Consider the following 57,671-nt stretch of genomic DNA (forward strand, 5'->3'; position numbering starts at 1 on the left):
TGGATAACTCCACCGGCAGCACTTCGTGACGGGTTTCGCTGACGGGATCGGCGCACTCCGCCGCAGCCAGGATCATCCGTGGCAGTGGGCGGGCAAGATCCTCCTGACCCGCGCCTGCACGGCCAATACATTCCTGGCCCTTGATCTGCCAGACCCGCGTGGCCGGGCGCTCCTTGAGGCTGGCGGCAAAGCGCCGCCCCAATTCACCACCGCCGCTGCGGCTGTCCGGCAGCAACCAGTGGCGCGGGTTGAACTGGTTATCCACAGCCCGCAGGCCCTGGACGCGTTGCTCCGGTGAATAACCGTCGAATTCATGCCCGTCCAACACCAGCAGCCGATCCACACCGGCGGTGGCGAAGGCGTTTTCCTTGTGTTCGCCGAACACCACGGCCAATACCGCACCGTCGTCGCCGGCCAGTTGCCGGGCCAGGCCCAGCAAGTCGCGGTCGTGGCTGCTCAGGCGGCCGCCGACCATGTCCGGCACCACGTTGATGTAGAAAGCGGGCGCCGGTACCTGATGCAGCGGCAACTGCACTTCCACCGCTGCCGTACGCTTGGCCGCGCCGCCCTGCTGGGCGCCGCTGCGGTCAATACGCTTGATGCCGTTGGGGCCGATAAAACCGACACCGTGCACGTTCTTGCGGATCACCCCATTGGGCCCCATCCAGCTGTGTTGCACCGGCTGCATCGCCGCGTGCAGCGGGTGCAGGCGGTTACGGGCGATCCATTCGGCCCGTGGGTCGCGGCGGATAATGTCGCTCATCAATGCACCTCCGCAGGTTCGCGTTTCGGCGCCTTGGCCGGTGCCGCGTCTTCAAGCAACGCGTCAGCTACCAGTTCGGCAATGTCCTTGATCAAGGGACGCGGTTCGACCACGCCTTCCAGCATCGCCGTGCACTGTGGACAACCCACGGCCACCAGTTCGGCGCCGGTCTCGCGGATGTCTTCCATGCGCATGTCGGGAATCCGCTGCTTGCCGGGAATATCGGTGATCGGCGCCCCGCCACCGCCACCGCAGCAGCGCGAGCGGAAACCGGAGCGCTGCATTTCCTTGACCTCGATCCCCAGCGCCCGCAGCACTTGGCGCGGTGCCTCGTACTCACCGTTGTAGCGGCCCAGGTAGCACGGGTCGTGATAGGTCACGCTGTTGCCTTTGTGCTGGCCCAGGTTCAGGGCGCCGGCGTCGATCAGCTCGGCCATGTAGGTGCTGTGGTGCTGCACGAGGTAGTTGCCGCCGAAGGCGCCGTATTCGTTTTTCAGCACGTGGAAACTGTGGGGGTCGCAGGTGACGATGCGCTTGAAGCTGTACTTGGCCAGGGTCTGGATATTGCGTGCGGCCAGCAGTTGGAAAGTCGCTTCATCGCCCAGGCGCCGGGCCACGTCGCCGCTGTCGCGCTCTTCAAGGCCCAGTACGGCGAAGTCGACCTTGGCGGCTTTCAGCACTTTGACGAACGAGCGCAGGGTGCGCTGGTTGCGCATGTCGAAGGCACCGTCGCCGACCCAGAACAGCACGTCGACGGTTTTCCTGTCGCTGAGCAAGGGCAGGTTCAAATCCGCCGCCCAGTTCATCCGCCCGCCCGGTGCGAAGCCGCCCGGGTTGTCGGTGGCGATCAGGTTTTCCAGGACTTCGGCGCCCTTGTTCGGGGTCGCGCCTTTTTCCAGGGTGAGGTGGCGGCGCATGTCGACGATGGCGTCCACGTGCTCGATCATCATCGGGCACTCTTCCACGCAGGCGCGGCAGGTGGTGCACGACCACAGGGTCTCGGCGTCCACCAGGCCATTGACGATTGGCTGGTGCGGGTTGCCGCTGTGTTCGCCGATGGCTTTGCCCGGATACGGGCTGCCGGCGAACTTGGCGTCGGTGCCACCGGCCAGGCCGACGACCATGTCCTGGATAAGTTTTTTCGGGTTCAGTGGCTGGCCGGCGGCGAACGCCGGGCACGCGGCTTCGCACTTGCCGCACTGCACGCAGGCGTCGAAGCCGAGCAGTTGGTTCCAGGTGAAATCCACCGGTTTTTCCACGCCCAGGGGCGCGCTTTTATCCGCGAGGTCCAGGGGTTTCAAACCGGTGGAACGGCCGCCGCCGAAGCGTTCGGCGCGGCGGTGCCAGGCCAGGTGCAGGGCACCGGCGAAGGCGTGTTTCATCGGGCCGCCCCAGGTCATGCCGAAGAACATTTCCGACACGCCCCACAACACGCCCAGGCTCAGCAGCGCGGCGAGCAGCCAGCCGCCGAAGTCCGCCGGCAGAATCCCGGCCACCGGCAAGGTCACCAGGAAGAAGCTCACCGAGAACGCCATCAGGCTTTTCGGCAGGCGCATCCACGGGCCTTTCGACAGGCGTGCAGGCGGGTTGCGACGGCGCAGGTAGACGAAGGTGGCGCCGACAAACATCAGCACCGAAGCCAACAGCAAGGCGTAGCCGAGGATGCGGTTATGCAGGCCGAAACCGTGCACCAGGATCGCCAGCAGCGCCGAGAGCACAAAGCCCAGGGCGGTGGCGACGTGGGTGTTGGCGATGTATTTGTCGCGGGCGACCACATGGTGCAGGTCGACCATGTAGCGCTTGGGCATGGCCAACAGGCCGCCGAGCAAGTCGACCTTGGAGGACCGGCCGCGGCGCCACATGTTCACCCGGCGCAGCGCGCCGAGGACGGCAAGGCCCAGGGCGGCGAAGAGCAGGATGGGAAGAAGGGTGTTCAACATGGTGAAGCTCCCGAAGACCACACAGGTCTACTGTGAAACTGGCCCGAAATGTGGGAGCGGGCTTGCTCGCGAAGGCAGCGTGTCAGTCGATGCATCCAGTGGCTGACACACCGCTTTCGCGAGCAAGCCCGCTCCCACATTTGACCGAGTACACCTCGTCAGAAATCCTTGCACAGGCGCAGGGCGTCATAGATGGCCGCGTGGGTATTACGCTGGGCCACGCAGTCACCAATGCGGAACAGCAAGTACCCCTCGCCCGGCTCGCTCAGGCACGGCTGCGGCTTGATCGCGAACAGGGCCTCGATGTCCATCTGGCCCTTGTTGCGCGAGCCTGCCTTGAGCCCGTAGTAGAGCTCTTCGTCCGGACGCACGCCGTTCTCGACCACCACCTGGTCCACCACCCGCTCTTCCCTGGCCCCGGTGTATTCGTTCTCCAGCACCGCCACTAGCTTGTCGCCTTCGCGGTAGACCTTTTCCAGCATCATGTCGCCGGTCATGATCACTTCCTTGGGGTACATGCTGCGGTAGTACGTCGGGAACGACGTACCGCCCACGGCCACGCCCGGCTTGATGTCGTCGGTGACGATCTCGACCTGGCTGCCCTTGTCCGCGAGGAAGTCGGCCACCGACATGCCGGTGAACTCGCAGATGGTGTCGTACACCAGCACGTTCTTGCCAGGTAGAACCTTGCCGTCGAGCACGTCCCAGCTGCTGACCACCAGGCCTTCAGCCGCGCCCCAGTGTTCGTTTTGCTCCAGGAACGGATGACCGCCCACCGCCAGCACCACCACGTCCGGGCGCAGGTCGAGGATGGTTGCCGCGTCCGCCGCCACGCCCAGGCGCAGGTCGACGTTCAGGCGCGCCAGTTCCAGCTGGAACCAGCGGGTGATCCCGGCAATCTGGTCACGCTGCGGGGCTTTCGATGCAGTGGTGATTTGCCCGCCGATAAATTCTTTCTTCTCGAACAGCGTCACGTCGTGGCCACGTTCGGCAGCCACCCGCGCCGCTTCCATCCCGGCCGGGCCGGCACCCACCACCACGACTTTGCGTTTTGGCCCGGTGGATTTCTCGATGATGTGCGGCACGCCCATGTATTCACGGGAAGTGGCGGCGTTCTGGATGCACAGCACGTCCAGGCCCTGGTACTGGCGGTCGATGCAGTAGTTGGCGCCGACGCACTGTTTGATCTGGTCGATCTGGCCCATCTTGATCTTGGCGATCAGGTGCGGGTCGGCGATGTGGGCGCGGGTCATGCCGACCATGTCCACGTAGCCGCCTTCCAGGATGCGCGTAGCCTGGTTCGGGTCCTTGATGTTCTGCGCGTGCAGCACCGGGGCCTTGACCACTTCCTTGATGCCGGCCGCCAGGTGCAGGAACGGCTCCGGTGGATAACTCATGTTCGGGATAACGTTGGCCAGGGTGTTGTGGGTGTCGCACCCCGAGCCGACCACGCCGATGAAGTCGAGCATGCCGGTGTCGTCGTAGTACTTGGCGATCTGTTTCATGTCCTCGTGGGACAGGCCGTCCGGGTGGAATTCGTCGCCGCACAAACGGATGCCGACGCAGAAATCCGGGCCGACTTCCTTGCGCACCGCCTTCAACACCTCAAGGCCGAAACGCATGCGGTTTTCGAAGCTGCCGCCCCATTCGTCAGTACGTTTGTTGACCCGAGGGCTCCAGAACTGGTCGATCATGTGCTGGTGCACCGCCGACAGTTCCACACCGTCCAGGCCACCGGCCTTGGCGCGCGCCGCAGCGGTGGCGTAGTTGCCGATCACCCGCCAGATTTCTTCAGGCTCGATGGTCTTGCAGGTGGCGCGGTGCACCGGCTCGCGGATGCCCGAGGGCGACAGCAGCGTGGGCCAATGCTCGCCGTCCCAGCGCGAGCGACGGCCCATGTGGGTAATCTGGATCATGATCTTGGCGCCATGCTTGTGCATGGCGTCGGCCAGGTTCTGGAAGTGCGGGATGATCCGGTCATCCGCCAGGTTCACCGACTTCCACCAGCCTTGCGGGCTGTCGATGGCGACACTGGAAGAACCGCCGCAGATCGCCAGGCCGATCCCGCCCTTGGCTTTCTCTTCGTAGTACTTCACATAGCGGTCGGTGGTCATGCCGCCGTCGGTGGCATACACCTCAGCGTGGGCGGTACTGAGCACGCGGTTGCGGATGGTCAGTTTGCCGATCTGGATCGGCGCAAACATTGCTTCGAAAGCCATGGCAGGGTCCTCGACTTACAACGGCTTGACGGTGAACAGGCCGTCGTCGTGGCCCTCTTCGGAGCCGCCGTATACCTGTTCCGCAACGGTGCGGATCTTGCTGCCGCGGGCTTCGAGAATCTGGTCCATCGCGCCGGCAAACCAGCCGGTGAACATGTAGTCGACCTTGCGCCCGACCTTGCCGTACACGTAGACAAACGCCGAGTGCTCGAGCTTGACGCTGGCGGTGCCTTTATCGAGGTCGATGTCCTGGATCTTGAACAGGCCCCAGCCGCGCTGCGACAGGCGCTTCATGTAGTGCTCGAACACTGCGACGCCTTCCAGGCCGTGGCATTCAGCTTCTTTTTCGCACCAGTGCCAGGCGGATTTGTAGCCGGCCTTGTAGAGGATCTCGGCGTAGGCCTCGCTGCCCAGAACGTCTTCGATCCCCATGTGGTTGTTGACGAAGAAATGGCGCGGCACGTACAGCATCGGCAGGGCGTCGGAGGTCCAGACACCGGTTTCGCTGTCGACTTCGATAGGCAATTGAGGGGCGATCTTGGCCATGGAAACTTAACTCCGGAAAATGCTTTGGTAAGCCCCCAACGCATAAGGTTGGGGGAAAAGAGGCGTGAGTGGTGGCTTATTCGCCCCAGACGTCCTTCAGGACGTTGACCCAGTTTTCGCCCATGATCTTGCGCACCACGCGCTCGGGATGGCCGCGCTTGAGCAGGGTCTCGGTGAGGTTCGGGAACTCGCCCACGGTGCGGATGCCCAGCGGGTTGATGATCTTGCCGAAGCTGGTCAGGCGGCGGGCGTAGCCCTTGTCGTGGGTCAGCATTTCGAAGAAATCCTGGCCATGGCCCTGGGTGAAGTCGGTGCCGATGCCGATGGCGTCTTCGCCCACGATGTTCATGGTGTACTCGATGGCTTCGGCGTAGTCGTCGATGGTCGAGTCGATGCCCTTGGCCAGGAACGGCGCGAACATGGTCACGCCGACAAACCCACCGTGGTCGGCGATGAACTTCAGCTCTTCATCGGACTTGTTGCGCGGGTGCTCTTTGAGGCCTGAAGGCAGGCAGTGGGAGTAGCACACCGGCTTTTTCGATTCGAGGATGACTTCTTCGGAAGTCTTGGAGCCCACGTGTGACAGGTCGCACATGATGCCGACGCGGTTCATCTCGGCGACGACCTCGCGACCGAAGCCCGACAGGCCGCCATCGCGCTCATAGCAGCCGGTGCCCACCAGGTTCTGGGTGTTGTAGCACATCTGCACCACGCCAACCCCGAGCTGCTTGAAGATCTCGACGTAGCCGAGCTGGTCTTCAAACGCGTGGGCGTTCTGGAAGCCGAAGATGATGCCGGTCTTGCCCTGTTCCTTGGCGCGACGGATATCGGCGGTGGTTTTCACCGGGATCACCAGGTCGCTGTTTTCGCGAATCAGGGTCTGGCTGGCCACGATGTTGTTAATGGTGGCCTGGAACCCTTCCCATACCGACACGGTGCAGTTGGCAGCGGTGAGGCCACCCTTGCGCATGTCTTCGAACAGGTCGCGGTTCCACTTGGCAATGATCAGCCCGTCGATAACGATGCTGTCGGCGTGCAATTCGGCTGGGCTCATCAGGCGTCCCCTTATTGGCGATTCATGCGCCGAATCGTCTGCCGGCGCTTTGGGGCCAGCATATGCCCCGGGGCAGAAGGAGCCGGGTGCAAAAACGACAAGGGAATTGCCGAAAGCGTCAATCCGCGACAAAGGCCAACATGACATCTCTGACGGGTGTCTGTTCTTTGTCTTACGCTTGAGCCAGAATTTGCTCATCAACTGATATGAGACGGCGCAATGAAATCGATTTTCCTGGCTTTGGCACTCATCGCAACCGGCGTACACGCTGCTGAAGACACCGACAGCACGCCCTGCGATGGCATCGAGAACGACAAGCAAACCCTGGAATGCGCCACCTACAACAAAACCACCGCCGAACAACTGCTCAAGGATAACTACCAGGGCTTGCTGGAACGCATGGGTTCGACCTATGGCAGCAACAAGACGCAGCTGGCGGACATTACCGCTCGTCTGAAGGATGCCCAGCAGAAGTGGGAAAAGTTACGTGATGCGGATTGCGCTGTAGATACCTTCCCGGCAGTGGCGGGAAGCAAGGAATATGCAATCCAGCAGAATGATTGTCTGGCGCGGATGAGTGATGAACGGTCGGAGTTTTTGGAGTCGATTGGGCAGGAATAAGCGACAATCCCCTCCACTCTCTACTCAGAATCAAGGCTATTCATGACAATCTGCGGCATCGAAATCAAAGGCAGCGAAGCCATTATTGCTGTCGCCTCGCTCGACGGTCAGGCATTGGGCCACGTCGCTCTGGCCACCAAGAAAATCGCCCTTGAAGACGATGATGAGGCGGCCAACGTCAAGGCCTTCGCCGCTCAGGTCAGCGCGTTTGTGCGGGAAAACGGCATCAGCCGCATCGCCATCAAGAAGCGCAGCAAGAAAGGCGAATTCGCCGGTGGCCCGACTACGTTCAAGATTGAAGGTGTGTTTCAGTTGCTGGAGGGCGTTGAAGTGACGCTGCTGTCGCCGCAGACCATCAATGCGCAGAACAAGAAACACGACTTTGCCCTGCCGGCGACGCTGAACAAGTATCAGCATGAGGCTTACAAGGCCGCGTGTTCAGCCCTGCTGAAGAAATAAGCCACACCACAAATCTCCTGTGGGAGCGGGCTTGCTCGCGAATGCGGTGTGTCAGTCAATACATGTACCGACTGATCCACCGCTTTCGCGAGCAAGCCCGCTCCCACATTTGATCTGCATTGTTCTCAAGAGCGGTGTTCATACCGCTTCCCGGCGCCGATCTTCCCTTGGGCACTTGGCAAACCTTGCCCGGTAGCTGCGGGTGAAATACGACGGCGATTCAAACCCGCAGGCGATGCTCACCTCCAGCACGCTCAGGTCGCTCTGGCGCAACAACTGCCGAGCCTTTTCCAGGCGCAAACCCAGGTAGAAGTTGCTCGGTGTGTCGTTCAGGTGCAGCCGAAACAAGCGCTCCAACTGCCGCCGCGTGACCTTGATCGCCTCCGCCAGCGCCAGTGTGCTCAACGGCGGTTCCGTGTGCTGTTCCATCTCCCCAATCACCTGCACCAACTTCTTGTTGTTGATGCCGTAGCGCGTGGCGATCTGCATGCGTTGGTGGTCTTTGCGCGGGCGGATGCGGCCGAGCACGAATTGCTCGGACACCTGGATCGCCAACTCGGGCCCGTGGGCCTGGCTGATCAGGTCGAGCATCAGGTCGATGGAGGCGGTGCCGCCCGCCGAGGTGATGCGCCGGCGGTCGATCTCGAACAGCTCCTGGGTTACCGTCAGCTGTGGATAAGATTCCTTGAAGGCGTCGATGGCTTCCCAGTGCAGGGTCAGGCGGTGGCCGTCGAGCAGGCCGGCTTCGGCGAGTACGCAGGCGCCGGTGTCGATGGCGCCCAGGGTCACGCCGTCGTGGTCAAGGCGACGCAGCCAGTGTTCCAGTGCGGGCGTGGCGAACTTCAGCGGTTCGAAGCCGGCCACCACCAGTAAGGTCGAGCCTTTCTTCAGCGGTTCCAGTGCGGCGTCGGCGTTGACCGACATGCCATTGCTCGCCAGCACCGCGCCGCCGTCGGCGCTCAAGACGTGCCAGCGGTACAGCTCGCCGCGAAAACGATTGGCGACACGTAAAGGTTCGATCGCGGAGATAAAGCCGATGGCGGAGAAGCCCGGCATCAGCAGAAAGTAGAAATCCTGGGACATGGAGCGCTCTCGTAGGACGGACAGCGTGGTCACTGTGATACGCCAGTTCAATCGGTCATTCAAGGGGGCAGGTCGCTGCAGTGCAAGAGCTGGTCGCCGCCGTGCGTTTTGTCGGGGACCAAGCTGCGTAACTTGGCTGCACGGTGCACAAAGACGCCGGAACCCACAATAACAACCTGCCGAGGGAACCACCATGAACCGACTGATCAGCCGCTGTGTGCTCGCACTCAGCGCCAGCGCCATTTTGAGCACCAACGTCATGGCAGCCGATGCGGCTTCTTGCCAGAACGTGCGCATGGGCGTGGTGAACTGGACCGACGTAATCGCCACCAGTGCCATGACTCAAGTGTTGCTCGACGGCCTCGGCTACAAGACCAAACAGACCAGCGCGTCCCAGCAAATCATCTTTGCCGGTATTCGCGACCAGCGCCTGGACATGTTCCTGGGCTACTGGAACCCGCTGATGACCCAGACCATCACCCCGTTTGTCGAGGCCAAGCAGGTCAAGGTGCTCGACAAGCCGTCCCTGGAAGACGCCCGCGCGACCCTGGCGGTGCCGACTTACCTGGCCGACAAGGGCCTGAAGACCTTCGCCGACATCGCCAGGTTTGAAAAAGAACTGGGCGGCAAGATCTACGGCATTGAACCAGGCTCGGGCGCCAACACCCAGATCAAGGCGATGATCGCCAAGAATCAGTTTGGCCTGGGCAAGTTCCAACTGGTGGAATCCAGCGAGGCCGGCATGCTCGCCGCCGTCGACCGCGCCGTGCGCCGCAAGGAGGCCGTGGTGTTCTTCGGCTGGGCGCCGCACCCGATGAACGTCAACGTGGCGATGACTTACCTCACCGGCAGTGATGACGCGCTGGGCCCGAACGAAGGCATGGCCACCGTGTGGTCCGTCACCTCGCCGACCTACGCCGAGCAATGCCCCAACGTGCACAAGTTGCTCAGCAACCTGACCTTCACCGCCGCCGACGAGAGCCGAATGATGCAGCCGCTGCTGGATCACAAGGACGCTTTCGAGTCGGCCAGGCAATGGCTCAAGGATCACCCGCAAGACCAGCAGCGCTGGCTGGAAGGCGTGACCACCTTCGACGGCAAACCCGCCGCAGCCAACCTGCAATTGACCAGCAAATAACCTGTCTTGAATCACCGTTTCGCAGCCGCTCCCGGCTGCGAACGGTATGACTACGCCTGAAAATCACGCCTGTAAGGAACCTGCCTCATGAACCACGACGTCATCATCACCTGCGCACTCACCGGTGCTGGCGACACGACCGCCAGAAGCCCTCACGTGCCGGTCACTCCCAAACAAATCGCTGCCGCGGCGGTGGAAGCAGCCAAGGCCGGTGCCACCGTGGTGCATTGCCACGTACGTGACCCCGAGACCGGCAAGTTCAGCCGCGACGTGGCGCTGTACCGCGAAGTGATGGAGCGCATCCGCGAGGCGGACGTCGACATCATCGTCAACCTCACCGCCGGCATGGGTGGCGACCTGGAAATCGGTGGCGGCGAGAACCCCATGGAGTTCGGGCCCAACACCGACCTGGTGGGCCCGCTGACCCGCCTGGCCCACGTGGAAGAGCTGCTGCCGGAAATCTGCACCCTGGACTGCGGCACCCTGAACTTTGGCGATGGCGACACCATTTACGTCTCCACCCCGGCCCAGCTGCGGGCTGGCGCCAAACGTATTCAAGAGCTGGGCGTTAAAGCCGAGCTGGAGATTTTCGACACCGGTCACCTGTGGTTCGCCAAGCAGATGATCAAGGAAGGCTTGCTCGACAACCCGTTGTTCCAGCTGTGCCTGGGCATCCCGTGGGGCGCGCCGGCCGACACCACCACCATGAAAGCCATGGTCGACAACCTGCCGGCTGACGCAGTGTGGGCCGGCTTCGGCATTGGTCGCATGCAGATGCCGATGGCGGCGCAAGCGGTGCTGCTGGGCGGCAACGTGCGGGTCGGCCTGGAAGACAACCTGTGGCTGGACAAGGGCGTGCTGGCGACCAACGGCCAGTTGGTGGAACGCGCCAGCGAGATCCTCAGCCGCCTGGGTGCGCGGGTCATGACCCCGGCCGAAGGCCGCGTGAAGATGGGCCTGACCAAGCGCGGCTAAAACACACTGCACGACGCCCTGCAGGAACCGAATCAAATGTGGGAGCGGGCTTGCTCGCGAAAGCGGTGGATCAGCCACCGAATGCATCAACTGACAGACCGCTTTCGCGAGCAAGCCCGCTCCCACATTTTGATCTTGGCTCTCACACAGAATCACCGAACTCTTTAGGAATTTGCCATGAGCTTTATCACTGAAATCAAAACCTTCGCCGCGCTGGGCAGCGGTGTTATCGGCAGCGGCTGGGTATCCCGCGCACTGGCTCACGGCCTGGATGTGGTGGCCTGGGACCCGGCGCCCGGCGCCGAAGCGGCCCTGCGCAAACGTGTCGCGAATGCCTGGGGCGCACTCGAGAAACAAGGCCTTGCACCCGGCGCCTCGCAAGATCGCCTGCGCTTTGTGGCCACCATTGAAGAGTGCGTGAAAGACGCCGACTTCATCCAGGAAAGCGCCCCGGAACGCCTGGAATTGAAGCTGGAGTTACACAGCAAAATCAGCGCGGCGGCCAAGCCGAACGCGTTGATTGGTTCGAGTACTTCGGGGTTGTTGCCGAGCGAGTTTTATGAAGGCTCCACGCACCCGGAACGTTGCGTGGTGGGGCATCCGTTCAACCCGGTTTACCTGTTGCCGCTGGTGGAAGTGGTAGGCGGCAAAAACACTGCGCCGGAAGCGATTCAGGCAGCAATCAAGGTGTACGAATCCCTCGGCATGCGCCCTTTGCATGTGCGTAAGGAAGTGCCCGGTTTTATCGCTGACCGGCTGCTGGAAGCCCTGTGGCGTGAGGCCTTGCACCTGGTGAACGATGGTGTGGCAACCACCGGCGAGATCGATGATGCGATTCGCTTTGGCGCCGGTTTGCGCTGGTCGTTCATGGGCACGTTCCTGACCTATACGCTGGCGGGCGGTGATGCCGGGATGCGGCATTTCATGGCGCAGTTCGGCCCGGCCTTGCAGCTGCCGTGGACCTATCTGCCGGCGCCGGAATTGACCGACAAATTGATTGACGACGTGGTGGACGGCACCAGCGATCAGTTGGGCAAACACAGCATTTCGGCGCTGGAGCGCTATCGTGATGATTGCCTGCTGGCGGTGCTGGAGGCGGTGAAGACCACCAAGGAAAAACACGGTATGACCTTCGCCGAATAAGCCCTGTAAAGATCGTTCCCACGCTCTGCGTGGGAATGCAGCCCAGGACGCTCTGCGTCCCAACGCGTGACGCAGAGCGTCACAGGAGGCGTTCCCACGCAGAGCGTGGGAACGATCACGTACCTACCGGGAACCGAACCATGCCCGCACTCACCACCTACACCACCAAAATCCTCCCCGAGTGGGTCGACTACAACGGCCACCTGCGCGATGCGTTCTACCTGCTGATCTTCAGCTACGCCACTGATGCGCTGATGGACACCCTGGGCCTGGACAGCGAAAACCGCGAAGCCAGCGGCCACTCGCTGTTCACCCTGGAGTTGCACCTCAACTACCTGCACGAAGTGAAACTGGGCGCCGCCGTCGAGGTGCACACCCAACTCATCGCCCACGACCGCAAGCGCCTGCACCTCTATCACAGCCTGCACCTGGTGGGCGACGAAAAGGAGCTGGCGGGCAACGAACAGATGCTGCTCCACGTCGACCTCGCCGGGCCGCATTCCGCGCCGTTCAGCGAAGCGGTGCTGGGCAGGCTTGCCAGCATCAGCGCCGAACAAACCGACCTGCCGAAGCCCGCCCTGCTCGGCCGCGTGATTGGACTGCCACCCCAAAAATAAGGAATCGCCATGCAAACCGCCGCCGCTGTTGCCGACTTCCGTACTTACCCACTGATCAGTGACCTGGCCGATGTGCAGATGCACGGCGATCACCTCAGTGTGCGATGGGCCGATGGTCGGGTCAGCCCGTTTCATCATCAGTGGCTGCGGGACAACTGCCCGTGCCCTGTTTGCGTCTACAGCGTGACCCGTGAACAGGTGCTGGAAATCGTCGATGTGGACGAACACCTCACGGCCCTCAGTGCACGTATCGACCAGGGTCTGCTGACAGTGGAATGGAGTGGCGGGCATCGCAGCCAATACGATCCCGGATGGTTGCGGGCGCACGCCTACGACGATGAGTCCCGCGCCGAACGCCGGGCGGCCAAGCCGAAATCCCGGCTGTGGGACCACAGGTTCGAGCTGCCCGTATTCGACTACGCAGCGCTGATGGAAGACCCGAAAGCCCTGCTGCAATGGCTGCTGGCTTTGCGTGACAGCGGCCTTACGCAAGTGCGTGGCGTGCCCACCGAACCTGGCTCGCTGGCGCTGATCGCCAAGCGCATTTCGTTCATCCGCGAGAGCAACTTCGGCGTGCTGTTCAACGTGCAGTCCAAGGCCGATGCCGACAGCAACGCCTACACGGCATTCAACCTGCCGCTGCACAGTGATTTGCCGACGCGGGAGCTGCAACCCGGGCTGCAGTTCTTGCATTGCCTGGTGAACGACGCCGACGGGGGCGAGAGTATTTTTGTCGACGGTTTTGCGATTGCCCGGGCGCTGCGGGACGAAGATCCGGAAGCCTTTCGCGCGTTGTGCGAGATTCCGGTGGAGTTTCGCAACAAGGACCGTCACAGCGACTATCGCCGGCTGGCGCCGATCATCGCTCTGGATGCCTTGGGTGAAGTCGTCGAGATTCGCATGGCCAACTTTCTGCGCGGGCCGTTTGAGGCGCCTGCAGAGCAGATGCCGTTGCTCTATCGCGCCTATCGCCGGTTTATTGCGATGACCCGGGAGGAGCGTTTTCGACTGGTCAAACGTCTGAATCCGGGCGAGCTGTGGTGCTTTGATAATCGCCGGACCCTGCATGCGCGCAATGCGTTTGATCCGGCGTCCGGCGCGCGGCATTTCCAGGGCTGCTATATCGACCGCGATGAGTTGTTGTCGCGGATATTGGTGTTGCAGCGGTAGACCGAGGCGCGCCCTTCGCGAGCAAGCCCGCTCCCACATTTGACCGAGTTCCTCCTGAAAAAACGCGGTCAACTGTGGGAGCGGGCTTGCTCGCGAAGGGGCCAGCAGCTTCACCTCAAATTTCAGCTCAAAAAAAGCCCCGATCCAGCCGTGACAGGATCGGGGCAGAGTGCTTTGTGTGAGCGGCGCATCCCGAGGGTGACCAAACCTTCAAGCTGCTTGCTTGGTGTCAGTGTGCACACTCCCCTGCCTTGCGAGTTAGCCGAAAACGACCTGTTCATAGGTGTGCCGGACATTCATGCATTCAGGCCTTGCCGACTCGGTGATGGCCTACCAGAATCGACTTCAATCCCCCGCTCCCCTAACAAGGATTAACGTCATGATGCACGCGGATTTGATTGACCAGGATGACCTGCTGGGCCAGCTGCGGTCGTTGGGTTTCGAGGTGTCCAGCGGCGCTACCGCCGAGCAGGCTTGCGAGTGTGCGGTGCGCGGCTTGAGCGCGGCGCGGGCCAAGGCGCTCAAGGGTATGGTTGAGCAGATGTACACCGGCAGCGCGACGATCTTGCCGGCGGTGAGGCAGGCGATCGACAAGCAGTTGTTGCCGGCGCTGGTGCAATTTCGGCAGAACTCTGGCGCCTGATATACCGCATTCGCGAGCAAGCCCGCTCCCACATTCGACCGCGTTCCTACTGAAAAAACGCGGTCAAGTGTGGGAGCGGGCTTGCTCGCGAATGCAGGCGACTCGGTCTAAAGCCTTACACTCGCGAAAGTCGACTCATTCCTGGCCTGGCTCAACGCCGACAACGGCCCGGACAACGGTGACAACACCAGCGCCTGCGGAATCGGCATCATCGCCACCTGCTGCGTGGTGTTGGAACCCACACGCTCATCCCGCGGCGGAATGCCGAAGTATTCGCGGTAGCACTTGGAGAAGTGCGGCGTGGAGACAAACCCGCACACCGACGCCACTTCGATGATCGACATCGGCGTTTGCTTGAGCAACTGCCGCGCACGGATCAGGCGCAACTTGAGGTAGTAGCGCGACGGCGAACAGTGCAGGTATTTCTGGAACAACCGCTCCAGTTGACGCCGGGAAACCGCTACGTACACCGCCAGTTCATCGAGGTCGATCGGCTCTTCCAGGTTGGCCTCCATCAGCGCGACGATTTCCTGCAACTTCGGCTGGTTGGTGCCAAGCATGTGCTTGAGCGGCACACGCTGGTGATCCTGTTCGTTGCGGATGCGCTCGTACACAAACATCTCGGAGATCGCCGCCGACAACTCACGGCCGTGGTCACGGCTGATCAGGTGCAGCATCATGTCCAGCGGCGCGGTGCCGCCGGAGCTGGTGAAGCGGTTGCGGTCGAGGGTGAACAGGCGGGTGCTCATGGCCACGCGGGGAAAGGCTTCCTGCATCGACGCCAGGCATTCCCAGTGCACGCTGCAATCAAAACCGTCCAGCAGGCCGGCGCAGGCCAGGGCCCAGCTGCCGGTGCACACCGCGCCAAGGCGACGGGATTGGCGCGCCTGGCTTTGCAGCCACGACACATGTTCACGGGTCACGGTGCGCTGGATACCCACGCCGCCACAGACGATCACGGTGTCCAGGGCCGGAGCTTTGTGCATGGAAGCATCGGGGGTGATTTGCAGACCGTCGCTGGCCCACACCTGGTTTCCGTCCACACTCAACGTCGTCCAGCGATACAGCTCGCGGCCGGAGAGTTGGTTGGCCATGCGCAGGGGTTCGACTGCGGAGGCCAGGGAAATCAGCGTGAAATTGTCCAGCAGCAAAAAGCCGATGGATTGAGGCGCACGGTTCTGGGGTTGAGCCCCGGAGTTGAACGACGTCATCGCGGTATCTCCTCACACAAAGCGGGTGATGGCCTCAGGCGAGGCTCTTGTTATTGCGCTCATCGCCTTAAGGAAACTCCTATGGCGAGAGGCTTTGTATTGATAGAGCAAATGCCATGCCTAAAGTTGAATGCGTATTCAATAACTCCTGAAAACGACCTCATGACGTGTCTATATAAGCCCGCGCATGGAGTGGGGGATATGACCCAGAAAAGACGTGAGAGAACGCAGGCTCAAGGTGTGTGAGCAGATCGGTAGCACTTGTGGGAAGGGAGAGAAACGACGTGGGAAAAGTCTGTCACCACAAGCACGGGTGACCGATGGTCATGAGGGGAAATCGTTCGGGAGCTACTTATCTAATTGCGACGCGCTAAAAGGTGGCGCTTTTGGTTCTGGTGTTCACTTTATGAGCAGTGTTGCCCGGTCTACCGCATTCGCGAGCAAGCCCGCTCCCACACTTGACCGCGTTTTTTCAGTAGGAACTCGGTCGAATGTGGGAGCGGGCTTGCTCGCGAATGCAGGCGACGCGGTCTTTCCGGATCAACACTCCACCGCACTCACCGCCAACCCACCCCGCGATGTTTCCTTGTACTTGTCATGCATATCCGCCCCGGTATCGCGCATGGTGCGGATCACCCGGTCCAGCGAGATGAAGTGCTGGCCATCCCCCCGCAGCGCCATCTGCGCCGCGTTGATCGCCTTCACCGCGGCAATCGCATTACGCTCGATGCACGGCACCTGCACCAGCCCGCCTACCGGGTCGCAGGTCAGGCCGAGGTTGTGTTCCAGGCCAATCTCCGCCGCGTTGCACAATTGCTCCGGCGTAGCCCCGAGGATCTCCGCCAACCCCGCCGCCGCCATGGCGCACGCCGAGCCGACTTCACCCTGGCAGCCGACTTCGGCACCCGAGATCGACGCGTTCTTCTTACACAGGATGCCCACCGCCGCTGCGCCGAGGAAATAGTCGACCACGTTGGCTTCGGTCACTTCTTCGCTGAACTTCATGAAGTAGTGCAGCACCGCCGGGATGATCCCCGCCGCGCCGTTGGTCGGTGCCGTGACCATGCGCCCGCCGGCGGCGTTTTCTTCATTCACCGCCAGGGCGAACAGGTTGACCCATTCCATCGCGCTCAAGGTCGAGCCGATCACGTTCGGCTTGCCCAGCTCCTGCAAGCTGCGGTGCAACTTGGCTGCACGCCGCCGAACATTAAGGCCGCCGGGAAGGATGCCTTCGTGCTTTAGGCCTTGCTCCACGCAATCCTGCATGGCGCGCCAAAGCTTCATCAGGCCGCTGCGGATTTCTTCTTCCGAGCGCCAGGTTTTTTCGTTCGCCAACATCAGCTCAGCGACGCGCAGGTTGTGGGTCTTGCACAGCTGCAGCAGTTCCACCGCACTGGAAAAATCATAGGGCAGCTCGGTGCGGTCCATGTCCGCCACGCCGCTGTTGGCCTGGGCTTCATCCACCACGAATCCGCCGCCCACCGAGTAGTAGGTGTCGCGGTGCAGCTCGCCGTTATCACCGAACACCACCAGGGTCATGGCATTGGGGTGGAACGGCAGGTTTTCGTCGATCAGGCGCATGTCCCGCGCCCATAAGAAAGGCACCGGCAAACGTGCGTCCAGCAGCAGGGTGTTGGTCTCGCGCAGGGTTTCGATGCGGATGCCGATCTGTGACGGATCGATCGCGTCCGGCCACTCGCCCATCAGGCCCATGATCACCGCGTTGTCGCTGCCGTGACCGATGCCCGTGGCCGATAAGGAGCCATACAGCTGAACTTCGACGCGCCTGACTTGTTCCAACACATCACGTTCACGTAATCCTTGAACGAACAACGCCGCGGCGCGCATGGGGCCGACGGTGTGAGAACTCGAAGGCCCAATGCCGATCTTGAACAGGTCGAAAACGCTGATAGCCATTGCCGTGAAACTCCTCGATGAGCACAGGCCAGGCGCACATAACGCCTGGTGACGGAGCTGCTACGCTCATGTCGCAATCCGCCCAGATGCGGCCATCATCAAGCTTTTGCTGGCGCTCACGGCGTCTCACACCGACGTACCCATGCTCATCAGCGCCGCTGTTGTGGAAGGCGACGTTTTGGCCGTTTTTTGCGGTGCAGATCGGTAAAAAGTGCAGTTTTGCCGTGGAAAAAATCTGTAAGCGACGTCACCGACACTGGATACGACCATCCCTGTACTGGATACGACGCCCCCTGTAGGCGTCAGATTTTCACTGGTACATGATCAGTCTCGACTCGTTTGCACAGTTGCGTGGCAGAGCTGTGCCGCACGCCCAACCGCAACACCTATAAGCGCGGTGTTATTGCCGCCAGAAAAACACCAGGAGTCCACCCCCATGAAAGGTTCCCCGTCGTTGTTGTTGGCCGCCATGCTGAGTCTGCCAGTCGTGGCTCACGCTGCAGAACCGGCGCAATGCCAGACCGTCAACTTCTCCGATGTCGGCTGGACCGACATCACCGTCACCACGGCCACCACCAGCGAAGTCCTCAAGGGCCTCGGCTACAAACCCCGCACCACGATGATTTCAGTACCAGTGACCTACAAGTCCCTGGCCGACGGCAAGAACATGGACATCTTCCTCGGCAACTGGATGCCGACCATGGAAAACGACATCAAGCAGTACCGTGATGCCGGCACCGTGGAAACCGTGCGCGCCAACCTGGAAAACGCCAAGTACACCCTGGCCGTACCGGAAGCGCTGTACAACAAGGGCCTGAAAGACTTCGCCGACATCGTCAAATTCAAGGATGAGCTGGGCGGCAAGATCTACGGGATCGAGCCGGGCAACGACGGCAACCGGACCATCCAGACCCTCATCGACAAGGACGCTTTCGGCCTGAAAACTGCCGGTTTCAAAGTGGTCGAATCCAGCGAAGCCGGGATGCTTTCGCAGGTGGAACGCGCCACCAAGCGCGACCAGGCCATCGTGTTCCTCGGCTGGGAACCGCATCCGATGAACACCCGCTTCAAGATGAAGTACCTGACCGGGGGTGATGATTCATTCGGCCCCAACTACGGCCAGGCCACCATCTACACCAACGTCCGCAAGGGCTACACCCAGGAATGCAGCAACGTGGGCCAGTTGCTGAAAAACCTGTCGTTCACCCTGAACATGGAAAGCACCCTGATGGGTAACGTCCTGGACGACAAAATGAAGCCCGACGCCGCCGCCAAGGCGTGGCTGAAGAAGAACCCGCAAGTGCTCGACACCTGGCTCGCCGGTGTCACCACTGTCGATGGCAAACCAGGATTGGAGGCCGTCAAAGCTTACCTCGCCAAGTAACCGCTGACCCCGGGCCGGTACGCTGGCCCGGGATGTTTTTCCTCTTCGCATGTGGACATTCACTACCATGCTGACTGAACATAAAATCCCGCTAGGCCAGTACATCGCTGCCTTCGTTGAGTGGTTGACCCAACACGGGGCCGCCTACTTCGACGCAATCGCATCGACCCTGGAAACGATGATCCACGGCGTGACGTTCGCGCTGACCTGGTTCAATCCACTGGCATTGATCGGTCTGATTGCGCTGCTCGCTCACTTCATTCAACGCAAATGGGGCCTGACCGTTTTTGTCATCGCCTCCTTCCTGCTGATCCTCAACCTGGGGTACTGGCAGGAAACCATGGAGACCCTGGCGCAAGTGCTGTTCGCCACCCTGGTCTGCGTGGTGATCGGCGTGCCGCTGGGCATTGTTGCCGCGCACAAACCGATGTTCTACACCCTGATGCGGCCGGTGCTCGATCTGATGCAGACCGTACCGACCTTCGTCTACCTCATCCCTACCCTGACCCTCTTCGGGCTGGGTGTGGTGCCCGGGCTGATTTCCACGGTGGTGTTTGCGATTGCCGCGCCTATCCGTCTGACTTACCTGGGTATCCGTGATGTGCCGCAAGAGTTGATGGACGCCGGCAAGGCCTTTGGCTGCTCGCGCCGTCAGTTGCTCTCGCGGATCGAACTGCCCCACGCCATGCCGAGCATCGCCGCCGGCATTACCCAATGCATCATGCTGTCGTTGTCGATGGTGGTGATCGCGGCCCTGGTGGGCGCCGACGGCCTCGGCAAACCGGTGGTCAACGCGCTGAACACCGCCGACATCGCCCTGGGCTTTGAAGCCGGCCTGGCGATCGTACTGCTGGCCATCATGCTCGACCGCATCTGCAAACAACCCGACGCCAAAGTAGGGGGTGATGCATGAGCATTATCCGATTCGAAAATGTCGACGTGATCTTCTCCAAAGACCCACGCGAGGCGCTCAAGCTGCTGGACCAGGGCATGACGCGCAACGAGATCCTGAAAAAGACCGGGCAGATTGTCGGCGTTGAAAACGCCAGCCTGGATGTCGAGAAAGGCGAGATCTGCGTGCTGATGGGCCTGTCCGGTTCAGGCAAGTCGAGCTTGCTGCGCTGCATCAACGGCTTGAACACCGTCAGCCGCGGCAAGCTGTTTGTGGAGCATGAAGGTCGCCAGATCGACATCGCATCCTGCACCCCCGCCGAGCTGAAAATGATGCGCACCCAGCGCATCGCCATGGTGTTCCAGAAGTTCGCCCTGATGCCCTGGCTGACGGTGCGCGAGAACATCAGCTTCGGCCTGGAAATGCAGGGCCGCCCGGAGAAAGAGCGGCGCAAGCTGGTGGATGACAAGCTGGAACTGGTGGGCCTGTCGCAGTGGCGCAACAAGAAGCCCGACGAGCTTTCCGGTGGCATGCAGCAGCGTGTCGGCCTGGCCCGCGCATTGGCGATGGACGCCGATATCCTGTTGATGGACGAACCCTTCTCGGCACTCGACCCGCTGATCCGCCAGGGCTTGCAGGATGAGTTGCTGGAGCTGCAACGCAAGCTGAGCAAGACCATCGTATTCGTGAGCCACGACCTGGATGAGGCGCTGAAACTCGGCAGCCGCATCGCGATCATGAAAGACGGGCGGATCATCCAGTACAGCGTGCCGGAAGAGATCGTGCTGAACCCGGCGGATGACTATGTGCGGACCTTCGTGGCCCACACCAACCCGCTGAATGTGCTGTGTGGCCGCAGCCTGATGCGCACGGTGGATAACTGCACCCACGTCAACGGCTCCATCAGCCTGGACCCGGGCGGTGACTCGTGGCTGGACCTGGCCGAAGGCAACACCATCAAGGGCGCGCGGCAGAACGGTTCGGTGCTGAACCTGCAGAACTGGGCACCGGGGCAAGCCGTGGAAGGTTTGGGGCGGATGCCGACGCTGGTGGATTCCAATATCGGAATGCGTGAGGCGTTGCAGATTCGGTACCAGACAGGCAACAAGCTGGTGCTGCAGGACGACAACAAGGTGGTGGGGATTCTGGGTGACAGCGAGCTCTATCACGCCCTTTTGGGCAAGAACCTGGGCTAACAGACACCGCAACATAAATGTGGGAGCGGGCTTGCTCGCGAATGCGGTGTATCAGTGTCAGATGTACTGACTGACACTGCGCATTCGCGAGCAAGCCCGCTCCCACATTTTGCTCAGGTGGTGTCAGTAACGACACCACCTGTCCTTTCAACACTCAGCTATAGACACGGCCAAGGAGCTGCCGATGGCTTTCAAACTGATCGAGCACGTCCCGGGTGATCTGCTCCTGGGTGAAGCCCATCAGGTCGTATTCCTGAGGCCCGTTGTGCAGGTAAACCTCGGCGCGGTAGTAGCGCGTGCGTTCTTCCTCGGGCAAGTCGTTCGGTGCCGACGAATAAGCATCCAGGCTGACCTCGTAGACAAACGGATTGCCCTCTTGCATCTCGATGCGCACACCAATGCAGCGCTTGGATTTGCCCAGCAGGGTCTGCACTTCCAGCCCCTGGTCACGCAACGCAGTCGCCGCTTCTTCCAGCGCCGGCGTGACGTGCTTGTCCATAAAGCGTTGCACGGTACCCTGGCTCGGTTGCAGGTCCAGGGCAGTCAAACGCTCGCTGAAACCACGCCGACCACGCTCGGCCAACTGCGCCTGCTCCAACTCGATCGCCACGTCCTGGCGCATCGCCTTGTGCAGGCCGAACATGAAGAACACCAGCACCACCGAGAACGGCAAGCCCGCCAGCACCACCATGGTTTGCATGGCTTCGAAGTTACCGGCGAACAGCAGGCCGATGGTCACCAGGGTGATCACCGCCGACCAGAAAATCCGCAGCCAGTGCGGCGCATCTTCGTCAACGTTGCCGCCCTTGCAGGACAGGTTCGCCATCATCACCGCGCCGGAATCCGCCGGGGTCAGGAACAGTACGAAGCCCACGAAGATCGACACACCGATGACGATTTTCGACGCCGGGTAATGCTCAAGCAGTTGGTAGATCGCCATGGACGGCTGTTCCAGCGCCGTCTTGCCCAACTCCACCGCGCCATGGTTCACCACCAGGTCCAGGGCCGAGTTGCCGAAGATCGACAGCCACGCCAGGGTGAAGCCCAGCGGGATCAGCAGCACGCCGGCCACCAGTTCACGCACCGTGCGACCACGGGAAATACGCGCGATGAACATGCCCACGAATGGCGCCCAGGAAATCCACCAGGCCCAGTAGAACAGGGTCCACAGGCCCATCCAGCGTTCGGTCTTGTCGGCGTCGCCTTCGTACACGTACAGGTCGAAGGTCTTCAGCACGATGCCGTTCATGTAGTCGCCGATGTTCTGCACGAAGCCGTTGAGCAGGTGCAGGGTCGGGCCGAACAGCAGCACGAAAATCAGCAGGCCGCTGAACAGCACGATGTTCAGGTTGGACAGGCGGCGAATGCCGTTCTCCACACCCGACACGGCGGCAATGGTCGCCACGGTGCTCATCACGATGATCACGATCAGCAGGTTGGTGTTGCTGTGCTGCATGCCGAACAGGTTTTCCAGCCCGGACGACACTTGCATCGAGCCAATCCCCAGGTTCGTCACCAGGCCCAGCAGGGTCACGAACATGCCGAAGCCGTCCACCGCGTGACCGGCCGCGCCTTTGACCCAACGCTCGCCCACCAGCGGGTACAGCGCCGAGCGCAGGGCCAGCGGCTGGTTATGACGGTAGGCAAAGTACGCCACGGCCAGGCCGACCAGTGCGTAGATCGCCCAGCCGTGCAGGCCCCAGTGCAGGAACGTCAACTGCAACGCCTGGCGTGCAGCTTCGCCGGTGGCCGATGCGCCTTCAGGCGGGTTGAAGTAGTGGTCCAGCGGCTCGGAGGCGCCGAAGTACAGCAGCGAGATGCCGATGCCCGACGAGAAGAGCATGCCGGCCCAGGCGCCGTAGCTGAAGTCCGGGGTGTCGTCCTTGCTGCCCAGTTTCAATTTGCCATAGGACGAAAACGCCAGGCCCACCACAAACACCAGGTAGGCGGCGATCACGACCATGTAGTACCAGCCAAAGCTTTTCGACAACCAGGCTTGGGCCACACCGAGCATCCTGCCGGCTTCCTGCGGGGCGATGATCAGAATCGCGGTCAACAACAGAATCAGCGCGGTGGAGGTGTAGAACACCCAACCGTTGACCCGCACCTTTTCTGGCGGGGTCTTTATAAGAGAGGCAGAACTCATGGCACAGATGCTCCGGGCAGTGCAGAGAAACACAAGGCAACGCTTGACCCGAGCCATCGATTTTTCGGCAGTCGACGGACGGGTGTATAAAGACACCCCGAAAAACCATAAACCCCCGGCGAACCGCTGTGCCGGGCTGTTTCATGGGTTTTCCCGATGTCAGGTGGCGCCACATGCACGTAGGAAATACCTGTAGGCAGCGACCATTTGTCGCAGATCTTATTCTTTGTTGATTGAACGTTCAATCAAAACAAAATAGACTGGCCCTCAAGCCGACGGACGTTTATCGCCCGTTGGCAGGCCTAAGGAGAGGTGCACGATGCCCAAGGTCGGTATGCAACCCATACGCCGCCAGCAGTTGATCGAAGCCACATTGACGGCCGTCGATCAGGTCGGAATGGGGGATGCCAGCATTGCGCTGATCGCCCGTCTGGCCGGTGTCTCGAATGGCATCATCAGTCACTATTTTCAGGACAAGAATGGCCTGATCGCCGCCACGATGCGGTACCTGATGAACGTGCTGATCGAGAACGTCACCGAGCGCCGGTTGGCGCTGAAAGATGACAGCCCGCGGGCCCATCTTCAGGTGATCATCGAAGGCAACTTCGACGCCAGCCAAGTCAACGGCCCGGCTATGAAAACCTGGCTGGCCTTCTGGGCCACCAGCATGCACCACCCGTCATTGCACAGGCTGCAGCGGATCAACGATCACCGTCTGTATTCCAACCTGTGTTGCCAGTTCCGCCGAGCGTTGCCGTTGCCCGAGGCACGCAGCGCAGCCCGAGGCCTGGCGGCCCTGATCGACGGTTTGTGGTTGCGCGGCGCCCTGTCGGGAGACGCTTTTGACACGGAGCAGGCGCAACGGATCGCTTACGAATACATGGATTTCCAATTGGCCAAGCAGGTGAGTTAGAGCACACATAAACGCTCAACTCCCGAACCGCGCCAACCACTAATGCACTTGCGAGGACTTTATGGCCCGTTTCGAACTGCAAAAACTCTACATTGACGGCGGCTACTCCGACGCTGGCAGCGATGCCACTTTCGAAGCCATCAACCCGGCTAACGGTGAAGTTCTCGCCAACGTGCAACGCGCCACCAAAGAAGACGTCGAGCGCGCTGTGGTCAGCGCCGAAAAGGGCCAGAAAATCTGGGCCGCCATGACTGCCATGGAGCGTTCGCGCATCCTGCGTCGTGCCGTCGATATCCTGCGTGAGCGCAACGACGAACTGGCCGCCCTGGAAACCCTGGACACCGGCAAGCCGTATTCCGAAACCCAATACGTCGACATCGTCACCGGCGCTGACGTGCTGGAATACTACGCAGGCCTGGTGCCCGCCATCGAAGGCGAGCAGATCCCGCTGCGTGACACCTCGTTCGTCTACACCCGTCGCGAGCCACTGGGCGTCGTGGCCGGTATCGGCGCATGGAACTACCCGATCCAGATCGCCCTGTGGAAATCCGCACCTGCCCTGGCGGCCGGTAACGCGATGATCTTCAAGCCAAGCGAAGTCACCTCGCTGACCACCCTGAAACTGGCTGAAATCTACACCGCCGCCGGCGTTCCGGATGGCGTGTTCAACGTCCTGACCGGCAGTGGCCGTGAAGTCGGCACCTGGCTGACCGAACACCCGCGCATCGAGAAAGTCTCCTTCACCGGCGGCACCGACACCGGCAAGAAAGTCATGGCCAGCGCTTCGAGCTCTTCGCTCAAGGAAGTCACCATGGAACTGGGCGGCAAATCCCCGCTGATCATTTTCGACGACGCCGACCTCGACCGCGCCGCCGACATCGCGATGATGGCCAACTTCTACAGCTCGGGCCAGGTCTGCACCAACGGCACCCGCGTGTTCGTTCCGACCGCCCTCAAAGGCGCGTTCGAAGCCAAGATCGCCGAGCGCGTTGCCCGCATCCGCATCGGCAACCCGGAAGATGAAAACACCAACTTCGGCCCGCTGGTCAGCTTCGCCCACATGGAAAGCGTGCTCGGCTACATCGCCAAAGGTAAAGAAGAAGGCGCCCGCGTGCTGTGCGGCGGCGACCGTCTGACCGACGGTGAATTCGCCAAGGGTGCCTACGTGGCCCCGACCGTGTTCACTGACTGCACCGACGAAATGACAATCGTGCGTGAAGAAATCTTCGGCCCGGTGATGAGCATCCTCACCTACGACACCGAAGAAGAAGTGATCCGCCGTGCCAACGACACCGACTTCGGCCTGGCCGCGGGCCTGGTGACCAAGGACCTGAACCGCGCCCACCGCGTGATTCATCAGCTGGAAGCCGGTATCTGCTGGATCAACGCCTGGGGCGAGTCCGACGCGAAGATGCCGGTGGGCGGCTACAAGCAGTCGGGCGTGGGCCGTGAAAACGGGATCAGCTCGCTGAACAACTTCACTCGCATCAAATCGGTACAGGTTGAGCTGGGCGACTACGCCTCGGTGTTCTAAAACCTGATTGAGCCTGGCATGGCCCATGTGGCGAGGGGGCTTGCTCCCGTCGGGCTGCGAAGCAGCCCCATGCCAGGTACCGCAGTTCTTTCAGACAGAACTCGAGCGCTGACTTTGCGACTGCTGCGCAGTCGAACGGGAGCAAGCTCCCTCGCCACAAAAGCAGCCTGAACCAACTTTCACGAGGGTGCATTCAATGTCCCAAGAATACGACTACATCATTGTGGGTGCCGGCTCCGCCGGTAACACCCTGGCGACCCGTCTGACCGAAGACGAAGGCGTCACAGTCCTGCTGCTGGAAGCCGGCGGCCCGGACTATCGTTTCGATTTCCGTACCCAGATGCCAGCCGCCCTGGCGTTCCCGCTGCAAGGCCGCCGCTATAACTGGGCCTACGAAACCGATCCAGAGCCACACATGGACGGCCGCCGGATGGAGTGCGGTCGTGGCAAGGGCCTCGGCGGCTCCTCGCTGATCAACGGCATGTGCTACATCCGCGGCAACGCGATGGACTACGACAACTGGTCGAAACTGCCGGGCCTGGAAGACTGGACCTACCTGGACTGCCTGCCGTATTTCCGTAAAGCCGAAACCCGCGACATCGGCCCGAACGACTACCACGGTGGCGACGGCCCGGTCAGCGTGACCACGCCAAAGGCCGGCAACAACCCGCTGTTCCACGCGATGGTTGAAGCCGGCGTACAGGCCGGTTACCCACGTACCGAAGACTTGAACGGCTACCAGCAGGAAGGCTTCGGCCCGATGGACCGTACCGTGACGCCAAACGGTCGTCGCGCCAGCACCGCTCGCGGTTACCTGGACACGGCCAAGAAGCGCTCGACGCTGACCATCGTCACCCACGCCCTGACCGACAAAGTCCTGTTCGAAGGCAAGCGCGCCGTCGGCGTGCGTTACCTGATCGGTGCTGCCGAAGAGCGCGTTGAAGCCCGTGCCCGCAAGGAAGTCCTGGTGTGCAGCGGCGCAATCGCTTCGCCGCAACTGCTGCAACGTTCCGGCGTCGGCCCGGCGAAACTGCTGGAAAGCCTCGACATCCCGGTGGTCCACGACCTGCCAGGCGTCGGCGAAAACCTGCAGGATCACCTCGAGCTGTACCTGCAATACGCCTGCACCCAACCGGTCTCGCTGTACCCGTCGCTGCTCTGGTACAACCAGCCGGCCATTGGTGCCGAATGGCTGTTCAACGGCACCGGCATCGGCGCCAGCAACCAGTTCGAAGCGGGCGGTTTCATCCGTACCCGTGAAGAATTCGATTGGCCGAACATCCAGTACCACTTCCTGCCGGTGGCGATTAACTACAACGGCAGCAACGGTGTGAAAGAGCACGGTTTCCAGGCGCACATGGGTTCCATGCGTTCGCCGAGCCGTGGCCGCGTGCAGCTGAAGTCGAAGAACCCACGGGAATACCCGAGCATCCTCTTCAACTACATGGCCACCGAACAGGACTGGCAGGAATTCCGTGACGGCATCCGCCTGACCCGTGAAATCATGCAGCAGCCGGCGCTGGATCAATACCGTGGCCGCGAAATCAGCCCGGGCATCGACGTGCAGACCGACGAGCAACTGGATAAATTTATCCGCGAGCACGCCGAGACCGCGTTCCACCCGTCCTGCTCGTGCAAGATGGGCACCGACGAGATGGCCGTGGTTGACGCCGAAGGCCGTGTGCATGGCATGCAGGGTCTGCGCGTAGTTGACGCGTCGATCATGCCGATCATCACCACCGGCAACCTGAACGCGCCGACAATCATGATCGCCGAGAAAATCGCCGACAAGATCCGTGGCCGCAAGCCACTGCCGCGCAGCACTGCGGATTACTACGTGGCAGGCGATGCGCCGGTGCGTGGCAAGCCGATGCGTGAAGTGGGTCCTACTGCGCAGTAACTGATGGACCGAGGTGCTCCCTTCGCGAGCAAGCCCGCTCCCACATTTTTGACCGTGTGAACCCGATCAAATGTGGGAGGGGGCTTGCTCCCGAAGAGGCCCGATCTGACACCGCAAGACCTCCCGCCCGCCTACACTTTCCTTGATCAGCTCCCAGCCCAGGCCTACTCTGTTTGCCTGCCCGCGCCGAGCCGCCCACAAGGAAGGCCCCATGTTCGAACACCACGCCACACTCAAAAAGCAGTTCAGTGCCCTGCGCACTACCGCCGAATTCTTTTCCCTGCGCTACGTCCGCGAGTCCGGCCAGTACCTGTCGGTACGCAAGAACGTCGCCGAGCCGCCACACCTCAGCCAGGACGAAGGCGCGATGCTCACCGTGCGCCTCAATGGCGTCGAAGCCTACGCCGCCACCCACGACATTTCCCTGCCCGGCCTGCAAGCCGCCCTTGAGCGCGCCGAACAGCAAGCCCGGCTCATCAAGCCCCACGCCCTGCTCGACCTGCGCGACCAGCCAGTGTCCAGCGACATTGCCGACTACCTGTCGCCGAGCCTCGACCAGCCCTTCCCGTCCCTGAGCGACTGCTACCAACTGCTCGGCGCCGAATCGGCCGCCGTGCCCAAGGACGAGCGCCTGGTGAACTGGGAAGTCAGCCTGGGCACCACCCACGTCGAACAGATCTACCTCAACAGCGCCGGCGCCGAACTGCGCCAGGCCCAGCGGTTTGTGTTCCCGGGTGTCAACGTCACGGCCTACGACGGCAACGACAGCCAGACCCGCACCCTGGGCGGCACCAACTTCGGCCAGCAAGGCGGCTTCGACGTGATCAGCCGCTTCGGCTTGGTGGGCGCCGCGCCGCAGATTGCCGACCAGGCACTGCAACTGCTGCTGGCCCCGAACACGCCCCAGGGCCCGCGCGACCTGCTGCTGATGCCCGACCAGATGATCCTGCAGATCCACGAATCCATCGGCCACCCGCTGGAACTCGACCGCATCCTGGGCGACGAGCGCAATTACGCCGGCACCAGCTTCGTCAAGGCCAGCGATTTCGGTCACCTGCAATACGGCTCCAACCTGCTGAACGTGACCTTCGATCCGGACATTCCCGAGCAGCTCGCCAGCTATGGGCATGACGACGACGGCACGAAGGCCAGCAAACAATTTCTGATCCGCGAAGGCTTGCTGCTCAAGCCGTTGGGCGGTGCGTTGTCGCAATACCGCGCCGGCATGCAAGGCGTGGCCAACAGCCGTGCCTGCAGCTGGAACCGCGCGCCGATCGACCGCATGGCCAACCTGAATATCGAGGCCGGCGACCAGAACATGGCGCAGCTGATTGGCGGCATCGAGAACGGCATCCTGATGTCCACCAACCGTTCGTGGTCGATTGACGATGCACGCAACAAATTCCAGTTTGGCTGCGAGTGGGGCCAGTTGATTGAAAACGGCGAGCTCAAAGGCGTGGTAAAGAACCCCAACTACCGGGCGATTTCCGCGCAGTTCTGGCGCAACCTCAGCGCCGTCGGCGACGCCAGCACCTTCAAGGTGCTGGGCACGCCGAACTGCGGCAAGGGCGAACCCAACCAGGTGATCCGCGTCGGCCATGCGTCGCCGGCCTGTGTGTTCAGCAACGTGGACGTGTTCGGGGGAGACGCCTGATGAATAATTTCAAAGCCCTGGTGGATTGGCTCAAGCAGGCCATCACCGACCACGAACAATTCCACCTCGGCTACGCCGACGAGTCCTCCGAGTTTGTGCGTTTCAACCACGGCAAAGTGCGCCAGGCCGGCCAGGTGCAACAGGCCAGCCTGAACCTGAAGCTGATCAACGACGGGCGCCACGCCGACCTCGGTATCACCCTGGCGGGCGAGCCTGAACTGGATCGCCAGCGCCTGGCCGACGGCCTGCAACAACTGCGCGAGACCTTGCCGTTGTTGCCCCAGGATCCGTACCTGCTGCTCAACCACAACGCCTGGCAAAACAAGGACCAGCAGGACCGACCACTGCCGGACCTGGCCCAGGTGCTGGAAGCAATCAGCCTGGCCGCTGAAGGTGTGGACATGGTCGGCTTCTACGCCGCCGGCCCTATCAGCCGTGGCTTCGCCAGTTCATCAGGCGCCTTCGGCTGGCACCAGGCCAACAGTTTCAACTTCGACTTCAGCCTGTTCCACGCCAACGGTGAAGCGGTGAAAGCCAGCTACGCCGGCAACGATTGGGACAGCGTGGCCTTCGCCCAGCGTTTCAAGCAGGCCCGTGAGCAACTGGAATACCTTGATCGCCCGCTGCACCCGCTGGCACCGGGGCAATACCGCGCCTACCTTGCCCCGGCGGCCATGGAAGAAATCATCAGCATGCTCACCTGGGGCGGGTTTTCCGCCCAGGCCATCGCCAGCAAAGGCAGCCCGTTGCAACGGTTGTATGGCGGTGATCAGTCCTTGAGCCCGCTGGTGACCCTGGACGAACAGGTCAGCGGCTCCCTGAGCTCGGCGTTTTCCCGTGACGGCTATCCGCGCAGTGATGTGAAGCTGATCAATGCCGGCAATGCTGAAGGCCAATTGGTGAACTCCCGCAGTGCTGCCGAATACGGCTTGAGCACCAATGGCGCCAGCGGCGATGAATCTCCCAGCGCCCTGCAGATGGCGGCCGGCAACCTGGCCCAGGCCGATATCCTCAAGCAATTGGGTACCGGTTTGTACATCAGCAACCTGTGGTACCTGAACTACTCCGACCAGCCCGCCGCACGCCTGACCGGCATGACCCGCTTCGCCACGTTCTGGGTAGAGGATGGCGAGATCAAGGCGCCGGTCAGCACCATGCGCTTTGATGACAGCGTGTACAGCCTGCTGGGCACGCAACTGGAAGCGCTGACCGCTGATCGGGAATTGCTGCTGTCGGCGAGTACGTATAGCCAGCGCAATACGTCATCCAATCTGCTGCCGGGGGCGCTGGTAAAACGCCTGACCCTGACCTTATAAGCAACGCAAAACCCATGTGGGAGCGGGCTTGCTCGCGAATGCGGCGTGTCAGCCACTACATCTGTGACTGAGGCACCGCATTCGCGAGCAAGCCCGCTCCCACAGTTGATCGCATTCCACATTTTGATTCGGTTCATCCTCAAAACCCCACTCCAGACACCTGGCCGTCCGGCCAGTTGTCGCTCGCGAAAAACCTCGTTATAAAGGTTGGTGGCACCTAGCCACGTCCGCGCGGTAAAAAAACTCAAACAACACCCCGCCGTCCTCAACCCACTTGCACGCAAGTGATGCACGACCTTGCCCGGGATAGGGCAAGCTGGAGCGTTGACATGAACCATGGAAGTTTTGTCATTGAAAAGCTGTTCAAGCACTACAACGTTCACGTAGAGCAGCTTGGTAACAACCCAGAGAAGAAAACCGTGCTGTTGGTCAACGGCGCGCTGTCCACCACCCGCTCGTTTGCACGCACCAGCAAGTGCCTGTCCGAGCACTTCAATGTGCTGATGTTCGACCTGCCGTTCTCCGGCTATTCACGCCCGCACAACACCGACCTCGACCTTGTGACCAAGGACGATGAAGTGCAGATCCTGCGCGCTCTGGTGGAACGCTTTGAGGTCAACCACCTGGTGTCTGCCTCATGGGGCGGGATTTCCACGCTGCTGACCCTCGCCCATAACCCGCCGTCGATTGAAAGCTCGGTGGTGATGGCACTGGCGCCCAACCTCAACCAGGCCATGCTCGAATACGTAGAGCGGGTGCGCGTGCTGATCGAGGCCGATGACAAATCCGCCGTCGGCCATCTGCTGAATGAAACCGTGGGCAAATACCTGTCGCCCCGGCTCAAGCGCAACAACCACCGGCACCTGTCGACCATGGCCACCACCGAGTATCGCCAGGCACGCTTCCATATCCATCAGGTGCTGGCGCTGGGTGACGGCAACTACCTGCCGCAACTGACCCGGATCGAAACCCCGGTGCACTTCCTCAACGGCGTGCTGGACGAGTACACCCCGGCAGACGAAGCCCACCTGTTCAAGAAATACGTAGGCCGCAGCAGCTTCGCCACCGCCGAACACACTGGCCATTTGCTCGACCTGGAATCCCGCGAAGCGGCCCTGGCCGTGCACCGCGCGCTGATTGATTTCCTGGTGGGCAAACACGTGGAGTTGTCAGATATAGACGAAGGGCCAGTGGGAAAAGGAGCTGCCGATGGCGCATAATCGCCGACACATAGGCTGCTAACAAAAAGGTAACTCATGCCGAATCGCGCCCCTCTCGATGCCAAGACCGCCCGCTGGCTACCCTGGGTGGTAGCGATTGCCTTCTTCATGCAGTCGCTGGATGGGACGATTCTCAACACCGCCTTGCCGGCCATGGCTCGAGACCTGGCGGAGAACCCCTTGCGCATGCAAGGCGTAGTGATTGCCTACATGCTCACCGTGGCCCTGCTGATTCCCGCCTCGGGTTGGGTGGCCGACCGCTTCGGCACCAAGAAGATCTTCTTCGGCGCGATCATGCTGTTCAGCATTGGCTCGTTGCTCTGCGCGCTCTCCAGCACGCTGACCATGCTGGTGGGCGCCCGGGTGATCCAGGGCCTGGGCGGTGCGTTGATGTTGCCGGTGGGCAGGCTGGTGGTGCTGCGCGCCTACCCGCGCTCGGAGCTGGTGCGCATCATGGGTTTCATCACCATTCCCGGGCTGCTGGGCCCGCTGCTCGGCCCGACCATGGGCGGCTGGATGGTGCAATACCTGACCTGGCACTGGATCTTCCTGATCAACCTGCCGGTGGGCATCATCGGCTGCTACGCCGTCTGGAAATTCATCCCCGACCTGCGCGGCAGCGAACGTACGCGGTTCGACGGCGTGGGTTTCCTGCTGTTCGGCGCGGCGATGGTGCTGATCACTATCGCCATGGAAGGCCTCGGCGAATTGCACCTGCCGCACCTGCGGGTGATGTTGCTGCTGTTCGGCGGCCTCGCGTGCCTGGCGGCTTACTGGCTGCGCGCCGGGCATATCGAGAACCCGCTGTTCTCGCCGGTGCTGTTCAAGACCCGGACCTTTGCGGTGGGCATCCTCGGCAACCTGTTCGCTCGCCTGGGCAGCGGCGCGTTGCCGTTCCTGGTGCCGCTGTTGCTGCAGGTGGCGCTCGGTTACTCACCGTCCGAAGCCGGGATGAGCATGCTGCCCCTGGCGGCGGCGGCGATGTTTGCCAAGTCCATCGCCCGGCCGCTGATCGAGCGCCTGGGCTACCGCGTGGTGCTGACCGGCAACACCCTGGCGCTGGGCATCATGCTGGCGAGCATGGGCCTGGTCAGCGAACACACGCCCTACCCGCTGCTGCTGAGCATGCTGGCGATCCTCGGGGCGATCAACTCGCTGCAATTCACCGCGATGAACACCGTGACCCTGATCGACCTCGACGACGCCCAGGCCAGCAGCGGCAACAGTTTGCTGTCGGTGGTGGCGCAGTTGTCCCTGAGCCTTGGGGTGGCCTGCGCCGGTGCGCTGCTGGGTGGTTTTACCGCCGAAGTGGGCAACGACGGGGTCGACACCGTGCTCGGCGCGTTCCAGTTGACCTTCGTCACCGTGGGCATCATGGCGATGCTGGCGGCGGCGATCTTCCTGCAATTGTCGCCAAAAGACGGCAAACGCGTGGTCAGCCGTGAGCACGACATTGAGCATTAACAGGCTTCTCGTCTAGAACTTGCAGGGAAAATCCCACGAGGCTGGTACACTACGCGACATTTTGTTTTGCAGAGCCAGTCCCGTGACTACCATCGCCACCGCTTTTAATACTTTGCCCCTGTCCGCCGCCATGCTGGCTAACCTCGACTCGCTGGGTTATGTCGAGATGACGCAGATCCAGGCGCAAAGCTTGCCGGTGATCCTCAAAGGGCTGGACCTGATTGCCCAGGCCAAGACCGGCAGCGGCAAGACCGCAGCCTTCGGCATCGGCCTGCTGAACCCGATCAACCCGCGCTACTTCGGTTGCCAGGCACTGGTCATGTGCCCGACCCGCGAGCTGGCTGACCAGGTGGCCAAGGAAATCCGTCGCCTGGCCCGCGCCGAAGACAACATCAAGGTGCTGACCCTGTGCGGCGGCGTGTCCCTCGGCCCGCAGATCGCCTCCCTGGAGCACGGCGCCCACGTCATCGTCGGCACCCCGGGCCGCATCCAGCAGCACCTGCGCAAGGGTTCGCTGGTTTTGGACGGCTTGAACACGCTGATCCTCGATGAAGCCGACCGCATGCTCGACATGGGCTTCTACGACGCCATCGAAGACATCATCAGCAAGACCCCGGCCCGCCGCCAGACCCTGCTGTTCTCGGCCACCTACCCGGTGAGCATCAAGCAACTGGCCTCGAAATTCATGCGCGCGCCGCAACAGGTCAAGGCCGAAGCGTTCCACTCGGACGACCAGATCGAGCAACGCTTCTACGAGATCTCCCCGGAAGAGCGCATGGACGCGGTGACCAAGGTCCTGGCGCATTTCCGCCCGGCGTCTTGCGTAGCCTTCTGCTTTACCAAGCAGCAAGTGCAGGAAACCGTGGATCACCTGACCGCCAAGGGCATCTCCGCCGTTGGCCTGCATGGCGACCTGGAACAGCGCGACCGTGACCAGGTACTGGCGATGTTCGCCAACCGCAGTACTTCGGTACTGGTCGCCACTGACGTGGCTGCCCGTGGCCTGGACATTGATGCACTGGACATGGTGATCAACGTCGAACTGGCCCGCGACTCGGAAATCCACATCCACCGCGTGGGCCGTACCGGTCGCGCGGGTGAGACTGGCATCGCTATCAGCCTGGTTGCCCCGTCTGAAGCCCACCGCGCCCAGGCCATCGAGCAGTTGCAGAAGTCGCCGCTGAACTGGGACCAGTTGGACAACCTCAAGCCGCAAAGCGGCGGCCCGTTGCTGCCGGTGATGAGCACCCTGTGCATCGCCGCTGGCCGTAAAGACAAGGTTCGCCCGGGCGATATCCTTGGCGCACTGACCGGTGAAGCCGGGATTCCGGGGGCCCAGGTCGGCAAGATCGCGATCTTTGATTTCCAGGCCTTTGTGGCCGTGGAACGTGGGATCGCCAAACAGGCGCTGCAGCGCTTGAATGACGGCAAGATCAAAGGCCGTTCGTTGCGCGTGCGTATCCTGTAAAGATCTCAAGCTATACCGAGATCAAAAATGTGGGAGCGGGCTTGCTCGCGAATGCGGAGTGTCAGTCACCGAATCTGTCGACTGATACACCGCATTCGCGAGCAAGCCCGCTCCCACATTTGACTGTATTCCAATTCAGAATTTGTATGAGGACATGGCTGTGCGCTCGACCGAAGTTGTGATCATTGGCGCCGGCGCCGCAGGCTTGATGTGTGCGCTGACCGCCGCCGGGCGTGGGCGCAAGGTGATGTTGATCGACCACGCGAACAAGGCCGGCAAAAAGATCCTGATGTCCGGCGGTGGCCGCTGCAACTTCACCAATATGTACACGGAGCCTGCCAACTTCCTCTCCCACAACGCGCACTTCTGCAAGTCCGCCCTGGCCCGCTACACCCAGTGGGATTTCATCGGGCTGGTGGCCAAGCACGGCGTGCCGTACCACGAGAAAAAACTCGGCCAGCTGTTCTGCGACAACAAGTCCAGCGACATCCTCGGGATGCTGTTGGATGAGTGCATCCAGGTCGGCGTGAGCATGCACCTGGACACCTCGGTGCAGGAGATTGCCAAGGTCGATGGCGGCTATCAGTTGCAAACCACCCTGGGTGAGTTGCGCTGCGAATCACTGGTGATCGCCACCGGCGGGCTGTCGATCCCGACCCTGGGGGCCACCGGCTTTGGTTATCAAGTGGCCAAGCAGTTCGGCCATGAACTGCTGCCAACCCGCGCCGGGCTGGTGCCGTTCACCATCACCGACCAGCTCAAGGAATTGTGCGGCGAGCTGTCCGGTACGTCCGTGGATTGCCTGGTGAGCTGCAACGACCAAAGCTTTCGCGAGAACATCCTGTTTACCCACCGCGGCCTGAGCGGGCCGGCGATCCTGCAGATTTCTTCCTACTGGGAACCCGGCGACACGGTGGAAATCAACCTGCTGCCCGACCACGACGCCCACACCTGGCTGCAAGCGCAACAGGTGGAGCGCCCGAACAGCGAGCTGAAAACCCTGCTGGGTGAGATCTTCACCAAGAAGATGGCCAACCTGCTGGCCGAAACCTGGTTCGTTTCCAAGCCGATGAAGCAGTACACCCACGCCGAGATTGCCGACATCGCCGGCAAACTGGGGAGCTGGCAACTGGTGCCGGCGGGTACTGAAGGCTATCGCACCGCCGAGGTCACCCTGGGTGGCGTGGACACCCGGGAAGTCTCGTCCAAGACCATGGAATCCCTGAAAAGCCCCGGTTTGTACTTCATCGGCGAAGTGTTGGATGTGACCGGTCACCTGGGCGGGTTCAATTTCCAGTGGGCGTGGGCTTCCGGTTATGCCGCTGCCCAATTTGCCTGACGGAACGCGGTAAAAAAATGTGGGAGCGGGCTTGCTCGCGAAGGCGGAGTGTCAGCTAATACATCAGTGACTGATACACCGCCTTCGCGAGCAAGCCCGCTCCCACATTTGGTTCGTGGTGTGCTTGGAAGTAATGACTGGAATAAATTTTGCTCTCAGATGTGATCGCCACGCTTGCCGTGGCGTCATTACTGGCTCAATTTAGCGGCATCGTCCCGGAAGACCCCAGACTTCATGTCATCGACCTCCTTCAAGCAGTCCATGCGGCGCCTTTGGGCACTGGATAAGTTCAGTTACAGCGTACGGGTATTCATCGCCCTGACCGGCAGCATGGCGCTGTGCTGGTACCAGAATGAAATGGCGCTGCTGATCCCGCTGTTCCTGGGCATTATCGCCAGCGCCCTGGCCGAGACCGATGACAACTGGCAGGGCCGGCTCAACGCCCTGGCCGTGACACTGGTGTGCTTCAGCACTGCGGCACTGTCCGTCGAACTGCTTTTCCCTTATCCCTGGATCTTCGCGATCTTCCTGGCTCTGTCCAGCTTCGGCCTGACCATGCTCGGTGCCCTCGGCGAGCGTTATGGGGCGATCGCTTCGGCCACCCTGATTCTCTCGGTCTACACCATGATCGGCGTGGACCAGCGCGGTGGCGCCGTCACCGACTTCTGGCATGAACCCTTGCTGCTGGTGGCCGGCGCCGCGTGGTATGGCGCGCTGTCGGTGTTGTGGCAGGTGCTGTTTTCCAACCAGCCAGTGCAGCAGAGCCTGGCGCGACTGTTTCGTGAGCTGGGGCGTTACCTCAAGCTCAAGTCCTCATTGTTCGAACCGATCCGCCAACTGGATGTGGAAGCGCGGCGCCTGGAACTGGCGCAGCAGAACGGCCGGGTGGTGGCAGCACTGAACGCCGCCAAAGAGATCATCCTGCACCGGGTCGGCAATGGTCGCCCGGGCTCCAAGGTCAGCCGCTACCTCAAGCTGTACTTCCTGGCCCAGGACATCCACGAGCGCGCCAGCTCCTCGCACTACCCTTACAACGCCCTCGCCGAAGCCTTCTTCCACAGCGACGTGCTGTTCCGCTGCCAGCGCCTGTTGCGCCAGCAAGGCAAGGCCTGCCAGACCCTGGCCGAATCGATCCAGATGCGCCAGCCGTTCGTTTATGACGACAGCTTCGCCGAAGCCCTGGGCGACCTCAACGCCTCCCTGGAGCACCTGCGCATCCAGAGCAACCCGGCCTGGCGCGGCCTGCTGCGCTCCCTGCGCGCCCTGGCCGCCAACCTGTCGACCCTGGACCGCCTGCTGGGCGACGCCGCCAACCCCGACAGCCTGGCCGATGCCACCGACAGCAGCCTGCTGGACCGTGCACCGCGCAACCTCAAGGAAATGTGGACACGCCTGCGCACGCAGTTGACGCCGACTTCGTTGCTGTTCCGCCATGCCCTGCGCCTGCCCCTGGCGCTGAGTATCGGCTACTGGATGGTGCACTTGATTCACCCGTCCCAAGGCTATTGGATCATCCTCACCACGCTGTTCGTGTGCCAGCCAAACTACGGCGCCACCCGGCGCAAGCTGGGCCAGCGGATCATCGGCACGGCCATCGGCCTGACCATCGCCTGGGCGCTGTTCGACCTGTTCCCCAACCCGCTGATCCAGTCGATGTTCGCCATCGCCGCCGGCCTGGTGTTCTTTATCAACCGCACCACGCGCTACACCCTGGCGACCGCTGCGATCACGCTGATGGTGCTGTTCTGCTTCAACCAGGTGGGCGACGGCTACGGGCTGTTCCTGCCACGGCTGTTCGATACCTTGCTCGGCAGCCTGATCGCCGGGCTGGCGGTGTTCCTGTTCCTGCCGGACTGGCAGGGCCGGCGCCTGAACAAGGTGCTGGCCAATACCCTGACCTGCAACAGCATCTACCTACGCCAGATCATGCAGCAGTACGCCGCGGGCAAAAGCGACGACCTGGCTTACCGCCTCGCCCGGCGCAACGCCCACAACGCCGACGCCGCGCTGTCCACCACCCTGGCGAACATGCTGATGGAGCCGGGGCATTTCCGTAAGGAAGCGGACGTGGGGTTCAGGTTCCTGGTGCTGTCCCACACGCTGCTCAGCTACCTGTCGGGGCTGGGCGCCCACCGGGAAACCCAACTGCCGGCGGAAGTGCGCGAGCACTTGATCGAAGGCGCCGGGAAGACGCTGGCGGCGAGCATCGACGAGATCGCCACGGGGCTGGCGAACAAGCAGCCGATCGCGATTCAGAGTGATGCCGAGGAAGCCTTGGCAGTGGACCTGGAGCAGATGCCGGATGAGATTGATGAAGGGCAGCGGCTGGTGCAGACGCAATTGGCGCTGATCTGCCGGCAACTGGGGCCGTTGCGCACGTTGGCGGCTCACCTGATCAAAGATACCAGCGAAGCCTGAACCCTCTTCGCGAGCAAGCCCGCTCCCACATTCGGCCGAGTTCCACCTTTGGAATGCGGTCGAATGTGGGAGCGGGCTTGCTCGCGAAGGGGCCATTAGCCTCACTACATCCCGTGCTGCTTCATCAACCGCGCATAACTGCCATCCACTTTCATCCTGGCGATCTCCCGATCAAACCCGGCAACAATCTGCTGATGCTGAGGGTTTTTCAGACTGACCAGTATGTGCAGGCTGTTTTCACTCAGCGGCACCGGCAAAAACTCCACCGCGTTGCGCACGGTGGCGGACTCCCGAGCCAGGTAGTAGCGGGCGACGAATTCGTCCTCCAACGTCAGCCGCACCCGCTGCGCCGCCAGCATGCGCACGGCCATGGCGAAGTTATGCACCGGGACTTTCTGCAATTGCGGATCGGCATCGAACGCCGCTGAATAGGCATAGCCACGCACCACCGCGACGGGGTAGTCGTGCAACTGCTCCAGGTTCTGGTAGTCGATGGGATCGTCGCGGCGCTTGAGAAACAGCACCCGGTTGAGCAGGTATTCGCCGGAAAACTGCCCCAACTGAGTACGCGCATCGTCGTACCAGGCGTTCACCAATACGTCGTAACGCCCATCGCCCACACCCATCAGGGCGCGGGCCCAGGGCACCTGTTCAAACTCACTGGCGTAGCCGGCACGGGCCAGGGCGGTGGTCACGATGTCGGTGGCCAAACCACCATTGACCAGGGTGGCGTCAGTGAACGGCGGCCAGGCATCCGCCACCAGTCGCAAGCGTTCTGCCGCCACCGCCTGGGCCAGCAACAACAAACCGATCAAAGCAACGGCACGAGAAAATCGCGGCATGCTCAAGTCCTTGGCGGGCATTCTATGGCCTGACCTCTGGGGCAACCCGAGGATTTAACAGTAGCTCATCAATGAGCCTGTACTGCAGATTACACAAAGACGGCAGCGTCGCACGCAGAGAATGATGGCAAATTGATCTCACTCACAAAAAAACCGCAATTTAGACACTCGCCTCCCGCGCGCTTACTATCCTGACCAGACAATCAGCCGAGAGAACACCATGACAGTCGAATGGGTCTGCAAACACCACAGTGACCTGGGCAAGGAGCAGCTGTACGCCATTTTGCGCCTGCGCTCGGAGGTCTTCGTGGTCGAGCAGAAATGCGTGTACCAGGACATCGACGGCCAGGACCTGGACGGTGACACCCATCACCTGATGGCCTGGGATGATGGTCAACTGCAGGCCTACCTGCGCCTGCTGGATCCTGAATCACAGGGTGGTGATGTGGTGATCGGCCGGGTGATCGTTGCGCCGAGCGCGCGGGGCACCGGGTTGGGCCACCAGATGATGGATGAGGCCCTCAGGCAGGCAGAGAAACAGTGGCCCGACGTGCCGATCTATCTGTCGGCCCAGGCGCATTTGCAGGGGTATTACGGGCGGTACGGGTTTGTGGTGGCGGGTGAGGAATACCTGGAGGATGACATTCCACATATAGGCATGCGCCGGGCATGAGGGCCTCTTCGCGAGCAAGCCCGCTCCCACATTTGACCGAGTTCCACCTTTGGAATGCGGTCGAATGTGGGAGCGGGCTTGCTCGCGAAGAGGCCCTCATGCCCGGTCACCCCAAGCTTTCAGGGGTAACCCAACACCTGTTTAATGCTCGCCAGGTTCGCCTCGATCCAGCGCCGATCAATCGCGCCCCAATCACGAATCCGATAGCGCCCGGCATGGTTGCGGGCGCCGTCTTCCTGTTCAAACTCACACACGATATCCAGGTCCGCCAACGCCGCAATCGTGTCCTGTGCAGTACGCCGGGGCATGCCCGTCACCTCGGTCAGTGCCGGGACGCTGCTGGCCAGCTGGCTATCAATCAGGTACGCCACATACAGGCGCCGGTAGAAGCTGCTTTTGGTCTTGCTCACATCCATGCTCGATCGCCTTTGAAGGTCAGGGCTTGCCCTGCAGGTCCCGCCAGGTCAGGTACACCCGCAGGTCGAATTCCACCTGATGGTAGCCCGGCAACATGTATTCACAGAGTTTGTAGAACGCCTTGTTGTGGTCCGATTCCTTGAAGTGCGCCAGTTCGTGTACCACGATCATGCGCAGAAATTCCGGCGCGGCTTCCTTGAACAGCGAGGCGATACGGATTTCTTTCTTCGACTTGAGGTTGCCACCCTGCACCCGAGAGATGGTGGTGTGCAGGCCGAGGGCGCGGTGGGTCAGGTCCAGGCGGTTATCGAACAACACCTTGTCGATGGCCGGGGCGTTGCGCAGGTGTTCCTGCTTCAGGGCCTGGGCGTAGCTGTACAGCGCTTTGTCGCTCTGCACGCCATGCCGTTCGGGGTAGCGCTGGGTCAGGTAGTCGCCGAGTTGGTCCTTGGCAATCAACTGGCGCACTTGCTCCTGCAATGCTGGGGGGTAGGCCTGGAGGTATTTCAGCGCGGTCATGGGGTCAACAACGGGTATTTGAATGGGCGCCAGTGTAGCGAATTCAGCGGGCGGCTGCGCGCAGGCGCCAGTCGGCAATTTCATCCGCGATCAACGGCGGCGCCACCTGCGGGCCCTGGATGAACTGGCAGCCGTTGGCCTTGAGCCACTCAACTTGCTCCTGGGTCTCGACGCCTTCGGCAATCACCAGCAGATCAAAATGCCGGCACAATTCGATAATGCTGCGCGCCATCGCCGCGTCCCGGGATGAACCCGGCAGGCGGGCGATCAGCTTCGGGTCGAGCTTGAGGGTGTCGAATTCCAGGTCCCGCAGGTGGGCCAGGGAGCAGTTGCCCGCGCCGAAATCATCCAGGGCAATCCGCACGCCGGCCCGGCGCAACAGCTTGAGCTGCTTGGTGGACTCATCCAGATTGTGCATCAGGCTTTCTTCACTGATCTCCACCTCAAGCTGCCGGCCTTGCAACCCATGTCGCTCCAGCACCTGCTGCAGCTGGCTGGCCAGGTTCGGCATATTGAACTGGCTGCTGCTCAAGCTCACGCTCAGGACCAACTCATCGCTGAACACCCCTGCCCATGCCTGCCGCTGGGCGGCCACCTGCTGGTAGATCCAGGTGCTCAACTGGCTGATCAGCCGCGCCTCTTCGAGCAACGGCAGAAACAGCCCCGGCGGCACATCGCCGACACTCGGGTGCTGCCAGCGCAGCAGCGCTTCGACGCCCCGCAGATGGCCGTCGTGCAACGACACCTGCGGCTGGTACACCAGGGTGAAATCCTTGCTGTCGATGGCGCTGCGTACGCTGTCTTCGAGCATCAGGCGCGAGCGGGCCCGGCCGTTCATTTCCTGGTCGTAGTAGCGATATTGCTGACGCCCGGCGCGCTTGGCCTCGTACATCGCGACGTCCGCCGCGCGCAGCAGGCCGTTGAGGTCCGAGCCGCAGTCCGGGAAAGTGGCGATGCCGATACTGACGCCCAGCATCACATCCAGACCGTCGACCTGCTGACAGATCGACACCCGTTCGATCAGTTTTTCCGCAATCTTGGCCGCCTGCTCCGGAAATTCCAGCTCCAGCAGCGCGGTGAATTCATCCCCGCCCATGCGGCCAAGAATGTCGTAGGAGCGCAGGCACGCCTTCAACTGTTCCGAGACCCAGCGCAGCACGCGGTCTCCGGCGTCGTGGCCGAGGGAATCGTTGACCCGCTTGAACCCGTCCAGGTCCAGGTACAGCAGCACCAGCGACTGCTCGTTACGCTCGCTGCGCAACAGCACATTCTCCACCGACTGGTGAAACCCACGCCGATTGAGCAGGCCCGTCAGCGGGTCGGTGACGGCCTGGAACTCCAGTTGCTGATGCAGATGGCGCACCTCGGACATGTCCAGCACCGTGACCACCATGGCTTTCTGCTCGGCCGGTAGCGGGGCGCACGACATCGCCACGGGCAACTGCTGGCCGGGTGCGGTGCGCAAGATGGCGTCGTGCAGGCGCCAGGTTTCGCCACGTTTGTAGCCTTCATACAAGGCAGAATCGGACCACCCAGGCACATGGGGCTTCTGTAGGAAGCCCAGGAACTCGGCACCCTGGATCTCAGCGACCGGCGCATTGATCAGCCGCGAAATCGCCGGGTTGGCGTAGCTGATCACGCCGTCTTCGCCCACCACCAGGATGCCTTCGGCGGCATTGTCGAGCACCGAGGCATTGAAGGCCCGGGCCGATTCCAGATCGTGACTCAGGCGCTGCAAGGCACGGCGGTTGCGCTGGTGCTCCAGCAGGGCCTGGACCTTGGGCTTGAGGATATTCGGGTCGAAGGGTTTCAGCAGGTAGTCGATCGCGCCGCTGGCATAGCCTTCCAGCATCGCCGCCGGCGATTGGGCGTGAGCGCTGAGAAAGATGATCGGGGTCAGTTGCGTGCGCTGGCTGCCGCGCATCAGCCGGGCCACCTCGAACCCGTCCATGCCGGGCATCATCACATCCAGCAACACCAGGTCGACGTCGTGTTCGAGCAGCAATCCCAGGGCTTCAACCCCGGAGGCCGCCGTCACCACATGCCAATCTTCACGCTGCAATAGCGCACGCATGCTGATCAGGTTTTCGGGATAGTCATCGACCACCAAAAGCACTGAACAACCATCGCGAGGCTTGATTGGAGCGCATTCCATTGCTGCTTCTCTTTCGTCGGAGTCATTCCGGTCATTTTTGCGACAAAACCGGATAAACAATAAGGGCTCACTCTAGCCCTGGATCCCATAAAGCAGAAGCCACGACGGTGCCATCATTGCGCCAAAGCCCAGACAACCGACTAACGGTCAGTGTCTACAGCCCGCGGTTTACGGGAAACATGGCTTTTTGACATTTCATTGGCGCCAACAATCCGCCACAAAGCCATTAACAATCCATTTCGAGCCACCTATAAAGAAAGTGCCGGCTCCCGAGCCAAGGCCTTCTTTCCCCGTTAAAGGCGTATTCAATGATTGATCTGTCCACCTGGAACCTGAGCATCCCCGTCGGCTCCCCGCCCTCGACCATCGACACGCCGAAACTGCTCAGCGGGTTCAAGGACCAATACTTCCAGGCCGAAGGCAGCAGCGTGCAATTCTGGACCCCGGTAACCGGCACGCGTACCGAGAACGCTGTTTACCCTCGCAGCGAACTGCGGGAAACCTACGCCGACGGCCGCCTGCGCAACTGGCTGTACAGCGACGCCGACAATTTCCTGCGTGCCACGTTGGCGGTCAACAAGGTGCCGTCCTCCGGCAAGGTGGTGATCGGTCAAATCCACGCCTACGAAAGCCAGAAGCCACTGATCAAGGTCGAATACCAATACAAGGAAAAAACCCAGACCGGCAACATCGTCGCCAAGGTGCGCATGCGCCCTGACGAGTCGGAAGGCCGGGTGATCATCGTCGCCGAGAACGTACCGCTGGACCGCGACTTCACCTACGTCATCCACCTGAACAAGGCCGGCCTGCTAAGCGTCGACGCCGCCAACGGGCAGTGGAACGAACGCATCGGTGCTGCGTGGGGCAAACAGCCGCTGTACTTCAAGGCCGGCGCCTACGTGCAGGACAACAGCGGCAACAGCAAGGAAGGCGCCCGCGTGACGTTTGCCAAGCTGGACATTGATCACGACTGAAGCTGATTCGCTTCAGCGACCGGTCCCACGACGCTTTAGGACAGAACCGCGACCCAGGGTCTCGACTTTCTTGTAGGACAATCCGAGTATGGCGCCGCGCACGCGCACTACCCCCTACAAGAAAGTCATGGAGACTGCCCAATGCCCTTTTCCCGCACCCTGCTCGCCCTCTCTATGGGCATGGCACTGCTGCAAAACCCGGCCTTCGCCGCCCCGCCCCTCTCGATGGCCGACGGGGTGGCCCAGGTCAATATCCAGGACAGCAACGCCTGGGTCGAAATCAACAAGGTCGCCTTCGAAAACAATATCCGCACCCTGCAAGCCAGCCTCGCTGACAAGTCGAAAATCTGCGCCGTGCTCAAGGCGGATGCCTACGGTCACGGCATCGGTTTACTGATGCCCTCGGTGATCAAACTGGGCGTGCCCTGCGTCGGCATCGCCAGCAACGAAGAAGCCCGCGTGGTCCGTGAAAGCGGCTTCAAGGGCCAACTGATCCGCGTACGCACCGCCGCCCTGAGCGAGCTGGAAGCTGCGTTGCCGTATAACGTCGAAGAGCTGGTGGGCAATCTGGACTTCGCCGTGCGCGCCAGCCTGATCGCCGAAAACCACGGCCGCCCACTGGTCGTGCACCTGGGCCTGAACTCCAGCGGCATGAGCCGCAACGGTGTGGAAATGACCACCGCCCAGGGCCGCCGCGACGCCGTAGCCATTACCAAGGTGCCAAACCTGCAGGTGACGGCGATCATGACCCACTTCGCCGTTGAAGATGCCGCCGACGTGCGCACCGGGCTCAAGGCGTTCAACGAACAAGCCAACTGGCTGATCAGCGTCGCCCAGCTCGACCGCAGCAAAATCACCCTGCACGCCGCCAACTCCTTCGCCACCCTGGAAGTACCCGAGTCGCGGCTGGACATGGTTCGTCCGGGCGGCCTGCTGTTTGGCGATACCGTACCGTCGTTCACCGAATACAAGCGGGTGATGCAGTTCAAATCCCACGTGGCGTCGGTCAACAGCTACCCGAAAGGCAACACCGTAGGCTACGACCGCACCTACACCCTGGCGCGGGATTCGAAACTGGCGAACATCACCGTGGGTTATTCCGACGGCTATCGCCGGGCGTTTACCAACAAAGGCATCGTGCTGATCAACGGGCACCGGGTGCCGGTGGTGGGCAAGGTGTCGATGAACACCCTGATGGTCGATGTCACCGACGTGCCGACCGTGAAGAGCGGCGATGAGGTGGTGTTGTTCGGCAAGCAGGGCGCGGTGGAGACCAGCCAGGCGGAGGTTGAAGACATCAACGGTGCGTTGCTGGCGGATCTGTATACGGTGTGGGGTAACTCGAATCCGAAGGTGCTGGTGGAGAACTAAGTCTCCTCACATCTCGTAGGCACTGTCCTATGGACCCAAGGATCATTCGGTGATTAACACAATCACTTAAACAACACGTATCCCTGTGGGAGCTGGCGGTGCGACGATTCGACTTGCCCGCGATGGCGGTGTATCAGCCAACTTATTCTTCGACTGGCACACCGCCATCGCGGGCAAGCCCGGCTCCCACAGGGGTCCTGTGCCCTACAGGGCCGTTGCGGTGAATCGGAGCGCCGCTTATAGTTCGCCCCGTCGCCGGCATTGAACGGCGATAGGGTTTCGCAGCCCTACAGAGTTAATACCGTACCCGTCAAAATACGACATAGGCAGTCCTGCCAATGCTCGGCTTTTTATGGCGGTTGTACGTGGGAGACCTTCGGGTCTGCCGGGTCTTAACTCCTCGGTCTGCGAACCCGCGTACAGCTGCCACCCTATTTGTTTCGCAGCAAACGGTGGCCAATTTTCTTTTGAGTTAAGGATTTGCCATGAAGCCACAACTCCCACCCCGCCGTTTCACCCCTTGCACCGAAACAGCCACCGAATACCCCGTGCTATTGATCGACAGCGATGCACCACTCACGGACCTGCACGCCTGCCTGCGTGAACGCCTCAACGCCGCCCTCGAACACCTCAACCTGATGGCCTGCTCCAGCCTGCCCGATTTTGCGGAGCGTGACCTGAACCACGTAGCCAACACCGCCCGCATCCTGGTGCAGGACGTAAGCGACGTATTCCGCGTCATCGAATACCGCGGCTTCGACACCCCCGCAGCCGCCTGATCAAATTTCAGCCACAAAAAAGCCCGCATCGCTGCGGGCTTTTCATTAACGCGTAAGGCTTAGTTGACCTTGGCGTTCAACTCACCTTTCAGGTAACGCTGGTACATCGCTTCCAACGAGATCGGCTTGATCTTCGAAGCATTACCCGCAGTACCAAAGGCTTCATAACGCGCGATACACACGTCACGCATGGCCGTCACGGTAGCGCCGAAGAATTTACGTGGGTCAAATTCGCTCGGGTTGGTGGCCATCAGGCGACGCATCGCACCGGTGGAGGCCAGGCGCAGGTCGGTGTCGATGTTGACCTTGCGCACGCCGTACTTGATGCCTTCGACGATTTCTTCAACCGGCACGCCGTAGGTTTCTTTGATGTCGCCGCCGTACTGGTTGATGATCGCCAGCCACTCTTGCGGTACCGAGGAAGAACCGTGCATCACCAGGTGGGTGTTAGGGATGCGCTTGTGGATTTCCTTGATGCGGTCGATGGCCAACACGTCGCCGGTAGGTGGCTTGGTGAATTTGTAGGCGCCGTGGCTGGTGCCGATGGCGATGGCCAGGGCGTCAACCTGGGTCTTTTTCACGAAGTCGGCGGCTTCTTCCGGATCGGTCAGCATTTGGCTGTGATCCAGCACGCCTTCGGCGCCGATACCATCTTCTTCACCGGCCATGCCGGTTTCCAGGGAACCCAGGCAGCCCAGCTCGCCTTCAACCGAAACGCCACAGGCGTGAGCCATGGCCACGGTTTGTTGGGTGACGCGTACGTTGTATTCGTAGTCGGTCGGGGTCTTGCCGTCTTCGCCCAGGGAACCGTCCATCATTACCGAGCTGAAGCCCAACTGGATGGAGCGCTGGCACACGTCAGGGCTGGTGCCGTGGTCCTGGTGCATGCACACCGGGATGTGCGGGAATTCTTCGATCGCGGCGAGGATCAGGTGACGCAGGAACGGGGCACCGGCGTATTTGCGCGCGCCGGCCGAAGCCTGGACGATCACTGGAGAGTCAGTCTTGTCAGCGGCTTCCATGATGGCGCGCATCTGCTCAAGGTTGTTGACGTTGAAGGCTGGAACGCCATAGCCGAATTCGGCTGCGTGGTCCAACATCTGGCGCATGCTGATAAGTGCCATTGTGAGTCTCTCTCCCGGTCGAGGGTCGTTAATCGTGCAAGCCTGCCGTAGCGGCGGCTGCTATTCAAGTTATTGAAGGTCAGGCTTTCAAAGCCTGCCCTGCTTAATCGTTAAACCTGTCTGCAGGAGCCGGCTTGCCGGCGATGGCGGCTGACGCTATCGCCGGCAAGCCGGCTCCTACAGGTGATCGCGGCGTGTTATTGCGCTTTACAGCCGCGCCCGATCAAATCATCGGTGGCAACCCAGTAAACCAGGCCTTCCTCACCTTTTGTGTGAAACGCCAACTGGCCGTCGCTGTACAGCACGCCCGAGGCCGCCACATCCTGCTTGAGGCGATACACCTGGTCCGAGCCGCCGAGGCGCACATCCACCTGGGTGCGGGCCTGGTCGGCAAAGCGCCAGTTGACTTGCGCCTGGCTGTCACACGTCCAGGTGGTCCACTTGTCTGCCGGCTCTGCCTTCTTGTCGAACATGTTCAGGTTGGTGCATCCGGCCAATAACGCCAGTGCCGCCAGGGCGAAAACGCCTTTCATTGCCAGTCCTCAAGCGGCGACCTGCGGCCACCGCTGCTGTCGGTTAGTGAATCAGACCCGTCAAGGGCAACCCTGTTCCTGACCGTTGGGCGCAGAGTCGTATTTCTCCAACCCGTCCGGCCCGATGCGCTTGTTGATCACCGGCATGGTTTCGGCTTGCCAGTCAGCCTGATAGCAACTCTTTTGCCGAGCCGCCCCGGCCTTTTCAGACTCGGGCGCCGCTTTCGGCGTGCTGCCGCAGCCGGCCAGCAGGCCCGCTGCAATCACCAGTGCCAACGACCTGATCATCGGAATGCTCCTTTTCCTCAGCAAGTGCCTTATCCCTTGGCCCGGCTTTCCAGCACTTCGACAGCCGGCAGTACCTTGCCTTCAACGAATTCGAGGAACGCACCACCCCCCGTAGAAATGTAGGAGATCTGGTCAGCAACGCCATATTTATCGATGGCCGCCAGGGTGTCGCCACCGCCAGCGATGGAAAATGCCGAGCTTTCAGCGATGGCGTGGGCCAGCACTTTGGTGCCGTTGCCGAACTGGTCGAACTCGAACACGCCGACCGGGCCGTTCCACAGGATGGTCTTGGACGACTTCAGCAGTTCAGCGAAGTTGGCTGCCGTTTGCGGGCCGATGTCCAGGATCATGTCGTCAGCGGCAACGTCAGCGATCAGCTTGACGGTGGCTTCGGCGCTTTCAGCGAATTCCTTGGCCACCACCACGTCTACCGGCAGCGGCACGCTGACCTTGGCGGCGATGGCGCGGGCGGTGTCCAGCAGGTCCGGTTCGTACAGCGATTTGCCCACCGGGTGACCGGCAGCGGCCAGGAAGGTGTTGGCAATGCCGCCGCCGACGATCAGCTGGTTGCAGATCTGGCTCAGGCTGTTCAGCACGTCGAGCTTGGTGGACACCTTGGAGCCGGCAACGATGGCCGCCATCGGTTGGGCCGGAGCGCCGAGGGCCTTGCCCAGTGCGTCCAGTTCAGCCGCCAGCAACGGGCCAGCTGCGGCAACTTTGGCAAACCTGGCCACGCCGTGGGTCGAACCCTCGGCACGGTGCGCGGTGCCGAAGGCGTCCATCACGAACACGTCGCACAGGGCAGCGTATTGCTGGGCCAGTTCGTCGCTGTTCTTTTTCTCGCCCTTGTTGAAGCGCACGTTTTCGAACAGCACGATGTCGCCAGCCTTCACGTCCACACCGTTCAGGTAGTCGGCTACCAGCGGCACGTCGCGGCCCAGGGCCTTGCTCAAATATTCAGCTACAGGCTTGAGGCTGTTTTCTGCCGAGAATTCACCTTCGGTCGGACGACCCAAGTGGGAGCAGACCATCACGGCCGCACCTTTTTCCAGGGCCAGCTTGATGGTCGGCAGCGAGGCCAGGATTCGCGCATCGCTGGTGACAACACCGTCCTTGACTGGGACGTTGAGGTCTTCGCGGATCAGTACGCGCTTACCTTGCAGATCGAGGTCGGTCATCTTCAACACGGTCATGGGGGGCAATTCCTGAGAGCTAAAGTTGTGGAGAGGCTGTTTGCAGATAGTGTTCTGCAACGTCCAGCATTCGGTTGGCAAAACCCCATTCGTTGTCGAACCACGCCAGGATGTTCACCAGCCGTGGGCCGGAAACGCGGGTCTGGCTGGCATCGACGATGGCCGAATGCGGGTCGTGGTTGAAATCACAGCTGGCGTGCGGCAACTCGGTGTAGGCCAACAGGCCTTTGAGCGGGCCGCTGGTGGCGGCGTCGCGCAGGATCCGGTTGACTTCGCCGGCATCGGTGTCGCTGACGGTTTGCATGGTGATGTCCAGGCAAGACACATTCACCGTCGGTACCCGTACGGCTTTGGCCTGGATTCGCCCGGCAAGTTCCGGCAACAGTCGCTCGATACCGCGCGCCAGGCCGGTGGACACCGGAATCACCGACTGAAACGCCGAACGCGTACGGCGCAGGTCTTCATGGTGGTAAGCGTCAATCACCGGCTGATCGTTCATTGCCGAGTGAATGGTGGTGATCGACACGTATTCCAGGCCAATCGCCTGGTCCAGCAGGCGCAACAGCGGCACGCCGCAGTTGGTGGTGCAGGAGGCGTTGGACACCAGCAATTCGGCACCGGTCAGGCAATCCTGGTTCACGCCGTAGACGATGGTGGCGTCGACATCCGCCTCGCTGGCCATCGGCTGGGAAAACAGGACCCGTGGTGCGCCGGCGTCGAGAAACCGCTGGCCGTCGGCACGGGTGTGATAGGCACCGGAGCATTCCAGCACCAGGTCGACGTCCAGCGCCGCCCAGTCGATGCCCTCAGGGGTGGCACTGCGCAGGACCTTCACGCAGTTGCCATTAATATGCAGACAATCGTCCTCGACCCGCACTTCGCCGGGGAACCGGCCGTGGGTGGAGTCAAAGCGTGTCAGGTATTCGATGCTGGCCATGTCCGCCAGATCGTTGATCGCGACAATTTCAAACCCGGCCGCCGGCCCTCGCTCGAACAGAGCACGCAAGACGCAACGACCAATCCGGCCGTAGCCGTTGAGTGCAACTTTGTAGGGACGCGGTTGAGGCATGGGGTTCTCGCATTGTGGGCGACACAAACCATTGTAGGAGCGAGCTTGCTCGCGAAGAACCCGAGAGCGCCGCGTTAAACCAGAAACGCTGCGATATCGTTGACGATCTTCGCGAGCAAGCTCGCTCCTACAGTGGATGCGGCAACCAAAGGGTCACCGCGTTCGAGCTTTTAGTCTTCCAGCAGCTCTTCAGCCTGACCCAGGATGTTTTCCAGGGTGAAACCGAACTCTTCGAACAACGCTGGCGCCGGCGCCGACTCACCGTAGGTGGTCATGCCGATCACGCGACCTTCCAGGCCCACGTACTTGTACCAGTAGTCGGCGTGAGCCGCTTCGATGGCGATACGTGCGCTGACCTGCAACGGCAACACCGATTGCTTGTAGTCGGCGTCCTGGGCTTCGAAGACGCTGGTGCACGGCATGGAAACCACACGCACGTTACGACCGGCGGCAGTCAGCTTGTCGTAAGCCTGAACCGCCAGGCCCACTTCGGAACCGGTGGAGATCAGGATCAGCTCCGGCTCGCCGATGCAGTCTTTCAGCACGTAGCCACCACGGCTGATGCCTTCGATCTGCGCCGCGTCGCGGGTTTGGTGCTGCAGGTTCTGACGGGAGAAGATCAGCGCCGAAGGGCCGTCCTTGCGCTCGATTGCGTGCTTCCAGGCCACAGCCGATTCGACCGCGTCCGATGGGCGCCAGGTGTCCAGGTTCGGCGTGGTGCGCAGGCTGGTCAATTGCTCGACCGGCTGGTGCGTCGGGCCGTCTTCGCCCAGGCCGATGGAGTCGTGGGTGTAGACGAAGATCACACGCTTCTTCATCAACGACGCCATGCGTACGGCGTTGCGCGCGTATTCCATGAACATCAGGAAGGTCGCGCCGTAAGGCACCAGGCCGCCGTGCAGGGCAACGCCGTTCATGATGGCGCTCATGCCGAACTCGCGCACGCCGTAGTACATGTAGTTGCCGCTGGCGTCTTCCGCCGAGACACCTTTGCAACCTTTCCACAGGGTCAGGTTGGAACCGGCCAGGTCAGCCGAACCGCCGAGGAACTCAGGCAGCAGCGGGCCGAACGCGTTCAGGGTGTTCTGGCTGGCTTTACGGCTGGCGATGGTTTCGCCCTTGGCCGCCACTTCGGCGATGTAGGCCGAGGCCTTTTCAGCGAAGTCGGCAGGCAGGTCACCGGCCAGGCGGCGAACCAGTTCGTTGGCCAACTCAGGAAATTCGGCGGAGTAGGCCGCGAAACGCTGGTCCCACTCGGCTTCGACCGCCAGGCCGGCTTCCTTGGCGTTCCACTCGGCGTAGATGTCAGCCGGGATTTCGAACGGGCCGTGGTTCCACTTCAGCGCAGCGCGGGTCAGGGCGATTTCCGCGTCACCCAGTGGGGCGCCGTGGCAGTCTTCCTTGCCTTGCTTGTTCGGCGAACCGAAGCCGATGGTGGTCTTGCAGCAGATCAGGGTTGGCTGCTCGCTTTTGCGGGCCGTCTCGATCGCAATCTTGATTTCTTCCGGGTCATGACCGTCGACATTGCGGATCACCTGCCAGTTGTAGGCTTCGAAACGCTTAGGCGTGTCGTCGGTGAACCAGCCTTCGACTTCGCCGTCGATGGAGATGCCGTTGTCATCGTAGAAGGCAATCAGCTTGCCAAGGCCCAGGGTACCGGCCAGGGAGGCGACTTCGTGGGAAATGCCTTCCATCATGCAGCCATCACCGAGGAACACGTAGGTGTGGTGGTCGACAACGTTGTGGTTCGGGCGGTTGAACTGCGCAGCCAGCACTTTTTCAGCCAGGGCAAAACCCACGGCGTTGGCCAGGCCCTGGCCCAGTGGACCGGTGGTGGTCTCAACGCCAGGGGTGTAGCCGTATTCCGGGTGGCCCGGGGTGCGGCTGTGGATCTGGCGGAAGTTTTTCAGGTCGTCGATGGTGACGTCGTAGCCGGTCAGGTGCAGCAACGAGTAGATCAGCATCGAGCCGTGGCCGTTGGACAGGATGAACCGGTCACGGTCGGCGAACGACGGGTTGCTCGGGTTGTGTTTCAGGTAGTCACGCCAAAGTACCTCGGCGATATCCGCCATGCCCATCGGGGCACCGGGATGGCCGCTGTTGGCTTTTTGCACGGCATCCATGCTGAGGGCACGAATGGCGTTGGCACGCTCACGACGGCTGGGCATCGCTGATCTCCTGGAGGTTGAATAAAAGAAACGGAAAAAAGGATCGGCATTTTCCCTCAGCCACGGCCCTCGGGGCAATGACAGATAGTCACTTGGGGGTGTTTTTCCTGCGGATTGACTGGAGAAACCGCCCCCCGCTTCGTCCATGGGTTATAGCGGCTGCTTATAACCACCGATTATCGACCAATATCAAAACTTTTTGATATTGCCCTTGCGGGGTTTTCCCACCGTCACTAGACTGCTGGCCTTATGAACCTGAGCGCACCTTCCATTCGACCCGACGACAGCGACGAGCTGGCGGCCCTGTGCAAGGCCGGTGGCGATCCGTTGCGCCTGAATGTGTTGCGCGCGCTGACCAACGATTCGTTCGGGGTGCTGGAGCTGGCGCAGATCTTCGCCATCGGCCAATCCGGCATGAGCCACCACTTGAAGGTACTGGCCCAGGCCGACCTGGTGGCGACCCGCCGCGAGGGCAATGCGATTTTTTACCGTCGCGCCCTGCCCCACACCGAGCAACTGGGCGGCAAGCTGCACGCCGCTCTGCTCGAAGAAATAGACAGCCTGGCGCTGCCGGCTGACGTGCAGTCGCGCATCAGCCAGGTGCACGGGCAACGTGCTGCCGCCAGCCAGGACTTTTTCTCACGGGTAGCCGAGAAGTTTCGCGCCCAGCAGGATCTGATCGCCGGCTTGGCGCAATACCGCGAAAGCGTGCTGGCACTTTTGGACAAGCTGAGCTTCAGTGATGAGGCTACGGCGGTTGAAGTGGGCCCGGGTGATGGCGGCTTCCTGCCGGAGCTGGCGCGGCGCTTTCATCAGGTCACGGCGCTGGACAACAGCCCGGCGATGCTGGAGCTGGCCCGCCAATTGTGTGAGCGCGAAGCGCTGGGCAATGTCCACCTGCAGTTGGCGGACGCCCTGAATGACACCAGCCTGCGGGCCGATTGCGTGGTGCTGAACATGGTCCTGCACCATTTCGCCGCCCCGGCAGACGCCCTCAGGCAGATGGCGAATTTGCTGCAACCAGGCGGCAGCCTGTTGGTCACGGATTTATGCAGCCACAACCAGAGTTGGGCCAGGGAAGCCTGCGGTGATCTCTGGCTGGGTTTTGAACAGGACGATCTGGCCCGTTGGGCCACCGCTGCGGGACTCGTTCCCGGGGAAAGCCTCTATGTAGGTTTACGTAATGGTTTCCAGATTCAGGTCCGCCATTTTCAGCGGCCGGCTGGCGACACTCACCATCGGTAAATATCAGGAAAACATCGAGATGAGCGAATACTCCCTTTTCACCTCCGAGTCCGTGTCTGAAGGGCATCCGGACAAAATCGCCGACCAGATCTCTGACGCGGTGCTGGACGCCATCATCGCTGAAGACAAGTTCGCCCGAGTGGCGTGCGAGACTCTGGTGAAAACGGGCGTGGCGATCATCGCCGGCGAAGTCACCACCTCTGCCTGGGTAGACCTGGAGCAGATCGTGCGTGATGTGATCATCGACATCGGCTACAACAGCTCCGACGTCGGCTTCGACGGTGCGACCTGCGGCGTGATGAACATCATCGGCAAGCAGTCCCCTGACATCAACCAGGGTGTCGACCGTGCCAAGCCTGAAGATCAGGGCGCCGGCGACCAGGGCCTGATGTTCGGCTATGCCAGCAACGAAACCGACGTGCTGATGCCGGCACCGATCACCTTCTCCCACCAGTTGGTGAAGCGCCAGGCCGAAGCCCGTAAATCCGGTGCATTGCCATGGCTGCGCCCGGACGCCAAGTCCCAGGTGACCTGCCGTTATGAAGGCGGCAAAGTCGTCGCCATCGACGCGGTGGTACTGTCGACCCAGCACAACCCGGACGTTTCCTACGCCGACCTGCGCGAAGGCGTCATGGAGCTGATCGTCAAGCACGTGCTGCCTGCCGAACTGCTGACCAAGGACACCCAGTTCCACATCAACCCGACCGGCCAGTTCATCATCGGTGGCCCGGTGGGCGACTGCGGCCTGACCGGTCGCAAGATCATCGTCGACAGCTACGGCGGCATGGCCCGTCACGGCGGTGGCGCGTTCTCCGGCAAGGATCCATCCAAGGTTGACCGTTCGGCGGCCTACGCCGGTCGTTACGTGGCCAAGAACATCGTGGCCGCCGGCCTGGCCGAGCGTTGCGAGATTCAGGTGTCCTACGCAATCGGTGTGGCCCAGCCTACGTCGATCTCGCTGAACACCTTCGGTACCGGCAAGATCAGCGACGACAAGATCGTCAAGCTGGTGCGTGAGATCTTCGACCTGCGTCCGTACGCAATCACCACCATGCTCGACCTGCTGCACCCGATGTACCAGGAAACTGCGGCCTACGGCCACTTCGGTCGTACCCCTGAGCAGAAGACTGTCGGCAACGACACGTTCACTACGTTCACCTGGGAAAAGACCGACCGTGCCAACGACCTGCGTACTGCCGCCGGCCTGTAATCGTCCTACGGTGTACACAAAGCCCCGGCGTTCTGTTCAAGCGAGCAGAAACATCGGGTAAAAAGCCTCGCGGTTGCGGGGCTTTTTTATGCCCGCAGGGATGGCTTAGGCTGGGCGCCCTTTTCAGAGCAAGGATGCTCATGATGACGTCACTTATGCGCTGGCTGTTTTTCCTTTTACTCAGCTTCTCGCCGCTCACTGCGTGGTCGCAGGAGTGCCCCGACTGGGAGGCCGATCACGCCCGGGCCCAGATCAGCACCCTGGCGCAACAAATCCGCTTGTGGGATGACAGCTACCACCGGCTCGGCCAGTCATTGATCAGCGATGAGCTGTATGACCAGGCCAGCCAGCGCCTTGCCCAATGGCGCAGGTGTTTCACTCCCTCCGCCCCAGTCACGGACGACCCGCTGGGCAGCGCGCGAGGCACGACCGCCCACCCGACGCCCCACACCGGCCTGGAAAAACTGCTGGACGATAACGCCGTGCAAACCTGGCTGGAGACTCGCCAGGACGTGTGGATCCAGCCCAAGGTCGATGGCGTCGCCGTCACGCTGGTTTACCGCAAGGGCCGGTTGAGCCGGGTCATCAGTCGCGGCGATGGCCGGCTGGGCCAGGATTGGTCAGCCTCCGCCCGCCGGATTCCGGGGATCGTGCAGCAACTGCCCGAGTCCGTTGACCTGTTGTTGCAGGGCGAACTCTATTGGCGACTGAATGACCATGTGCAAGCTGCCAAAGGTGGCCTCGGCGCCCGCGGCAAAGTGGCCGGGCTGATGAATCGCCGGCAGTTGAGCGACGCCGAGGCCGCCAATATCGGTCTGTTTGTCTGGGCCTGGCCCCAGGGCCCCGATGACTTTTCCGAGCGGCTGAGCCAGCTGGCGCAGTGGGGCTTCACCGACAGCGGGCGCTACAGCCACCCGATCAAGGACATTACCGAAGCGGCGCACTGGCGCAGCTATTGGTACAGCCACCCGCTGCCCTTCGCCAGCGACGGCGTGGTATTGCATCAAGGCCAGCGGGCCCCGGCCGAGCGCTGGCGGGTCAGCGCGCCCTACTGGGCGGTTGCCTGGAAGTACCCGGTGGCCAAGGCATTGGCCCATGTGCGCAAGGTGCACTTCAAGATTGGCCGCACCGGGCGCATCACCTCCATCCTGGAGTTGGAACCGGTACTGCTCGATGACCGGAAGATCAGCCGGGTCAGTGTCGGTTCGCTGAAACGCTGGCGGGAACTGGATATCCGTACTGGCGACCAGGTCTCCATCAGCCTCGCCGGGCACGTCATCCCACGCCTTGACCGCGTCATCCTGCGCAGCCAGCCACGGGCCGAGTTGCAGGTCCCGCAGGCCAGGGACTTCCACCCCTTGAGTTGCTGGCAACTGGCCCCGGGTTGCGAAGAACAGCTGCTCGCGCGCCTGACCTGGCTGAGCGGCGCCCAGGGCCTGGCCCTGCCACACATCGGCCGCGAAACCTGGAACACCTTGATCCAGGCCGGCCTGATCGACGGCCTGCTCGATTGGTTAACCCTGGATGAGGCAGAGCTTGCTAACATTGATGGCTTCGGCGAACGCAGCAGTGCGCGTTTACTCGACAGCTTGCGCAGCGCCCGGCAGCGACCGTTCGCGCAATGGCTGATGGCCCTGGGAGTACCGCCCACGGCGCGCAACAATCTACAAGGCGGCTGGCAAACCCTGGCCGCCAGAGACACTCAAGCCTGGCTGGCCGAAGACGGCATAGGCCCGGGTCGCGCGGCGCAACTGAGCGCTTTTTTTCGCGACCCGCAGGTACTGGCCTTGAGTGAAACATTACGGGCTGCCGGGATAGATGGTTTTTGACCTCTGCCCGACGGCATTAACCGGTGCCGGCAGAATTCATCCTGCCCACCTGATTGCGACCTTGTTTGCCTTGGAGCCTTTATGAAATTTCTTGCACCTTTTGCCCTGTTGACCGTCGCTACCCTTATGTCCGCGCCATTGCTGGCAGCCGAGGAAGCTGCGCCACTCACAGGCTGCGCCGCCAAGCGCGAGTCCATCAACACCCAGATCGAACAAGCCAAGGCCCACGGCAACAGTGAGCAACAAGCCGGCCTGGAAAAAGCCTTGAGTGAAGTCACCGCCAACTGCACCGATGCCTCCTTGAAAAAGGAGCGGGAAAACAAGGTGCTCGACGCCAAGCACGAGGTCAGCCGCCGTCAGGCTGACCTCGACAAGGCCATGAAGAAGGGTGACTCCGACAAGATCAACAAGCGCAAGGACAAGCTGGCCCAGTCACGCAAGGACTTGCAGGAAGCCCTGGACGAACTGGACAAGTAAGACGGCCTCAGTGATCGCGGAACTGTTTATGGCACGCGGTACAGGCATCTTCGACTTTCTGCACCGCCGGCCCGAGGTTGCTGGCCTTGTAGGGCTGGACCTGGCTGGCGATCACCAATTCACCGGTGGCCGTTTCAAGGTTTCGAGCCATTTCCTGGAAGCGTGCCTGCTGCTGCCACACGTCGTCCTTGGCGCTGGTGTGGTCTTCTTCACGCACGCTCGGGAAATGTTTCCACGGTTCGTGGGACAACGCATCAAGCTTGACCGCGCCTTCGGCAAATTTGCCGCCGTCGAATGGAATGCGCCCACGCAACATGCCGCCCAGGTCTTCGCCGGTCTTGAGCATCTGCTTGAAAATGGCCTTGCGCTGGCCAAGGGGCGAATTCGGATCAACCCCGCCGCAGGCGGACAGTGTCAGGCAGGCCAGCAATACAACGGTCAGTCTTTTAAAAGTCATGATGG

The 57,671-nt window shown here is 61.6% G+C and carries 49 protein-coding genes (1 of these 49 running past the window's edge); 29 read left to right on the top strand and 20 right to left on the bottom strand.

Annotation, left to right across the window (positions count from 1 at the left end; genetic code table 11):
* From V6607_RS30415 to V6607_RS30435, 5 genes are all read right to left on the bottom strand, one after another.
* On the bottom strand, nt 1-763 hold the 5' portion of the coding sequence (locus tag V6607_RS30415; protein ID WP_134327440.1) for an electron transfer flavoprotein subunit alpha/FixB family protein. 458 nt of this gene lie to the left of the window's left edge; 763 of the gene's 1,221 nt are visible here — the first part of the coding sequence; it begins with the start codon at nt 761-763; the stop codon falls past the left edge of the window.
* Nucleotides 763-2,703, bottom strand: coding sequence for a dimethylglycine demethylation protein DgcB (dgcB, locus tag V6607_RS30420; protein ID WP_134327441.1), 1,941 nt, complete (start codon nt 2,701-2,703; stop codon nt 763-765). The genes V6607_RS30415 and dgcB overlap by 1 nt, the downstream gene beginning before the upstream one ends.
* 158 nt (nt 2,704-2,861) lie before the next feature.
* Nucleotides 2,862-4,922: a dimethylglycine demethylation protein DgcA gene (gene dgcA, locus V6607_RS30425; protein WP_087694764.1), complete on the bottom strand. Its 2,061-nt coding sequence runs from the start codon at nt 4,920-4,922 to the stop codon at nt 2,862-2,864.
* A 15-nt stretch (nt 4,923-4,937) separates the two neighbouring features.
* The gene (locus tag V6607_RS30430; protein ID WP_134327442.1) at nt 4,938-5,468 is read right to left on the bottom strand and encodes a DUF5943 domain-containing protein; all 531 of its coding nucleotides are present in this window, start codon (nt 5,466-5,468) and stop codon (nt 4,938-4,940) included.
* 76 nt (nt 5,469-5,544) lie between these two features.
* Nucleotides 5,545-6,522 (bottom strand): dipeptidase, encoded by a 978-nt coding sequence (locus tag V6607_RS30435; RefSeq protein ID WP_003216932.1) that lies wholly within the window; start codon nt 6,520-6,522, stop codon nt 5,545-5,547.
* A gap of 219 nt (nt 6,523-6,741) precedes the next feature.
* Here V6607_RS30435 and V6607_RS30440 point away from each other — a divergent pair, with 219 nt between their 5' ends.
* Together V6607_RS30440 and V6607_RS30445 are read left to right on the top strand one after the other, a co-directional pair.
* Nucleotides 6,742-7,143: a lysozyme inhibitor LprI family protein gene (locus V6607_RS30440; protein ID WP_076017818.1), complete on the top strand. Its 402-nt coding sequence runs from the start codon at nt 6,742-6,744 to the stop codon at nt 7,141-7,143.
* Between the two features lie 42 nt (nt 7,144-7,185).
* Nucleotides 7,186-7,602 (top strand): DUF3010 family protein, encoded by a 417-nt coding sequence (locus V6607_RS30445; protein ID WP_102604375.1) that lies wholly within the window; start codon nt 7,186-7,188, stop codon nt 7,600-7,602.
* A 138-nt stretch (nt 7,603-7,740) separates the two neighbouring features.
* On the opposite strand, the gene V6607_RS30450 is transcribed toward V6607_RS30445, so the two are convergent.
* Entirely contained in the window at nt 7,741-8,685 is a 945-nt protein-coding gene (locus V6607_RS30450) for a GlxA family transcriptional regulator (protein ID WP_003216927.1), read from the bottom strand.
* 193 nt (nt 8,686-8,878) lie between these two features.
* On the opposite strand from V6607_RS30450, the gene V6607_RS30455 reads away from it, so the two are divergent.
* The 6 genes from V6607_RS30455 (at nt 8,879) to V6607_RS30480 (ending at nt 14,371) form a co-directional block, all read left to right on the top strand.
* Nucleotides 8,879-9,823 (top strand): choline ABC transporter substrate-binding protein, encoded by a 945-nt coding sequence (locus tag V6607_RS30455; RefSeq protein ID WP_008430636.1) that lies wholly within the window; start codon nt 8,879-8,881, stop codon nt 9,821-9,823.
* An 87-nt stretch (nt 9,824-9,910) separates the two neighbouring features.
* Nucleotides 9,911-10,798 (top strand): 3-keto-5-aminohexanoate cleavage protein, encoded by an 888-nt coding sequence (locus tag V6607_RS30460; RefSeq protein ID WP_003216924.1) that lies wholly within the window; start codon nt 9,911-9,913, stop codon nt 10,796-10,798.
* A 177-nt stretch (nt 10,799-10,975) separates the two neighbouring features.
* Complete coding sequence (locus tag V6607_RS30465; protein WP_017476440.1) at nt 10,976-11,941, top strand: L-carnitine dehydrogenase; 966 nt, start codon at nt 10,976-10,978, stop codon at nt 11,939-11,941.
* A 140-nt stretch (nt 11,942-12,081) separates the two neighbouring features.
* Complete coding sequence (locus V6607_RS30470; protein ID WP_102370068.1) at nt 12,082-12,558, top strand: thioesterase family protein; 477 nt, start codon at nt 12,082-12,084, stop codon at nt 12,556-12,558.
* 9 nt (nt 12,559-12,567) lie between these two features.
* Complete coding sequence (locus tag V6607_RS30475) at nt 12,568-13,728, top strand: gamma-butyrobetaine dioxygenase (protein ID WP_134327443.1); 1,161 nt, start codon at nt 12,568-12,570, stop codon at nt 13,726-13,728.
* Between the two features lie 379 nt (nt 13,729-14,107).
* A complete protein-coding gene (locus V6607_RS30480) occupies nt 14,108-14,371 on the top strand; it encodes a hypothetical protein (RefSeq protein WP_003216918.1) in 264 nt (87 codons plus the stop codon).
* Between the two features lie 107 nt (nt 14,372-14,478).
* Here the strand turns inward: V6607_RS30480 and V6607_RS30485 are convergent, their stop codons facing one another.
* A complete protein-coding gene (locus V6607_RS30485) occupies nt 14,479-15,582 on the bottom strand; it encodes a GlxA family transcriptional regulator (RefSeq protein ID WP_003216915.1) in 1,104 nt (367 codons plus the stop codon).
* 540 nt (nt 15,583-16,122) lie between these two features.
* Entirely contained in the window at nt 16,123-17,499 is a 1,377-nt protein-coding gene (locus V6607_RS30490) for an L-serine ammonia-lyase (protein WP_008434038.1), read from the bottom strand.
* A gap of 436 nt (nt 17,500-17,935) precedes the next feature.
* Between V6607_RS30490 and V6607_RS30495 the strand changes: the two genes are divergently transcribed.
* From V6607_RS30495 to choV, 3 genes are all read left to right on the top strand, one after another.
* Nucleotides 17,936-18,883, top strand: coding sequence for a choline ABC transporter substrate-binding protein (locus V6607_RS30495; protein WP_003216912.1), 948 nt, complete (start codon nt 17,936-17,938; stop codon nt 18,881-18,883).
* Nucleotides 18,884-18,950: 67 nt separating this feature from the next.
* The gene (gene choW / locus V6607_RS30500; protein WP_003216909.1) at nt 18,951-19,796 is read left to right on the top strand and encodes a choline ABC transporter permease subunit; all 846 of its coding nucleotides are present in this window, start codon (nt 18,951-18,953) and stop codon (nt 19,794-19,796) included.
* Entirely contained in the window at nt 19,793-20,971 is a 1,179-nt protein-coding gene (gene choV / locus V6607_RS30505; RefSeq protein WP_134327444.1) for a choline ABC transporter ATP-binding protein, read from the top strand. The genes choW and choV overlap by 4 nt, the downstream gene beginning before the upstream one ends.
* A gap of 154 nt (nt 20,972-21,125) precedes the next feature.
* Here the strand turns inward: choV and V6607_RS30510 are convergent, their stop codons facing one another.
* Nucleotides 21,126-23,060: a BCCT family transporter gene (locus V6607_RS30510; RefSeq protein WP_236260840.1), complete on the bottom strand. Its 1,935-nt coding sequence runs from the start codon at nt 23,058-23,060 to the stop codon at nt 21,126-21,128.
* A 376-nt stretch (nt 23,061-23,436) separates the two neighbouring features.
* On the opposite strand from V6607_RS30510, the gene betI reads away from it, so the two are divergent.
* The 10 genes from betI to yccS all read left to right on the top strand — a co-directional run bounded on the left by betI (nt 23,437) and on the right by yccS (nt 38,343).
* A complete protein-coding gene (gene betI / locus V6607_RS30515) occupies nt 23,437-24,030 on the top strand; it encodes a transcriptional regulator BetI (protein WP_003216902.1) in 594 nt (197 codons plus the stop codon).
* Nucleotides 24,031-24,091: 61 nt separating this feature from the next.
* On the top strand, nt 24,092-25,564 hold the full coding sequence (gene betB, locus V6607_RS30520; RefSeq protein ID WP_003216900.1) for a betaine-aldehyde dehydrogenase: 1,473 nt from the start codon (nt 24,092-24,094) through the stop codon (nt 25,562-25,564).
* A gap of 196 nt (nt 25,565-25,760) precedes the next feature.
* A complete protein-coding gene (betA, locus tag V6607_RS30525; RefSeq protein WP_087693216.1) occupies nt 25,761-27,464 on the top strand; it encodes a choline dehydrogenase in 1,704 nt (567 codons plus the stop codon).
* A 211-nt stretch (nt 27,465-27,675) separates the two neighbouring features.
* The gene (locus V6607_RS30530; RefSeq protein ID WP_134327445.1) at nt 27,676-29,118 is read left to right on the top strand and encodes a TldD/PmbA family protein; all 1,443 of its coding nucleotides are present in this window, start codon (nt 27,676-27,678) and stop codon (nt 29,116-29,118) included.
* The gene (locus V6607_RS30535) at nt 29,118-30,434 is read left to right on the top strand and encodes a TldD/PmbA family protein (protein WP_134327446.1); all 1,317 of its coding nucleotides are present in this window, start codon (nt 29,118-29,120) and stop codon (nt 30,432-30,434) included. The genes V6607_RS30530 and V6607_RS30535 overlap by 1 nt, the downstream gene beginning before the upstream one ends.
* Nucleotides 30,435-30,763: 329 nt before the next feature.
* Nucleotides 30,764-31,654, top strand: a complete 891-nt coding sequence (locus tag V6607_RS30540) for an alpha/beta hydrolase (protein ID WP_134327447.1) — start codon at nt 30,764-30,766, stop codon at nt 31,652-31,654.
* Nucleotides 31,655-31,690: 36 nt separating this feature from the next.
* Nucleotides 31,691-33,118, top strand: a complete 1,428-nt coding sequence (gene mdtD / locus V6607_RS30545) for a multidrug transporter subunit MdtD (RefSeq protein ID WP_134327448.1) — start codon at nt 31,691-31,693, stop codon at nt 33,116-33,118.
* 130 nt (nt 33,119-33,248) lie between these two features.
* Nucleotides 33,249-34,586, top strand: coding sequence for an ATP-dependent RNA helicase DbpA (dbpA, locus tag V6607_RS30550; RefSeq protein ID WP_236260841.1), 1,338 nt, complete (start codon nt 33,249-33,251; stop codon nt 34,584-34,586).
* 160 nt (nt 34,587-34,746) lie between these two features.
* The gene (locus V6607_RS30555; protein WP_003216890.1) at nt 34,747-35,925 is read left to right on the top strand and encodes an NAD(P)/FAD-dependent oxidoreductase; all 1,179 of its coding nucleotides are present in this window, start codon (nt 34,747-34,749) and stop codon (nt 35,923-35,925) included.
* Between the two features lie 234 nt (nt 35,926-36,159).
* The gene (gene yccS / locus V6607_RS30560; RefSeq protein ID WP_003216889.1) at nt 36,160-38,343 is read left to right on the top strand and encodes a YccS family putative transporter; all 2,184 of its coding nucleotides are present in this window, start codon (nt 36,160-36,162) and stop codon (nt 38,341-38,343) included.
* Nucleotides 38,344-38,447: 104 nt separating this feature from the next.
* On the opposite strand, the gene V6607_RS30565 is transcribed toward yccS, so the two are convergent.
* The gene (locus V6607_RS30565) at nt 38,448-39,185 is read right to left on the bottom strand and encodes a transporter substrate-binding domain-containing protein (protein WP_102605038.1); all 738 of its coding nucleotides are present in this window, start codon (nt 39,183-39,185) and stop codon (nt 38,448-38,450) included.
* Nucleotides 39,186-39,405: 220 nt separating this feature from the next.
* Here V6607_RS30565 and V6607_RS30570 point away from each other — a divergent pair, with 220 nt between their 5' ends.
* Nucleotides 39,406-39,858, top strand: coding sequence for a GNAT family N-acetyltransferase (locus V6607_RS30570; RefSeq protein ID WP_003216885.1), 453 nt, complete (start codon nt 39,406-39,408; stop codon nt 39,856-39,858).
* 119 nt (nt 39,859-39,977) lie between these two features.
* Here V6607_RS30570 and V6607_RS30575 read toward each other — a convergent pair whose 3' ends face one another.
* Genes V6607_RS30575 through V6607_RS30585 form a run of 3 tightly spaced genes read right to left on the bottom strand, consistent with a single transcriptional unit; the run spans nt 39,978 to nt 42,949 of the window.
* On the bottom strand, nt 39,978-40,274 hold the full coding sequence (locus tag V6607_RS30575; protein ID WP_008434063.1) for a winged helix-turn-helix domain-containing protein: 297 nt from the start codon (nt 40,272-40,274) through the stop codon (nt 39,978-39,980).
* A 19-nt stretch (nt 40,275-40,293) separates the two neighbouring features.
* A complete protein-coding gene (locus V6607_RS30580) occupies nt 40,294-40,794 on the bottom strand; it encodes a M48 family metallopeptidase (protein ID WP_003216881.1) in 501 nt (166 codons plus the stop codon).
* Nucleotides 40,795-40,837: 43 nt separating this feature from the next.
* On the bottom strand, nt 40,838-42,949 hold the full coding sequence (locus V6607_RS30585; RefSeq protein ID WP_087693222.1) for an EAL domain-containing protein: 2,112 nt from the start codon (nt 42,947-42,949) through the stop codon (nt 40,838-40,840).
* A gap of 308 nt (nt 42,950-43,257) precedes the next feature.
* Here V6607_RS30585 and V6607_RS30590 point away from each other — a divergent pair, with 308 nt between their 5' ends.
* The 3 genes from V6607_RS30590 (at nt 43,258) to V6607_RS30600 (ending at nt 46,073) form a co-directional block, all read left to right on the top strand.
* Complete coding sequence (locus V6607_RS30590; RefSeq protein WP_003216876.1) at nt 43,258-43,923, top strand: polysaccharide lyase family 7 protein; 666 nt, start codon at nt 43,258-43,260, stop codon at nt 43,921-43,923.
* 141 nt (nt 43,924-44,064) lie between these two features.
* Nucleotides 44,065-45,294 carry an alanine racemase gene (gene alr / locus V6607_RS30595; protein ID WP_134327449.1) on the top strand — a complete coding sequence of 410 codons (1,230 nt, stop codon included), beginning with the start codon at nt 44,065-44,067 and terminating at the stop codon, nt 45,292-45,294.
* A gap of 485 nt (nt 45,295-45,779) precedes the next feature.
* Entirely contained in the window at nt 45,780-46,073 is a 294-nt protein-coding gene (locus tag V6607_RS30600) for a hypothetical protein (protein ID WP_008434070.1), read from the top strand.
* A gap of 59 nt (nt 46,074-46,132) precedes the next feature.
* On the opposite strand, the gene fba is transcribed toward V6607_RS30600, so the two are convergent.
* The 6 genes from fba to tkt all read right to left on the bottom strand — a co-directional run bounded on the left by fba (nt 46,133) and on the right by tkt (nt 52,448).
* A complete protein-coding gene (fba, locus tag V6607_RS30605; protein ID WP_003177554.1) occupies nt 46,133-47,197 on the bottom strand; it encodes a class II fructose-bisphosphate aldolase in 1,065 nt (354 codons plus the stop codon).
* 197 nt (nt 47,198-47,394) lie between these two features.
* The gene (locus V6607_RS30610) at nt 47,395-47,730 is read right to left on the bottom strand and encodes an MliC family protein (RefSeq protein WP_003216869.1); all 336 of its coding nucleotides are present in this window, start codon (nt 47,728-47,730) and stop codon (nt 47,395-47,397) included.
* Nucleotides 47,731-47,790: 60 nt separating this feature from the next.
* Nucleotides 47,791-48,018, bottom strand: coding sequence for a hypothetical protein (locus V6607_RS30615; RefSeq protein WP_008434073.1), 228 nt, complete (start codon nt 48,016-48,018; stop codon nt 47,791-47,793).
* 29 nt (nt 48,019-48,047) lie between these two features.
* Nucleotides 48,048-49,211, bottom strand: coding sequence for a phosphoglycerate kinase (locus V6607_RS30620; RefSeq protein ID WP_134327450.1), 1,164 nt, complete (start codon nt 49,209-49,211; stop codon nt 48,048-48,050).
* A 19-nt stretch (nt 49,212-49,230) separates the two neighbouring features.
* Nucleotides 49,231-50,280 carry an erythrose-4-phosphate dehydrogenase gene (epd, locus tag V6607_RS30625; protein WP_008434077.1) on the bottom strand — a complete coding sequence of 350 codons (1,050 nt, stop codon included), beginning with the start codon at nt 50,278-50,280 and terminating at the stop codon, nt 49,231-49,233.
* A 170-nt stretch (nt 50,281-50,450) separates the two neighbouring features.
* Entirely contained in the window at nt 50,451-52,448 is a 1,998-nt protein-coding gene (tkt, locus tag V6607_RS30630) for a transketolase (protein ID WP_008434079.1), read from the bottom strand.
* A gap of 249 nt (nt 52,449-52,697) precedes the next feature.
* On the opposite strand from tkt, the gene V6607_RS30635 reads away from it, so the two are divergent.
* The 4 genes from V6607_RS30635 to V6607_RS30650 all read left to right on the top strand — a co-directional run bounded on the left by V6607_RS30635 (nt 52,698) and on the right by V6607_RS30650 (nt 57,209).
* Nucleotides 52,698-53,693 (top strand): metalloregulator ArsR/SmtB family transcription factor, encoded by a 996-nt coding sequence (locus V6607_RS30635; protein WP_003216864.1) that lies wholly within the window; start codon nt 52,698-52,700, stop codon nt 53,691-53,693.
* A 19-nt stretch (nt 53,694-53,712) separates the two neighbouring features.
* Nucleotides 53,713-54,903, top strand: a complete 1,191-nt coding sequence (gene metK, locus V6607_RS30640; protein WP_003216863.1) for a methionine adenosyltransferase — start codon at nt 53,713-53,715, stop codon at nt 54,901-54,903.
* A 143-nt stretch (nt 54,904-55,046) separates the two neighbouring features.
* Complete coding sequence (ligB, locus tag V6607_RS30645; protein ID WP_134327708.1) at nt 55,047-56,732, top strand: NAD-dependent DNA ligase LigB; 1,686 nt, start codon at nt 55,047-55,049, stop codon at nt 56,730-56,732.
* 81 nt (nt 56,733-56,813) lie between these two features.
* On the top strand, nt 56,814-57,209 hold the full coding sequence (locus V6607_RS30650) for a DUF1090 domain-containing protein (RefSeq protein ID WP_134327451.1): 396 nt from the start codon (nt 56,814-56,816) through the stop codon (nt 57,207-57,209).
* Between the two features lie 7 nt (nt 57,210-57,216).
* Here V6607_RS30650 and V6607_RS30655 read toward each other — a convergent pair whose 3' ends face one another.
* Entirely contained in the window at nt 57,217-57,666 is a 450-nt protein-coding gene (locus V6607_RS30655) for a cytochrome c (protein WP_008434083.1), read from the bottom strand.
* Between the last annotated feature and the right edge of the window lie 5 nt (nt 57,667-57,671).

Origin of the sequence: Pseudomonas sp. KK18 (assembly GCF_037094675.1) — a bacterium.
GTDB lineage: Bacteria > Pseudomonadota > Gammaproteobacteria > Pseudomonadales > Pseudomonadaceae > Aquipseudomonas.

Bases quoted from the DNA above. Each gene is read 5' to 3' on its own strand.
- dgcB (WP_134327441.1), bottom strand. From the start codon at position 2,703: ATGTTGAACACCCTTCTTCCCATCCTGCTCTTCGCCGCCCTGGGCCTT.
- dgcA (WP_087694764.1), bottom strand. From the start codon at position 4,922: ATGGCTTTCGAAGCAATGTTTGCGCCGATCCAGATCGGCAAACTGACC.
- V6607_RS30430 (WP_134327442.1), bottom strand. From the start codon at position 5,468: ATGGCCAAGATCGCCCCTCAATTGCCTATCGAAGTCGACAGCGAAACC.
- V6607_RS30435 (WP_003216932.1), bottom strand. From the start codon at position 6,522: ATGAGCCCAGCCGAATTGCACGCCGACAGCATCGTTATCGACGGGCTG.
- V6607_RS30440 (WP_076017818.1), top strand. From the start codon at position 6,742: ATGAAATCGATTTTCCTGGCTTTGGCACTCATCGCAACCGGCGTACAC.
- V6607_RS30445 (WP_102604375.1), top strand. From the start codon at position 7,186: ATGACAATCTGCGGCATCGAAATCAAAGGCAGCGAAGCCATTATTGCT.
- V6607_RS30450 (WP_003216927.1), bottom strand. From the start codon at position 8,685: ATGTCCCAGGATTTCTACTTTCTGCTGATGCCGGGCTTCTCCGCCATC.
- V6607_RS30455 (WP_008430636.1), top strand. From the start codon at position 8,879: ATGAACCGACTGATCAGCCGCTGTGTGCTCGCACTCAGCGCCAGCGCC.
- V6607_RS30460 (WP_003216924.1), top strand. From the start codon at position 9,911: ATGAACCACGACGTCATCATCACCTGCGCACTCACCGGTGCTGGCGAC.
- V6607_RS30465 (WP_017476440.1), top strand. From the start codon at position 10,976: ATGAGCTTTATCACTGAAATCAAAACCTTCGCCGCGCTGGGCAGCGGT.
- V6607_RS30470 (WP_102370068.1), top strand. From the start codon at position 12,082: ATGCCCGCACTCACCACCTACACCACCAAAATCCTCCCCGAGTGGGTC.
- V6607_RS30475 (WP_134327443.1), top strand. From the start codon at position 12,568: ATGCAAACCGCCGCCGCTGTTGCCGACTTCCGTACTTACCCACTGATC.
- V6607_RS30480 (WP_003216918.1), top strand. From the start codon at position 14,108: ATGATGCACGCGGATTTGATTGACCAGGATGACCTGCTGGGCCAGCTG.
- V6607_RS30485 (WP_003216915.1), bottom strand. From the start codon at position 15,582: ATGACGTCGTTCAACTCCGGGGCTCAACCCCAGAACCGTGCGCCTCAA.
- V6607_RS30490 (WP_008434038.1), bottom strand. From the start codon at position 17,499: ATGGCTATCAGCGTTTTCGACCTGTTCAAGATCGGCATTGGGCCTTCG.
- V6607_RS30495 (WP_003216912.1), top strand. From the start codon at position 17,936: ATGAAAGGTTCCCCGTCGTTGTTGTTGGCCGCCATGCTGAGTCTGCCA.
- choW (WP_003216909.1), top strand. From the start codon at position 18,951: ATGCTGACTGAACATAAAATCCCGCTAGGCCAGTACATCGCTGCCTTC.
- choV (WP_134327444.1), top strand. From the start codon at position 19,793: ATGAGCATTATCCGATTCGAAAATGTCGACGTGATCTTCTCCAAAGAC.
- betI (WP_003216902.1), top strand. From the start codon at position 23,437: ATGCCCAAGGTCGGTATGCAACCCATACGCCGCCAGCAGTTGATCGAA.
- betB (WP_003216900.1), top strand. From the start codon at position 24,092: ATGGCCCGTTTCGAACTGCAAAAACTCTACATTGACGGCGGCTACTCC.
- betA (WP_087693216.1), top strand. From the start codon at position 25,761: ATGTCCCAAGAATACGACTACATCATTGTGGGTGCCGGCTCCGCCGGT.
- V6607_RS30530 (WP_134327445.1), top strand. From the start codon at position 27,676: ATGTTCGAACACCACGCCACACTCAAAAAGCAGTTCAGTGCCCTGCGC.
- V6607_RS30535 (WP_134327446.1), top strand. From the start codon at position 29,118: ATGAATAATTTCAAAGCCCTGGTGGATTGGCTCAAGCAGGCCATCACC.
- V6607_RS30540 (WP_134327447.1), top strand. From the start codon at position 30,764: ATGAACCATGGAAGTTTTGTCATTGAAAAGCTGTTCAAGCACTACAAC.
- mdtD (WP_134327448.1), top strand. From the start codon at position 31,691: ATGCCGAATCGCGCCCCTCTCGATGCCAAGACCGCCCGCTGGCTACCC.
- dbpA (WP_236260841.1), top strand. From the start codon at position 33,249: ATGCTGGCTAACCTCGACTCGCTGGGTTATGTCGAGATGACGCAGATC.
- yccS (WP_003216889.1), top strand. From the start codon at position 36,160: ATGTCATCGACCTCCTTCAAGCAGTCCATGCGGCGCCTTTGGGCACTG.
- V6607_RS30565 (WP_102605038.1), bottom strand. From the start codon at position 39,185: ATGCCGCGATTTTCTCGTGCCGTTGCTTTGATCGGTTTGTTGTTGCTG.
- V6607_RS30570 (WP_003216885.1), top strand. From the start codon at position 39,406: ATGACAGTCGAATGGGTCTGCAAACACCACAGTGACCTGGGCAAGGAG.
- V6607_RS30575 (WP_008434063.1), bottom strand. From the start codon at position 40,274: ATGGATGTGAGCAAGACCAAAAGCAGCTTCTACCGGCGCCTGTATGTG.
- V6607_RS30580 (WP_003216881.1), bottom strand. From the start codon at position 40,794: ATGACCGCGCTGAAATACCTCCAGGCCTACCCCCCAGCATTGCAGGAG.
- V6607_RS30585 (WP_087693222.1), bottom strand. From the start codon at position 42,949: ATGGAATGCGCTCCAATCAAGCCTCGCGATGGTTGTTCAGTGCTTTTG.
- V6607_RS30590 (WP_003216876.1), top strand. From the start codon at position 43,258: ATGATTGATCTGTCCACCTGGAACCTGAGCATCCCCGTCGGCTCCCCG.
- alr (WP_134327449.1), top strand. From the start codon at position 44,065: ATGCCCTTTTCCCGCACCCTGCTCGCCCTCTCTATGGGCATGGCACTG.
- V6607_RS30600 (WP_008434070.1), top strand. From the start codon at position 45,780: ATGAAGCCACAACTCCCACCCCGCCGTTTCACCCCTTGCACCGAAACA.
- fba (WP_003177554.1), bottom strand. From the start codon at position 47,197: ATGGCACTTATCAGCATGCGCCAGATGTTGGACCACGCAGCCGAATTC.
- V6607_RS30610 (WP_003216869.1), bottom strand. From the start codon at position 47,730: ATGAAAGGCGTTTTCGCCCTGGCGGCACTGGCGTTATTGGCCGGATGC.
- V6607_RS30615 (WP_008434073.1), bottom strand. From the start codon at position 48,018: ATGATCAGGTCGTTGGCACTGGTGATTGCAGCGGGCCTGCTGGCCGGC.
- V6607_RS30620 (WP_134327450.1), bottom strand. From the start codon at position 49,211: ATGACCGTGTTGAAGATGACCGACCTCGATCTGCAAGGTAAGCGCGTA.
- epd (WP_008434077.1), bottom strand. From the start codon at position 50,280: ATGCCTCAACCGCGTCCCTACAAAGTTGCACTCAACGGCTACGGCCGG.
- tkt (WP_008434079.1), bottom strand. From the start codon at position 52,448: ATGCCCAGCCGTCGTGAGCGTGCCAACGCCATTCGTGCCCTCAGCATG.
- V6607_RS30635 (WP_003216864.1), top strand. From the start codon at position 52,698: ATGAACCTGAGCGCACCTTCCATTCGACCCGACGACAGCGACGAGCTG.
- metK (WP_003216863.1), top strand. From the start codon at position 53,713: ATGAGCGAATACTCCCTTTTCACCTCCGAGTCCGTGTCTGAAGGGCAT.
- ligB (WP_134327708.1), top strand. From the start codon at position 55,047: ATGACGTCACTTATGCGCTGGCTGTTTTTCCTTTTACTCAGCTTCTCG.
- V6607_RS30650 (WP_134327451.1), top strand. From the start codon at position 56,814: ATGAAATTTCTTGCACCTTTTGCCCTGTTGACCGTCGCTACCCTTATG.
- V6607_RS30655 (WP_008434083.1), bottom strand. From the start codon at position 57,666: ATGACTTTTAAAAGACTGACCGTTGTATTGCTGGCCTGCCTGACACTG.